The organism is Nocardia sp. CY41, assembly GCF_009829325.1.
Taxonomy (GTDB): Bacteria; Actinomycetota; Actinomycetes; order Mycobacteriales; family Mycobacteriaceae; genus Nocardia.
This window is the reverse complement of the sequence record NZ_VUOS01000031.1, coordinates 1-57447: the sequence shown is the minus strand read 5'-3', so window position 1 is coordinate 57447 and position 57447 is coordinate 1. Positions and strand designations below refer to the sequence as shown.

52 protein-coding genes (1 of these 52 only partly in view) are annotated in these 57447 nt (G+C 68.3%); 28 read left to right on the top strand and 24 right to left on the bottom strand.

The features are described 5' to 3' along the window. Positions 1 to 1030, top strand: partial view of a glycosyltransferase gene (locus GVY64_RS30555; RefSeq protein WP_159849167.1) — the 3' portion only. The gene continues 164 nt to the left of window position 1, outside the view; only the last 1030 of its 1194 coding nucleotides appear in the window; its start codon lies beyond the left edge, outside the window; it ends in the stop codon at positions 1028 to 1030. 83 nt (positions 1031 to 1113) lie between these two features. Here the strand turns inward: GVY64_RS30555 and GVY64_RS30550 are convergent, their stop codons facing one another. The 3 genes from GVY64_RS30550 to GVY64_RS30540 form a co-directional block, all read right to left on the bottom strand. Beyond that, on the bottom strand, positions 1114 to 1521 hold the full coding sequence (locus GVY64_RS30550; protein ID WP_159849074.1) for a hypothetical protein: 408 nt from the start codon (positions 1519 to 1521) through the stop codon (positions 1114 to 1116). A gap of 106 nt (positions 1522 to 1627) precedes the next feature. Beyond that, positions 1628 to 2455, bottom strand: a complete 828-nt coding sequence (locus tag GVY64_RS30545; RefSeq protein WP_159849071.1) for an alpha/beta fold hydrolase — start codon at positions 2453 to 2455, stop codon at positions 1628 to 1630. A 186-nt stretch (positions 2456 to 2641) separates the two neighbouring features. Beyond that, a complete protein-coding gene (locus tag GVY64_RS30540; protein ID WP_236567378.1) occupies positions 2642 to 4102 on the bottom strand; it encodes a sugar transferase in 1461 nt (486 codons plus the stop codon). Between the two features lie 508 nt (positions 4103 to 4610). Here GVY64_RS30540 and GVY64_RS30535 point away from each other — a divergent pair. From GVY64_RS30535 to GVY64_RS30520, 4 genes are read left to right on the top strand one after another with little or no spacing between them, the layout of a single operon-like run. After that, the gene (locus tag GVY64_RS30535; protein ID WP_159849065.1) at positions 4611 to 5894 is read left to right on the top strand and encodes a class I SAM-dependent methyltransferase; all 1284 of its coding nucleotides are present in this window, start codon (positions 4611 to 4613) and stop codon (positions 5892 to 5894) included. Further along, positions 5891 to 6664 (top strand): glucose-1-phosphate cytidylyltransferase, encoded by a 774-nt coding sequence (locus tag GVY64_RS30530; RefSeq protein ID WP_159849062.1) that lies wholly within the window; start codon positions 5891 to 5893, stop codon positions 6662 to 6664. Before GVY64_RS30535 ends, GVY64_RS30530 begins: the two co-directional genes overlap by 4 nt. After that, positions 6661 to 7311 (top strand): PIG-L deacetylase family protein, encoded by a 651-nt coding sequence (locus GVY64_RS30525; protein ID WP_236567388.1) that lies wholly within the window; start codon positions 6661 to 6663, stop codon positions 7309 to 7311. Before GVY64_RS30530 ends, GVY64_RS30525 begins: the two co-directional genes overlap by 4 nt. Before the next feature lie 5 nt (positions 7312 to 7316). Then, positions 7317 to 8351, top strand: coding sequence for an NAD-dependent epimerase/dehydratase family protein (locus GVY64_RS30520; RefSeq protein ID WP_159849056.1), 1035 nt, complete (start codon positions 7317 to 7319; stop codon positions 8349 to 8351). Here the strand turns inward: GVY64_RS30520 and GVY64_RS30515 are convergent. Beyond that, positions 8329 to 8892: a dTDP-4-dehydrorhamnose 3,5-epimerase family protein gene (locus GVY64_RS30515; RefSeq protein WP_159849053.1), complete on the bottom strand. Its 564-nt coding sequence runs from the start codon at positions 8890 to 8892 to the stop codon at positions 8329 to 8331. The two genes, GVY64_RS30520 and GVY64_RS30515, sit on opposite strands and share 23 nt — an antisense overlap. Before the next feature lie 14 nt (positions 8893 to 8906). Between GVY64_RS30515 and GVY64_RS30510 the strand changes: the two genes are divergently transcribed. Together GVY64_RS30510 and GVY64_RS30505 are read left to right on the top strand one after the other, a co-directional pair. Then, on the top strand, positions 8907 to 10007 hold the full coding sequence (locus GVY64_RS30510; RefSeq protein WP_159849050.1) for a class I SAM-dependent methyltransferase: 1101 nt from the start codon (positions 8907 to 8909) through the stop codon (positions 10005 to 10007). Between the two features lie 89 nt (positions 10008 to 10096). Beyond that, positions 10097 to 10303, top strand: coding sequence for a hypothetical protein (locus GVY64_RS30505; protein WP_159849047.1), 207 nt, complete (start codon positions 10097 to 10099; stop codon positions 10301 to 10303). A gap of 42 nt (positions 10304 to 10345) precedes the next feature. Here the strand turns inward: GVY64_RS30505 and GVY64_RS30500 are convergent, their stop codons facing one another. Then, on the bottom strand, positions 10346 to 11164 hold the full coding sequence (locus GVY64_RS30500; RefSeq protein ID WP_159849044.1) for a glycosyltransferase family 2 protein: 819 nt from the start codon (positions 11162 to 11164) through the stop codon (positions 10346 to 10348). Positions 11165 to 11431: 267 nt separating this feature from the next. Here GVY64_RS30500 and GVY64_RS30495 point away from each other — a divergent pair, with 267 nt between their 5' ends. The 10 genes from GVY64_RS30495 to GVY64_RS30450 all read left to right on the top strand — a co-directional run bounded on the left by GVY64_RS30495 (position 11432) and on the right by GVY64_RS30450 (position 24006). Then, the gene (locus GVY64_RS30495) at positions 11432 to 12502 is read left to right on the top strand and encodes a glycosyltransferase family 4 protein (protein ID WP_159849165.1); all 1071 of its coding nucleotides are present in this window, start codon (positions 11432 to 11434) and stop codon (positions 12500 to 12502) included. Further along, on the top strand, positions 12499 to 13629 hold the full coding sequence (locus GVY64_RS30490; RefSeq protein ID WP_159849041.1) for a glycosyltransferase family 4 protein: 1131 nt from the start codon (positions 12499 to 12501) through the stop codon (positions 13627 to 13629). Before GVY64_RS30495 ends, GVY64_RS30490 begins: the two co-directional genes overlap by 4 nt. Positions 13630 to 13787: 158 nt before the next feature. Then, positions 13788 to 15041 carry a lipopolysaccharide biosynthesis protein gene (locus GVY64_RS30485; protein WP_236567386.1) on the top strand — a complete coding sequence of 418 codons (1254 nt, stop codon included), beginning with the start codon at positions 13788 to 13790 and terminating at the stop codon, positions 15039 to 15041. 2 nt (positions 15042 to 15043) lie between these two features. After that, positions 15044 to 16060, top strand: coding sequence for a CgeB family protein (locus GVY64_RS30480; RefSeq protein WP_063019218.1), 1017 nt, complete (start codon positions 15044 to 15046; stop codon positions 16058 to 16060). An 83-nt stretch (positions 16061 to 16143) separates the two neighbouring features. Beyond that, a complete protein-coding gene (locus tag GVY64_RS30475; RefSeq protein ID WP_236567377.1) occupies positions 16144 to 17409 on the top strand; it encodes a hypothetical protein in 1266 nt (421 codons plus the stop codon). Positions 17410 to 17420: 11 nt separating this feature from the next. Further along, positions 17421 to 18686, top strand: a complete 1266-nt coding sequence (locus GVY64_RS30470) for a Wzz/FepE/Etk N-terminal domain-containing protein (protein WP_159849038.1) — start codon at positions 17421 to 17423, stop codon at positions 18684 to 18686. Further along, positions 18683 to 20041, top strand: coding sequence for a glycosyl hydrolase family 28-related protein (locus GVY64_RS30465; RefSeq protein WP_159849035.1), 1359 nt, complete (start codon positions 18683 to 18685; stop codon positions 20039 to 20041). Before GVY64_RS30470 ends, GVY64_RS30465 begins: the two co-directional genes overlap by 4 nt. Further along, on the top strand, positions 20038 to 21372 hold the full coding sequence (locus tag GVY64_RS30460; RefSeq protein WP_159849032.1) for a GNAT family N-acetyltransferase: 1335 nt from the start codon (positions 20038 to 20040) through the stop codon (positions 21370 to 21372). The genes GVY64_RS30465 and GVY64_RS30460 overlap by 4 nt, the downstream gene beginning before the upstream one ends. 175 nt (positions 21373 to 21547) lie before the next feature. Further along, on the top strand, positions 21548 to 22915 hold the full coding sequence (locus GVY64_RS30455) for a glutamate-1-semialdehyde 2,1-aminomutase (RefSeq protein ID WP_159849029.1): 1368 nt from the start codon (positions 21548 to 21550) through the stop codon (positions 22913 to 22915). Beyond that, entirely contained in the window at positions 22912 to 24006 is a 1095-nt protein-coding gene (locus tag GVY64_RS30450) for a glycosyltransferase (RefSeq protein WP_159849026.1), read from the top strand. The genes GVY64_RS30455 and GVY64_RS30450 overlap by 4 nt, the downstream gene beginning before the upstream one ends. 103 nt (positions 24007 to 24109) lie before the next feature. Here GVY64_RS30450 and GVY64_RS30445 read toward each other — a convergent pair whose 3' ends face one another. Beyond that, positions 24110 to 24316: a DUF397 domain-containing protein gene (locus GVY64_RS30445; protein WP_159849023.1), complete on the bottom strand. Its 207-nt coding sequence runs from the start codon at positions 24314 to 24316 to the stop codon at positions 24110 to 24112. Beyond that, positions 24313 to 25272: a helix-turn-helix domain-containing protein gene (locus GVY64_RS30440; RefSeq protein WP_236567374.1), complete on the bottom strand. Its 960-nt coding sequence runs from the start codon at positions 25270 to 25272 to the stop codon at positions 24313 to 24315. Before GVY64_RS30440 ends, GVY64_RS30445 begins: the two co-directional genes overlap by 4 nt. A 246-nt stretch (positions 25273 to 25518) precedes the next feature. Between GVY64_RS30440 and GVY64_RS30435 the strand changes: the two genes are divergently transcribed. Continuing rightward, entirely contained in the window at positions 25519 to 26007 is a 489-nt protein-coding gene (locus GVY64_RS30435) for a DNA-directed RNA polymerase subunit beta (protein ID WP_159849020.1), read from the top strand. Continuing rightward, on the top strand, positions 25997 to 26272 hold the full coding sequence (locus GVY64_RS30430; protein WP_159849017.1) for a hypothetical protein: 276 nt from the start codon (positions 25997 to 25999) through the stop codon (positions 26270 to 26272). The genes GVY64_RS30435 and GVY64_RS30430 overlap by 11 nt, the downstream gene beginning before the upstream one ends. Before the next feature lie 311 nt (positions 26273 to 26583). Here the strand turns inward: GVY64_RS30430 and GVY64_RS30425 are convergent, their stop codons facing one another. Continuing rightward, positions 26584 to 27411, bottom strand: a complete 828-nt coding sequence (locus tag GVY64_RS30425; RefSeq protein WP_201298227.1) for a helix-turn-helix domain-containing protein — start codon at positions 27409 to 27411, stop codon at positions 26584 to 26586. 85 nt (positions 27412 to 27496) lie between these two features. On the opposite strand from GVY64_RS30425, the gene GVY64_RS30420 reads away from it, so the two are divergent. Both GVY64_RS30420 and GVY64_RS30415 read left to right on the top strand, forming a co-directional pair. Beyond that, the gene (locus GVY64_RS30420) at positions 27497 to 28360 is read left to right on the top strand and encodes an NAD(P)H-binding protein (protein WP_159849014.1); all 864 of its coding nucleotides are present in this window, start codon (positions 27497 to 27499) and stop codon (positions 28358 to 28360) included. A 105-nt stretch (positions 28361 to 28465) separates the two neighbouring features. Next, on the top strand, positions 28466 to 28810 hold the full coding sequence (locus tag GVY64_RS30415; protein WP_159849012.1) for a hypothetical protein: 345 nt from the start codon (positions 28466 to 28468) through the stop codon (positions 28808 to 28810). Between the two features lie 231 nt (positions 28811 to 29041). Here GVY64_RS30415 and GVY64_RS30410 read toward each other — a convergent pair whose 3' ends face one another. The 6 genes from GVY64_RS30410 to GVY64_RS30385 all read right to left on the bottom strand — a co-directional run bounded on the left by GVY64_RS30410 (position 29042) and on the right by GVY64_RS30385 (position 34991). Beyond that, a complete protein-coding gene (locus tag GVY64_RS30410) occupies positions 29042 to 30112 on the bottom strand; it encodes a threonine aldolase family protein (protein WP_236567373.1) in 1071 nt (356 codons plus the stop codon). Beyond that, positions 30109 to 30504, bottom strand: coding sequence for an ectoine synthase (locus GVY64_RS30405; RefSeq protein WP_159849009.1), 396 nt, complete (start codon positions 30502 to 30504; stop codon positions 30109 to 30111). Before GVY64_RS30405 ends, GVY64_RS30410 begins: the two co-directional genes overlap by 4 nt. A 161-nt stretch (positions 30505 to 30665) precedes the next feature. Beyond that, positions 30666 to 32912 carry a heavy metal translocating P-type ATPase gene (locus GVY64_RS30400; protein ID WP_159849006.1) on the bottom strand — a complete coding sequence of 749 codons (2247 nt, stop codon included), beginning with the start codon at positions 32910 to 32912 and terminating at the stop codon, positions 30666 to 30668. 37 nt (positions 32913 to 32949) lie between these two features. Beyond that, complete coding sequence (locus GVY64_RS30395; protein WP_201298226.1) at positions 32950 to 33888, bottom strand: hypothetical protein; 939 nt, start codon at positions 33886 to 33888, stop codon at positions 32950 to 32952. Positions 33889 to 33904: 16 nt separating this feature from the next. Continuing rightward, positions 33905 to 34111, bottom strand: coding sequence for a heavy-metal-associated domain-containing protein (locus GVY64_RS30390; RefSeq protein WP_159849003.1), 207 nt, complete (start codon positions 34109 to 34111; stop codon positions 33905 to 33907). 133 nt (positions 34112 to 34244) lie between these two features. After that, positions 34245 to 34991, bottom strand: coding sequence for a carboxymuconolactone decarboxylase family protein (locus GVY64_RS30385; protein ID WP_159849000.1), 747 nt, complete (start codon positions 34989 to 34991; stop codon positions 34245 to 34247). A gap of 119 nt (positions 34992 to 35110) precedes the next feature. Here GVY64_RS30385 and GVY64_RS30380 point away from each other — a divergent pair, with 119 nt between their 5' ends. Next, the gene (locus GVY64_RS30380) at positions 35111 to 35668 is read left to right on the top strand and encodes a TetR/AcrR family transcriptional regulator (protein WP_159848997.1); all 558 of its coding nucleotides are present in this window, start codon (positions 35111 to 35113) and stop codon (positions 35666 to 35668) included. A 566-nt stretch (positions 35669 to 36234) separates the two neighbouring features. Here the strand turns inward: GVY64_RS30380 and GVY64_RS30375 are convergent. Both GVY64_RS30375 and GVY64_RS30370 read right to left on the bottom strand, forming a co-directional pair. After that, on the bottom strand, positions 36235 to 36951 hold the full coding sequence (locus GVY64_RS30375; RefSeq protein ID WP_159848994.1) for a sterol desaturase family protein: 717 nt from the start codon (positions 36949 to 36951) through the stop codon (positions 36235 to 36237). A gap of 8 nt (positions 36952 to 36959) precedes the next feature. Continuing rightward, on the bottom strand, positions 36960 to 37697 hold the full coding sequence (locus tag GVY64_RS30370; protein ID WP_159848991.1) for a FadR/GntR family transcriptional regulator: 738 nt from the start codon (positions 37695 to 37697) through the stop codon (positions 36960 to 36962). Between the two features lie 468 nt (positions 37698 to 38165). On the opposite strand from GVY64_RS30370, the gene GVY64_RS30365 reads away from it, so the two are divergent. Together GVY64_RS30365 and GVY64_RS30360 are read left to right on the top strand one after the other, a co-directional pair. Then, positions 38166 to 38684 (top strand): GNAT family N-acetyltransferase, encoded by a 519-nt coding sequence (locus GVY64_RS30365; protein ID WP_159848988.1) that lies wholly within the window; start codon positions 38166 to 38168, stop codon positions 38682 to 38684. 489 nt (positions 38685 to 39173) lie between these two features. Next, positions 39174 to 40088: a GNAT family N-acetyltransferase gene (locus GVY64_RS30360; protein ID WP_159848985.1), complete on the top strand. Its 915-nt coding sequence runs from the start codon at positions 39174 to 39176 to the stop codon at positions 40086 to 40088. A 25-nt stretch (positions 40089 to 40113) separates the two neighbouring features. Here GVY64_RS30360 and GVY64_RS30355 read toward each other — a convergent pair whose 3' ends face one another. Genes GVY64_RS30355 through GVY64_RS30325 form a run of 7 tightly spaced genes read right to left on the bottom strand, consistent with a single transcriptional unit; the run spans position 40114 to position 49646 of the window. Continuing rightward, on the bottom strand, positions 40114 to 40770 hold the full coding sequence (locus GVY64_RS30355; protein ID WP_442939652.1) for a hypothetical protein: 657 nt from the start codon (positions 40768 to 40770) through the stop codon (positions 40114 to 40116). A gap of 2 nt (positions 40771 to 40772) precedes the next feature. After that, complete coding sequence (locus GVY64_RS30350) at positions 40773 to 42443, bottom strand: ABC transporter family substrate-binding protein (RefSeq protein ID WP_159848982.1); 1671 nt, start codon at positions 42441 to 42443, stop codon at positions 40773 to 40775. 38 nt (positions 42444 to 42481) lie between these two features. Continuing rightward, positions 42482 to 44182: an ABC transporter family substrate-binding protein gene (locus tag GVY64_RS30345; RefSeq protein WP_442939649.1), complete on the bottom strand. Its 1701-nt coding sequence runs from the start codon at positions 44180 to 44182 to the stop codon at positions 42482 to 42484. Beyond that, positions 44179 to 45864, bottom strand: a complete 1686-nt coding sequence (locus GVY64_RS30340) for an ABC transporter family substrate-binding protein (RefSeq protein ID WP_159848979.1) — start codon at positions 45862 to 45864, stop codon at positions 44179 to 44181. Before GVY64_RS30340 ends, GVY64_RS30345 begins: the two co-directional genes overlap by 4 nt. A 13-nt stretch (positions 45865 to 45877) precedes the next feature. Beyond that, a complete protein-coding gene (locus GVY64_RS30335) occupies positions 45878 to 47755 on the bottom strand; it encodes an ABC transporter ATP-binding protein (protein ID WP_159848976.1) in 1878 nt (625 codons plus the stop codon). Then, on the bottom strand, positions 47752 to 48672 hold the full coding sequence (locus tag GVY64_RS30330; RefSeq protein WP_159848973.1) for an ABC transporter permease: 921 nt from the start codon (positions 48670 to 48672) through the stop codon (positions 47752 to 47754). The genes GVY64_RS30335 and GVY64_RS30330 overlap by 4 nt, the downstream gene beginning before the upstream one ends. Then, positions 48669 to 49646 carry an ABC transporter permease gene (locus GVY64_RS30325; protein WP_159848970.1) on the bottom strand — a complete coding sequence of 326 codons (978 nt, stop codon included), beginning with the start codon at positions 49644 to 49646 and terminating at the stop codon, positions 48669 to 48671. The genes GVY64_RS30330 and GVY64_RS30325 overlap by 4 nt, the downstream gene beginning before the upstream one ends. A gap of 154 nt (positions 49647 to 49800) precedes the next feature. Between GVY64_RS30325 and GVY64_RS30320 the strand changes: the two genes are divergently transcribed. Then, positions 49801 to 50640, top strand: a complete 840-nt coding sequence (locus tag GVY64_RS30320; RefSeq protein WP_159849150.1) for an HAD family hydrolase — start codon at positions 49801 to 49803, stop codon at positions 50638 to 50640. Between the two features lie 113 nt (positions 50641 to 50753). Here GVY64_RS30320 and GVY64_RS38785 read toward each other — a convergent pair whose 3' ends face one another. Then, entirely contained in the window at positions 50754 to 53318 is a 2565-nt protein-coding gene (locus GVY64_RS38785) for an N-acetylmuramoyl-L-alanine amidase (protein ID WP_159848967.1), read from the bottom strand. Between the two features lie 337 nt (positions 53319 to 53655). Between GVY64_RS38785 and GVY64_RS38780 the strand changes: the two genes are divergently transcribed. From GVY64_RS38780 to GVY64_RS30300, 3 genes are all read left to right on the top strand, one after another. Beyond that, entirely contained in the window at positions 53656 to 55410 is a 1755-nt protein-coding gene (locus GVY64_RS38780) for a SpoIID/LytB domain-containing protein (protein WP_268895683.1), read from the top strand. A 576-nt stretch (positions 55411 to 55986) separates the two neighbouring features. Further along, entirely contained in the window at positions 55987 to 56745 is a 759-nt protein-coding gene (locus tag GVY64_RS30305) for a MerR family transcriptional regulator (protein ID WP_159849148.1), read from the top strand. Between the two features lie 364 nt (positions 56746 to 57109). After that, positions 57110 to 57391: a hypothetical protein gene (locus tag GVY64_RS30300; protein WP_159848964.1), complete on the top strand. Its 282-nt coding sequence runs from the start codon at positions 57110 to 57112 to the stop codon at positions 57389 to 57391. The last annotated feature ends 56 nt before the right edge of the window (positions 57392 to 57447 follow it).

The window sequence follows — 57447 nt, the reverse complement described above, 5'->3', positions numbered from 1 at the left end:
GCTGAAGACCGGTTCGGGAGCCGGAAGACCGTCGCGCGCCGAGCTGTCGCAGTACGTAACCGATTGGCCGGCGATCCAATTCGACACGATCACCACAGCGGCCGCGGGATGTGACGCGGTAGTGGCCTCCGGCGTGACACAGGTTGCGGCCAGGTCGGTCGCCGAGAGGCTCGGCGTCCACTACCGATACGTGAGCTACCAGCCGACCACGCTGCCCTCGCCGCATCATCCGCCGATGCCGCTGCCGGGCGATCGGCCCGCACCGGACGGGATCGACAATCAACTGCTGTGGGAAATCGACGCCCACGGCTGGAACGCACAGTTCGGCCATGCGCTCGACACGGGCCGGGCTGCGCTCGGGCTGCCGCCGGTGGCCGACGTCCGCGATCACGTCATCACCGGGAACCCATGGCTGGCCGCGGACCCGGTGCTGGGGCCGTGGTCGCAAGTGCCGGGTCTGGATGTCGTGCAGACCGGTGCGTGGCTCGTGCCCGACGAACGCCCGTTGCCTGCCGGGTTGTCGGCGTTCTTGGACGCGGGCGCACCACCGGTGTACGTCGGGTTCGGCAGTATGCCGATGCGCCCCAGCATCGCCCGGGTGGCGATCGAAGCGGTCCGCGCCCACAGCCACCGTGTGCTTCTCTCTCCTGGCTGGGCCGAGTTGGCGCTGATCGACGACCTCCCCGACTGCATGGCCATCGATGAGGTCAACCATCAGGCGCTGTTCACCCGGGTCGCCGCCGTCATCCACCACGGTGGTGCGGGCACGACAACGGCCGCCGCCCGAGCCGGTGCGCCTCAAGTGGTGGTACCCCAGATGATGGACCAGTCGTACTGGGCGGGCCGGGTGGCCGCTCTCGGCATCGGCGCGGCATGTGCGGACGCGGATCCCAGCTCGGCGGCATTGTCCGCCGCTCTGGATATGGCGTTGGCGTCTACCACCCGAGCGCGCGCGAACGAAGTGGCCGGCATGATCCGTGCGGACGGAGCGACGGTCGCGGCGAAACTACTGCTCGACGCGATCGGCTGAGCCGACGCCGCTGCACCCCTGCCGTGTCACGAGGTCCGGTGCGGACCCCGTGACAGGCTGTGGCGGTGCCGGCCGGCACCCGATCAGGCGGCGTCGAGCGCAGCGGTGATCTTGCGGGTCATGTCGGCCAGGACGGGGCTGGGCGCGCCTTTGCGGCTTCCGATGGCCGCGTCGACGGCGACGAGGACGGTGCTGCGGAAGTTGTCGGCCTCGGCCGGATCCTGCTTCTGCAGCACGTTCATGGCCTCGGTGAGGGCAGGCAGCACATGGTCGGCGAGTTCGGCGACGTTCTTGCCGTTCAGGGTGATGTCCTTGGACTTCGCGGCGAGCACGTGCCCGACAAGGCCGGTCGCCGACGACAGGGCGATGGAGCCGTGGGTGGCGGCCTTGTGCGGTGAGCCGGTCGCGTCAGCGGCGGCCAGCAGCGAGACAGCGCCGTACGCGGCGGTCCGGATGGTGGCCTTGTCCTGGTCGGTCAGGGTGATGGACATGGTGGTGTCTCCTTCGGAATGGGTTGTGCGGAAATGTGATCTGTTAGAGGAGTCTCGGATTGCCGGGGGCTGGTGGGCGAACGAGGTCGCCCAGGCCGATGGTCGGTCAGCGGCTCGGCGAACCCTGCTGATCGTGGGCCGCTGCGGTCTCGCGGACAGCCTGGGCGATGGCGCGGAAATCCTTGCGCAGGAGCGCGCCGTGGTTGCTGGCGACCTTCGCGCTGATGCGGATGTTCGGGTTGCGGTCGCACACCGCGTCGAGCCCGGAGCGGACCCGTTCCTGTTCGTCGCCGCGGCTTCCGAACGACGTCCCCGAAGCGACCACATACCGCAACGGCACGCTGATCTCGTCCAGCACGGGACCCAGCTCGCGTTCGCGGGAGAGTCTGCCGAGTTCGATATTGCTTTCGGCCATCTGTTCGGCGGTCATCCGCGGGGTCAGGCCGGTCGGGCGCAGCAGCGGTGTGAACCAGCCCAGCCGCTTGAACAGCTTGCGGATCCGCTGCTCCATGGCCTGGTCGAGCCAGTCGTAGGGGAACGCGCCGTCGACCAGCACCGCGCCCATGGCACGGTCCGGGTTCCGGGCGGCCCAGTGCGCCGCGACGACTGCCCCGTAGGACCAGCCGACCAGCAACGCCCGGTCCACGTCACGCGCGGCCAGGACGGCATCGACATCCCGCACCGCGGCCTCGAAGGAATAGTCCGCCGAACGCCGCGATTTGCCGCGAGCCCGCTCGTCGAAGGTGATGTGCCGGAATTCGGGGCCGAGCTCGGCGATGACCCGCCGCCAGTACCCCTGAGTGGCGAACTGGCCATTGCAGTAGACCACGGGGATGCCGCGCCCGCCGGTGTCGGTGACGGCCAGGGCCGTATCGTCGACCGGCACCATGCCGGTCCACTTCGAAGCGGTGGAGGAGGTGCTGTTGTTCGTCATGAGAACCACTGTCGGCGTCCGGCCTGACACCACGCTGACACTCGCCTGATACGGCCGCTGACACCGTGCGTCCCCCGCATGATCGGTGGATATCCGGCTTAAGAAAGGGATTTCACGGCGGCGAAGCTCGGCAGCCCGCCCCAGCGCGGGCGATGGCAGGCACTTCGCGACCACCGCCCCACGGCGTCAGTACGCTCCCTCACCTCGCGCTACGACACCGACCGTGCGCGCGATGAGCCGCAGGTCCATCCTCATGGACACGTTCTCCACGTAGGACAGGTCGAGTCGCACCGCGTCCTCGAGCGGGAGGTCCGACCTGCCACTGACCTGCCACAAGCCGGTCAGCCCAGGCTTCACTAGCAGGCGTCGGCGCGTCATGTGGTCGTAGGTGTCGACTTCCCGCCGCACCTGCGGCCGTGGCCCGACAACGCTCATGTCGCCACGCAGAACGTTGAGGAACTGCGGAAGTTCGTCGAGACTGTACTTGCGCAGGAAGCGCCCGACCGGCGTGACCCGGGGGTCGACCTTCATCTTGAAGAAGACCGGATTTCCACCCTGCTGTGCGATCAAGGCCTCGGCATACCGGTCGGCGTCGTCGTACATGCTGCGGAACTTGATCATGCGGAACGGCAGGCCGTATCGGCCGATGCGTTCCGACAGGTAGAAGACCGGGCCGCGGCTGGTGGTCTTCACCGCGATCGCGATCGCCAGGAACACCGGCAGGAGCAGCAGTACGCACACTGTCGCGAAACCGATGTCGAAGGCCGTTTTGCTGACCGACCGAGCCCGCTGGTACTGCGGCTCGGCGATGTGCATCATCGGCATCCCCGCGACCTGCCGATTGGTCAGCCGGGATATGGCGATGTCGATCGCCCCTGGCGCCAGCATGAACTCGACTCCCAGCGCGTCGAGTTCCCAAGCGAGTCTGCGCAGCTCGGTGGGACCGAGATGCCGGGTGGGACCGATGGCGACGGTGTCGGCGTGGGTGTGCAGGACCGCTCGCAGCACGGCGCTGTCGTCACCGACGACCGCCACCGTACCGCCGGCGAAAGCCAGCGGCGCATCGCCTGATTGCCCACCCGGCACGCAGGCGCCGACGACGTCGTAACCTGCGCCCGGGTCCGCGGCGAACGCCACGGTCATCGCAGCGACCGCGTCGGCGGTGCCGACCACGAGTACGGCCGACCGATGGCGTCCCCGGCGGCGTTCCCTGGCAAGCTGATGACGCCACCACAGTCGTCCACCGACCACCGCGAGGACGCCGGCCGGAAAGGCGATCGCGAGATAACCTCTGGCGAAATCGATTTCGAGTGCCAGCGACATGAGTGCCAGTACGCCGAACAAGTGCATGGTCGCCGACAACAGCCGCCGGAACTCCTCGACACCGCTGCCGACCAGTTGCGGCGCGCGGCTACCCGCGCTGCCGAGGATCGCGAACCAGCCCAAGGCGAGCACGCCCGATACCACCGTGTAACCGACCCGGTACGGCCCCTCCCAGGCCAGCGGCGGAGCGCCACCGCCATTGAAGCGAATCAGCTGCGCACTACCCACGGCGATGGAAACGGCGGCGAAATCGGTGATGGTGACACGACGTACATACTCCGATCGCCAGGCCTTACGGGTCGAGACCGTAATCGGTGGAGCCACGAAGGATCGTGGGGATTCGGCGGTCCCATTCCATTCCGGGACAGCCTTGGATTTCATCAAGAGAACACCCCTCCTGGGGCAACGGTGGAATTGCTACCCGATCCGGAGATCGTCTTTCCCGGCAGCGTCCCGACCGCCTCTACCGAGCGCTTCATCGGCACTTGATCGGCAAGTGTCACAACGTCTCTCGCCGATCGGAACGTATGCGCGAAGCAGCGCGATCGGGATGTTAACTGATCCGAATCGCCTCGGCGACCGATCTCGATACGCATCGGGAATAACACCATGAAGGTGAATATGGAATGTGCTCTATATCACAGTTTGTAACGCTGATCTGTAATCCAGCCGATATTGCCGTCGGTACGCTGACGGTCGCGACAGTGCGGCCCGTACCACGAATGACGTTCTCGTCGCGCGCATCTCGTGATACGCCGGGCAGCTTCTGCTTCCGTGCGCCGCGACAAGCGTTCCGACGGGGCCGGGACGTTTCGAGCAAAGGATCGGATCTGTGCGCTGTCGACTCTGTGACTCCGGCAGACTGTCCAGCGTTCTGGATCTCGGCGCCACGCCGCCGTGCGAATCGTTCCTCACCGCCGCCCAGCTCGATCTGCCGGAGCCGACCTACCCCTTGCATTTGCGGGTCTGCGTCGACTGCCTGCTGCTGCAGATTCCGGCGCTGATCACACCGGAGGAGACCTTCACCGAATACGCCTACTTCTCCTCCTACTCCGACAGCTGGGTCCGCCACGCGGGCGAGTTCGTCGACACCGCGACCGCCCGGCTGGGACTGGGCAGGGACTCCTTCGTGGTGGAAGTCGCCAGCAATGACGGTTACCTGCTCCGTCACGTCGTGGACCGCGACATCCGATGCCTGGGCATCGAGCCTTCGGTCAACGTCGGAACAGCGGCTCGCGAGTCGGGCGTACCCACCGAAACCACCTTCCTCGACGAGGATTCGGCTCGCCGGATCCGCGCCGAACACGGCCCCGCGGATCTCGTGGTCGCCAACAACGTCTATGCCCATATCCCGGATCTGCGCGGATTCACCCGTGCGCTACGCGTCCTGCTGGCGGACGACGGCATGCTGACCATCGAGGTGCACCATGCGCTGAACTTGGTGGGGCTCGGCCAGTTCGACACCATCTACCACGAGCATTTCCAGTACTACACCGTGCTTTCGGCACAACGTGCGCTCGCTGTCGCGGGATTGACCGTGGTCGACGTCGAGCAGTTGCCGACGCACGGCGGATCGATCCGGCTGTGGGTGCGCCCCGATGCCGCCGTGGCGGCGGTGAGCGACCGGGTGCGGGAAGTGCTCGAACTCGAGCGGTCCGCGGGACTGCACTCGGCGGACGGCTACACATCGCTGCGGCAGCGTGCCGAGTCCGTGCGGCATGAGCTGCTCGGGTTCCTGCTCGACTGCCGACGCCGGCGCCGACGCGTCGTCGGATACGGTGCGCCGGGCAAGGGCAACACACTGCTCAACTATTGCGGGATCCGGCCCGACCTACTCGAGTACACCGTCGACCGCAATCCTTACAAACACGGCAGATTCACTCCGGGGACGCGAATCCCGATCCACCCGCCGGCCCGGCTCGACGCCGATCGTCCGGACGTGGTCGTGGTGCTGCCCTGGAATCTCGAGCACGAGATCACCGCACAGCTGCGGCATGTCGCCGAGTGGGGCGGTCAGCTCGCTTACCCCTTGCCCGAGCTGCACGTGGTCGACCCGGCTTGCCCGGCCCCGACCCGGCCGGCCGGAGCCGAGTCGAAAGGAAACCGGCGCCGATGAAAGTCGTCCTGTTCTGCGGTGGCTACGGCATGCGCATGCGCGGCGGCACCGATGACATGGTGCCCAAGCCGATGCAACTCGTCGGACCCCGCCCCTTGCTCTGGCACGTGATGCGGTACTACGCGCACTACGGTCACACCGAATTCATCCTGTGCCTCGGATACGGCGCCGAGCACATCAAGAATTTCTTCCTCAGCTACCGTGAGTCGGCGTCCAACGACTTCGTGATCCGCAACGGCCGGGTCGAACTGCTCGGCAGCGATATCGACGACTGGACGATCACTTTCGTCGATACCGGCGTGGAGTCGGCCATCGGAGAGCGATTGCGCCGGGTGCGCGAGCACCTCGGCGACGACCAGTACTTCCTGGCCAACTACGCGGACGTCCTCACCGACGCTCCCCTGGACGAGATGATCAGACAGTTCCACGCTTCGGGGGCCGCGGCATCTCTGCTGGTGGTGCCACCCCAATCGTCGTTCCACTGCGTGGACCTCAGTGCTACCGGCGAGGTCAAGGACATCGTTCCCGTGGCGCGTATGCCCCTGTGGGAGAACGGCGGCTACTTCGTGCTCGGCCGGGAGATATTCGACCTGCTGCCACCAGGTGGCGATCTGGTTGAGGACGCCTGTGGGACGCTCGCGGGCCAGGGCCGGTTGTTCGGCTACCGCCACGACGGATTCTGGAAACCGGCAGATACTTTCAAGGAGCGCGCCGAACTCGATGCGGCCTACCGCAGCGGACACCGGCCATGGATGGTGTGGGAGCAGTGATCGCTCTGCTTCCCCCGCGACCCGCCGAGATCGCCCTGCTCGGCGCGCATTGCGATGACATCCCGATCGGCATGGGAGCCACACTGCTGTCGCTGACCAGCGCCCATCCGGGTATGCGGGTGCGCGCTCTGGTCCTTTCCGGCGCAGGCACCGAGCGCGAGCGGGAAGAACGGGCGGCGCTCACCGCCTTCTGCTCGGGACGGACACCGGAAGTGACGGTGCTCGACGTCCCGGACGGACGCGCACCGGCGCACTGGGATCGGATCAAGACGGCCGTAGCGGAGTTTCGCCGTGCGGGTGAACCGGACCTGGTGTTCGCCCCGCAACCGGGCGACGCGCACCAGGATCACCGCACGCTCGCGAAGCTGGTGCCGACCGAGTTCCGCGACCACCTGATCCTCGGCTACGAGATCCTCAAGGCGGAGGTCGACACACCGGCGCCGACCGTATTCCACCCGGTCGACGCGGAACTGGTCCAGCGGAAATCGCGACTGCTGCACCGGTATTACCCATCGCAGACCGGGCGCGACTGGTTCGACGAAACCGCGTTCCTGGCCTCCGCGCGGATCCGCGGCGTGCAGTGCCGCAGCGAGTACGCCGAAGCCTTCGTGGTGGACAAGGCCGTGATCTCATGGGAAAAGGAGTGACAACGATGCGAGTCCTGGTCACCGGGCATCAGGGATATCTGGGCACCGTCATGGTCCCGATACTCCAAGCCGCCGGGCACGAGGTCGTCGGGCTCGACACCGGCTGGTTCGCCGACTGCCTGCTCGGTGAGTTCGCCGGCGATCCGGAGGGCCTGCGCGTCGACCTGCGATCGGTGCAGATCGACGCCCTTCGCGGCATCGATGCGGTCGTCCATCTAGCCGCGCTGTCCAATGATCCGCTGGGCGCGCTCGCGCCGGAAGTCACCCACGAGATAAACCATCGCGCCTCGGTGCGCCTGGCTCGGCTCGCGAAAGAAGCCGGTGTGTCCCGGTTCCTGTACGCCTCCACCTGCTCGGTGTACGGTGCCGCCGGAGACGAACTGGTGACCGAGTCGGCGCCGCTGCGGCCGATCACCCCCTACGCCGAGTCGAAGGTGCGCGTCGAAGACGATGTCGCGGCGCTGGCCGACGACGACTTCGTTCCCGTCTTCCTGCGCAATGCCACCGCGTTCGGATTCTCCCCTCGTCCGCGCGCTGACATCGTGCTCAACAACCTTGTCGGACACGCCGTCCTCACCGGTACGGTGAAGGTGCTCTCCGACGGCACGCCCTGGCGGCCGCTGGTCCACGCCCGCGACATCGCGGCGGCCTTCGAACGTTGCCTCACCGCACCGGCGTCGGCCGTCGCAGGCCGGGCGTTCAACATCGGCACGGAGCGAAACAATCTCACCGTGGCCGAGATCGCCGAGTCGGTGGTGGCCACCGTGCCGGGGTCGCGACTGCTGATCACCGGGGAGACCGGCGCCGACCCCCGCTCCTACCGGGTCGACTTCTCCGCCGCCCGCGCGGTGCTCGGTTTCGAGGCGCAGTGGTCGGTGCCTGACGGCGCCGCCGAACTCTACCGTGAGTACACCGAGCGTGGCCTCACCGAAGAGGCGTTCTCCCAGCGATTCACCCGGCTCGCGCGGCTGCAGCGGCTGCGAGCGTCCGGCGCTCTGGACCCGCGACTGCGTGCGGTCACCGCGCCGGTGACAGGATAGCCCGCAGATGGCTCCATCGTCCGGCGTTCGCGTCGCGATCCGACACCGCCGTCACCGGCAGCGGCCAGGCGATCGCCAAGTCCGGATCGTCGAAGGCGACGCTGAGATCCTCCGCAGGATCGTGCGGCCGATCGATGCGATAGCACACATCTGCGGTGTCGGTGAGTGCTTGGAATCCGTGCAGAAAGCCCGGTGGCACATACAGGTGCCGGAACTCCTCGTCGTCGAGCCGGAACGCCTGCGTCCGGCCGAACGTCGGCGACGACGGCCGGATGTCGACCAGCACGTCATGCACCGCGCCGTGTGCGCAGCGCACCAGTTTGGCCTCCCCGCGCCCGGACCGGCCGTGCATGCCGCGCACCACCCCGCGGTGCGACCGGGACTGCGAGTCCTGCACGAACCCCGCCGAGAACCCCGGAATTCCCAGATGGGAGTCGAATTCCGCGGCATCGAAGGTCCTGGTGAACAGGCCACGGTCGTCCCGGACGGGCGCTGGGACCAGCACCACCACGTCGACCAGGTCGGTCCGCTCGATACGCACACCGACATCGTGTCATGACCGCCCGCTGCCGCGCCTGCTCCGGCGCCGTTCTGCACACCGTCCTCGATCTCGGGACGGTGCCCGCAGCCGATGATTTCCCGCCCGCGGGCCTGCCGGTGACACCGGCGGAGACCACGCACCCGCTGCGGATGGTGCGGTGCCCGCACTGCGAGCTGGCGCAGCTCGCCGAAGACGACACCGTGGCTGCCGAACCCCGTGGCGTGGAGCCGCGGGCCCTGCGCGATCAAGCGGCCGATGCGATTGCCCGGGTCGACGCGGCCGGCCTGCTGCGGGGGCACACGGTCATCGAGTTCGGTAGTCCGCACGGTGGTTCCTGGCTGCCGGTGCTGGCCGAGCGTGGCTGCACCGAAGCCGACGCGGCGCGGGCGGACCTGGTCGTGGACTGTTTCGGCATCATGCACGAACCCGACCAGCGGGCCGCGTTCGCCGCACGAGCCGCGGCCACCGCGCCGGACGGGCTGCTCCTGCTGCAGTTCCACTCGCTGGCCGCCATCGTGGCACAACGGCAGTGGAACGCGTTGCGGCACGGGCATTTCGCGTACTACTCCCTGCATGCGCTGAGCCTGGCGCTCACTGCCGCGGGCATGGGCGTGACCGCCGCGTGGGAGTTCGACCTCTACGGCGGGACGGTGCTGGTAGCAGCTCGGCGCAGCCCTACCGAGCCGGACCGCGCCGTGCGCGAGATCCTGGCCCGCGAACGCGAACTCGTCACCCCGGAATCGCTGCATCGGCTCCAGCGGTTCGTGGACGACCATGTGCGCGCGCTGCGGAACTGGCTGATCGATGCGGCCGCGGCCGGACAGCGCGTCTACGCCTACGGCGCCGCGTCCCGGGCGGTTGCCCTGCTGTCGCTGGCCGGTGCGCACCAGGGACTTGTCGCCGGAGTCGCCGACGCCGCACCCGCCAAACGGGGACGCCGGATGCCCGGCACCGACATCCCGATCATCAGCCCGCAGGATCTGATCGCGGCAGCGCCCGACCGGGTGCTGTTGACGCTGCCCGACCTACTGGATGAAGTGTCGACCGAACTTCCAGAACTCGACGGTCGCTGGTTCGTGGACGATCCGTGCGGACCCAGAAGGGGGAGTAAATGACCGACCCCCGACCGTGTGACTCCGCCCCGACGACCACATTCCCCGCGCCGCACCCGGCCGGCAATTCCCGAGCGAGGACAGCAGTACCGATGAACACCACCTCTCGGATGCGCCGACAGCCGCATTCACCGGCCGACGCGGTCGCACCGGCCATGGCGCCGATGGTCGTGGCCGACCGGTCCGGCGGTCTCGTGCTCGCCGCCGGCATCGAAGCGATCGGACCGGTGCGTGGGCGCCGCCGCGCCGAACCGATGTCGCCGAGCGGCGATGTCGACGGTCCGGCCGCGACGGTGTGAACGGCGGTGGCCACTACCGGACAGCAGCAACCGCGGTCTTGTTCAGCGACCGACCGCGGCCCGCGCGCGCACCCGCAGCCGCGTCCCCAAGGCCCGGACCAGGCGCATGTCACCGGCCAGCACGTCGGCCGGACCGACGAGCTCCGGGTGATCGGCGCCCAGCCGATGATGGAATCGCAGCTGCTCGGTGAGCTTGCTGCGGGTCGATGTGCGACTGCACAGGTTGAACGAGGAGTTCCGCCAGGCGGCCACGATGTCGTCGAGCCCGAGGAAAGCGCCGCGGCTGCCGACGCGGGCGAACAGGTCCACATCCATCGGGAATACGAGGTCGCCGCGCAGTCCGCCGACGGCGTCGTAGTCGGCACGCCGGAACATGGCGGCCGCGGTGGGGCCGAAGTCGGCCGCCCCGCGACGCACGATCACCCGGGCCAGCCGGCGGCTGCCGTGCCTGCCGATCAGCTGCGGCAGCCCCAGCCCGGTCTCGAGCAGGTCGCCGGACTCGTCGATCACGTCGAACCTGCCCGCGCACAACGCGATCGCGTCGTCGTCGAACACCGCCGACTGCGCGGCGAGGGTGCCGGGACGCAGGAGGTCGTCGGCACAGACCACCTTCACGAGGTCCCCGGTGGATTCCCGGATCGCCCGGTCCCAATTCGCGCCGATCGGCAGTACGCGATCGTTGCGCAGGACACGCACCCGCGGATCGCGCCGCGCCCGCGCGATGTCGCCGGTGCGGTCGGTGCTCGCGTTGTCGAGGATCACGACTTCGAAATCGAGGTCTTGGGCCAGTACCGAATCCAGGGTCGCGGAGAGCGTTCGTTCCGCGTTGTAGGCCGGCACGCACACCGACAGTTTCCGCATCGCCAGCCGCCTTTTTGTCAGAACCGCAATCGGACATTGCCCCGTAATTGCCCGAACTATGCCATATTTCGCTCCGGGTCGGCATCCGGACCCGTGCCGACCGGTGCCGAATATCGGATACCGCGCATCTGCGTGAGAAGGGCGAAACCGGTGGTCAGCCCTATACTTCCCGGCCGTAAACGAGTTCGGCCGATGACTCCACGGGTGTGGCATGTGGGATGAGGGGGCCGGGTCGTGATCAGCGCTTCCGACGCGGTGCGGGTGCACATGACCGGATCGGAATGGTTCGGCGCCGCGCCCGGCGGCCTGGGCCGATACTTCACGGATTTGCACGGCGCATTGCTGGACGTTCCTGGGATTTCGTTGTCTGCCGCCGCCTTCGGCCCGCCCGACCGGACGGTTGCCGGTACCCGGTCCTGGGGGCCGGTCGGCGGGTCGACACTGCGCCGCGCCCGCACCGCGTTCTGCGCTCGCGATGCGTTGGACCCCGGCACCGTCGTGGATCGCCACTTCTGCCTCTACGGCCCGGCCGCCAGAGACCGGCGTGGTCGACGGCTACCGCTGGTCGTGCATTTCCACGGTCCGTGGGCGGCGGAGAGCCGAATGCACGGACAGCATCCCGCCGCAGCTTTCGCCAAATACCTCATCGAACGTTTGCGTTACGTTTGCGCGGATCGTTTCGTCGTGCTTTCCGATCACTTCCGCACTGTGTTGTGCGACGACTACCGCATCCCGTCCGATCGCGTCGAGGTGATCGCGCCCGGAGTCGATCTCACCCGGTTCCGAGCCGCCCCGGTCCCCGCGTCCCCGCCGGTCGTCCTGTGTGTGCGGCGGCTGGAGCGCCGGATGGGCATCGATGTGTTGCTGCGCGCGTGGCCCTGGGTGCTCGCCGAGCACCCGGAGGCTCGTCTGGTCATCGTCGGAACCGGCAGCGCCGAGGCGGATCTCCGGCGCGGAGCCATCGAGGGCGGGCTCGACGGCAGCGTCGAGTTCACCGGCCGGATTCCCGACCAGGAACTCGCCGCCCGCTACACCTCCGCCGCGCTGACCGTGGTGCCGACGGTGGCCCTGGAGGGATTCGGCCTGATCGCCCTCGAGTCGCTCGCCGCGGGCCGGGCGCCGGTGGTCACTCGGTGCGGCGGTCTGCCCGACGCCGTGCGGGGCCTGGATCCCTCGTTGATCGTGCCGCCCGGCGACCCCGCCGCGCTCGCGGCTCGGATCAGCGCGGCGATCTTCGGCTGCCGGCCGACGCCGCAGCAGTGCCGCGCCCACGCGGAGACCTTCAGCTGGCATGCGGCCGCCCAGCGGCACGCCGCGCTGTATCGGGAGCTCGGATGAATGGGCCCGCGGTCTTCCTCGGCCACACCGCCGCGCCGTCCGGGGCTGAATTGGCCACCCTGCGGCTGCTGCGCACGCTGCGCGCGCATGGCGCCGAAGTGGCGCTGGTGTGCACCGAGGACGGCCCGGTGATGGCTCGTGCCCGCGACGCGGGGATCGACACCCGTGTCGTGACCGGCCGATTCGACAGCCGGGCGATGACCATCGGGTCCGGCCCGTTGCGGCTGATCAGCGGGTTTCTCGCGTTGCTGCGGCTGGGCTGGGCGGTCGGGGGTGCGGTCCGCGACTTGCGCGCCCGGGTGCTGGTCGCCGAGAGCACCAAGGCGCTGGTGCTGGGGGCGGTCGCGGCCCGCCGCGCCCGGGTGCCCCTCGTCTGGCAGGTCCACGACCGAGTCTCCCGGGACTACTTCGGCCTGCTCCCTGCCACCACTATCCGGCTGCTGGCCGCTCTGTTCTGCCGGGGACTGCTCGCCAACAGTCAGGGCACCCGGGAGACATTGCCCGCGCGCATCCCGGTGGTCGTCGCGTACCCGGGCGTCGCCCTGCCCGCCACACCGCCGCTTCCCCGCACCCGCGCGGCCGCCGATGCGGTCGTGGTCGTCGTGGGACGGCTGAGTCCCTGGAAAGGCCAGGACGTGTTTCTGCGTGCCTTGGCGGCGGTGCCGACCCGGCCCGCGGCGGTGTACCTCGTCGGCGGGACGTTCTTCGATGAACAACCCTTCCGGCAGTACCTGGAACGACTCGCGGACGAACTCGGCCTGGCCGTGACGTTCACCGGTCACGTCGACGACCCCCACCGGTATCTCGCCGAGGCCGACGTGCTCGTGCACTGCTCGGTGCTGCCCGAGCCGTTCGGGCAGGTGGTTGTGGAAGGCATGGCCGCAGGCTGCGCGGTGATCGCGACGGTGCCCGGCGGCCCAGCCGAGATCATTGCCGACGGGCGTACCGGCCGCCTGGTGCCCGCCGGTGACGAAGCCGCGCTCACCGCGGCTCTCACCGAACTGCTCGGCGATCCGGCCGCGCGCGCCCGGATCGCCGCCGCGGGCGCCGACCGCGCCCGCGACTTCGACATCGGCACCACGGCACGCGTGGTCACCCGCTTCCTCGACGAGGTGGCGCCGCCGTGACCGAACCCGATTACCTCGCCACGCTGACCACCGACGTCTTCCCTCGGGTCGAACTGCCCCGGCGTCCCGGCGGGGTGCACCGTCGCGCCGACGGGGCTCGCGGGCCGGGCGGTGGTGGCGCGCACAGCAAGCCGAGCCGGTTCGAGGTACTCGGCGATATCGCACTGGTGAGTTTCGGCAGATACGGTCAGTACATCGTCACGGTCGTCACCGTGCCGCTGATCGCCCGGGTACTCGGCGCCCACGGCCTCGGCCTGCTCGCCATCGGCATGTCGGCCTACTTCATCGGCTCGCTCGTCGTGGATCTGGGCGTCACGCAGTTCCTGTCCGCCCGCGTGCCGGAGATCAACGCGCGCAGGGACACCCGGTTGCGGGAGATGAACCAGCTGCGTGGCGACTATCTGGCCATCCGTCTCGCCACGGCGACGCTGTTCGGTGTCGCGCTCGCCGTAGCCTTTGCCGTGCGCGTGCCCGAAGCCGCGCAGATGGTGCTGCTCGGCCTGTTCGTCGGTGGCTTCTGGTCCCTGTCGGAGGACTGGCTGCTGATCGGTGAGGGGCGGTTCGGCACCTCCACCGCCTATCAGAGCGTCGGGCGGCTGTGCTACCTCGGGTTGCTGGTTGGCCTGCTTCCGCAATTGCCGAACCCGCACGTCGCCTTGCTGTGCCTATTGCTGTCCTCGGTGCCGACGGTGGCACTGACATGGTGGGATGCCTGGCGCCGGTACGGGGCACCGGCCCGTCCCCGCTATTACGGCGTCGTGCTGCGCCGCAGCGTGCCGGTGTTCGTCTCCCGGTTGCTGGTCACCGGCTACGGGCAGGGCGCGGCGACGCTGTACTCGGCCGTGCTCGACGCCGTCTCGCTGGGCTTGTACTCGGCCGGCGACCGCCTGGTGCGCGCGGTCCAATCACTGCTCGACGCCATCGGCTTCGCACTGTTGCCACGTATGGCCCGACGCGGCGACCATCTCGGGTTCTGGCGGTACAGCACACAGGCGCTGGCCGTGACCGTCGCCGTCGCCGCGCTCGCTTCAGCGGGCATCTGGCTGGCCGCGCCCCTGCTGATCCGGCTGGTCTTCGGTACCGAATTCGCCGCGTCCACCGGTCTGTTGCGGATCGAGGTGCTGATCCTGCCCGCCACGACGGTCACCTCGTTCATCACCACGGCCATCCTGCCGGTGCGCCAGGACACCACCGGAGTCCTGATCGGGGCGCTGCTCGGCACTCTCGTCGCCATCGGCGCTTTGCTGCTGACCGTCTGGACCCGCTCGGTGCACACCTTGGTCTACGGCCTGCTGCTGGCCGAAATCACCGTCGCCACCTGGCATCTGCTGCGGATGCGGTTCCTGGCCCGCCGCGACCACGCCGAAGCCGACACCGTGCCGCTGCCTGTCGTGCCCAGGAAGGAAACCTGACCATGAGAATTCTGTTCGTCGGCGACGACTGGCTCGGCAGCAACGCACGTTCGCTCGCCGACGGCTTCCGGCAAGCCGGCCATGACGTGCTCGTGGTCGACTCCACACCGGTGACGCTCCCGGCCAGGTTGTCGCCACCGTGGGTGTACGCGAAGGCGACCGGTCGGCGCGACCGGCGCACGATCGAACGAGTACACACCCAGATCGAACGCAACGCCGCCACGTTCCGGCCCGACATGCTGTTCGTGTTCAAGGGGATCCATCTGGACCAGCAGCGACTGCTCGACGTGCCCGCCGCACTGCACGTGCACTACAGCCCGGACGACGTGTCCAACCCCGAGAACCTCACCGACGCCTACCTGGCCGCGGAACCCGGCTGGGACCTGATCGTCACCACCAAACAGCACAACGTGCCGGAGTTGCGGGCGCGTGGCGCCCGGGCCGCCGGTTTCGTGCTCAGCGCTTACGACCCGGCCTGGCATCATCCGGCGGCGCGCCGCGGCGCCGATGACTATCTGGTCGGTTTCATCGGAGTGTGCCGGCCCGACCGCCGCGCCGAACTGGTGTCCCTGGCACGCCGCTACGGACCGCGCCTGCTGGTCCGCGGCCCCGGCTGGCGCCGCGTTCCGGAGTTGCGCGCCACCCGCGCCGTCGTCGGCGGGGCGGTGTACGGTCCCGCGTATTCGGCCGCGATCGCCGAGGTGACAGCCAATCTGGTGCTGCTCAACTCCGGCAACCGCGACACCCACACCTGCCGTAGCTTCGAGGTGCCCGCGGCCGGTGGATTGTTCGTCGGTGAACGCACCGGCGAACACGCCGACCTGTTGCGCGACACCGTCGAGTGCTTCCTGTTCGACGGCACCGACGAGCTGGTCTCGATTCTCGATTGGGTTGCCGCCCACCCGGAGCGGGCGGCCGAGGTCGCGGCGGCCGGGCACCGGCGGATCACCGCCGCGGGGCATCGTTACGTGGATCGCGCCCGGCAGATCGTCGGCCTCGCCGCGGAGGTCGGGAACTGAACGCCTACACCGATGTAGCCGCCGTCGCGGCCGCACTGATCACGGTCGCCACGGCCGCACTGTGGGTTCCGGGCATCGCCCGCGTGTTCTTCATCGCGCAGGCCCTTTTCTGGTCGCTGTCCTACGTGGCGCGGCCGCTGGTGCTGCTCGGGGTGCAGCCGGACCCGCATTACGGCGACAACATCTCCGACCCCCGGCTGGCTGGTCTGGGGTACGACCGCGGCATCGGTCTGGTGCTCGACCACGTCGTGTTCGGCTTGTGGTGTTACGCGCTGCTGGTGATCGGTTACGCGCTCTGGCGGCGTCGGCACCCGCCTCGCTCCGTCCCGGCCGCGGTCGCGGATCCCGACGTGATGCCGACTCTGCTGGCGCTCTACGCGCTCGGGCTTCTGGGGCGGGCGGCCTCGGTGGCCACCGGATCGCTGGGCGCTGCCGGTGAGGTGAGCAGCGGCAACCCCCTGCTCAGTTTTGTCGCCACGTTCGCCGGGATCGCGGCGCTCGGGATGATCGTCTTCCTCCGGCCCGCCCGGCCGCAGACCACGGCGCTGGTGCTCGGCGCGCTCTTCGCGGGCGAACTGTACTGGTCGTCGGCCGTGCAGTCCAAGACACCGATCCTCGCCGCCGCACTCGCGCTGGCCGTACGGTTCTCGATGCTCGGCTGGAACCGGCGCACCACGATCGGTGTGGCACTGATCGGCGTGCTCGGCGTCGCCGGATTCGGCTGGCTGCAGTCGTTCAAGAACTCCGGCACGGCCGCGCTCGACGCCACCCTCGTCGACTCCCGCTACCCGGCGGACGTCCGGCCGTTCCTGAGTATGCTGCGGCGCTTCGACCTACTCGAAGCCGCCACCGATGCCTACTTCGTCGGCCCACGCGGCTGGTTGTCCCCCGGCGAAGTACTGCACCACGCGAGCCTCAGCCTGATCCCGGCGCAGGTGCTCGGCGCCGAGAAGCTCCAATCCGGCACGGCTTGGGCGAACGACGTGCGTGGCGCGTCGGTGGATATGAGCACCGTGTCGGTGTCCTTGGCGGAGGGCAACGTCAACGAAGGCTACGTGCTCGGCGGCGAGGCGGGCGTGGTCGTCGCCGTCGTGTTCACCTTCGTGCTGCTGCTCGCCTGGGAGCGATCGCTGTATTCGCGGTACTTCCCCGTCCTGGTGCTGGGCCTCGCGATCACCGGCGCCTCCACCCTGTTCGAACGCGGCGTCCTCGGCAGCTTCGAGAATCTCGGCAAATTCGCGCAGTCGGCCGTGCTCGCCTGGTTCGTCCATCTGATCGTCACGGAATTCCGCCGCCGCCCGACGCCGCTCCCGGCACCGGCGCACGCTTCAGCAGTTACGAAGACATGAGGTCGCAGTCCATGGGTTTGATCGATATCTGGCACATCGTTCGGCGGCGGTGGGTGCTGATCGCCGCGATCGCGCTGACCGTCACGGTGGCCGGCGTCTGGTACGCCTCCTCCCGCGCCGTGACATACGTCGCCAGCAGCACCATGTACGTCTCGATGGCCACCGGTACCTCGGTCAACGACTCCTACCAGGGCGGCCTGGCGGCCCAGCAGCGCGTGCGGTCCTATCTCGAACTGGCCACCAGCGCCGCGGTCGCCGAGCGGGTCGTCCACGATCAAGGGCTGACGGAATCGCCGGACGAGTTCCGCGGCCGGATCACCGCCTCGTCGCCGCCCGCCAGCACGATCCTGGAAATCGCGGTCTCCGCGCCCACCGCGCAGCGGGCGCGTGATCTCACCGACGCCACGGTCGCCCAGTTCCGTGCTCTGGTCGACAGTCTCGAATCCATCGAGACAGGCGCTGCTCCCGCCGCCCGCGTCTCGGTCGTCGACCGTGCACGGTTACCGGCCGCTCCGTCAGGCCCCGGCACGAGCCGGTTCGTCGCCATGGGCTTGTTCGGTGGACTGCTGCTCGGCTTCGCAGCCGCATTTCTGCGTGAACGCACCGACCGGCGTATTCGCACCAGTAGCAACCTCGCCGAGGTCGCGCCGGTCCCGGTGGTCGCCGCCTTCGACCACGGAGAATCCACCTCCGAGGCGGCCCGGCGGCTGCGCAATCACCTGCGGGGCGCGCAGATCATCGAATGCACCAGCCTCACCGACCGATCACAATCAAAGGTGGCGAACACCCTGGCGCTGGCCTTCGCCGATGCCGGTCATCCGGTGATCCTCGTCGACGCCGACACCTCCGGCGGCGGAAGCTCCGGTGCCATGCCAGGTCCGGGCCTGACGACACTGCTGCGCGGCGGCGTACCACTGGATCGGGCGATCACCGACGACTGGGGCGGGACCGGGGTCGCGGTGCTGCCGATCGGGCACATCGAGCCGGACACCTCCGACCTGATCGCATCGGAGCACTTCGCTCATCTCGTCGCCGATCTGCGCGAGCGGTACTACCGCGTGGTCATCGAGACCGCGCCGGTCAACTCCGCCGCCGACGCGGTCGCCGTGGCGCCCTTATCCGATGCCGTCCTCGGCGTCGCCGATCTCGGCAGCCTCACCGAGCCACAGTTGCGTGCCGCCCTGAGCGCGTTCGGCACGGCCGGGCTGACCGGTATGGTCAGCCACCGCACACCCGGTTCGGCGGTGGACCGGCTGGTGGAAAGGTTGAAGGTATGAGCGACGACTTTCTCCGGCGGCGCCGCTTGCTCGCCGCGACTCTGGGTGCGGCGGCTGCCATTCCGCTCACCGCCGCCTGCGGCACAGCCGAGCCGGACGACCCGCAGTTCCGGTCGCCCACCACCGATGCGCCCCGAGCGCGCAACATCCGGGATTTCGGAGCCGTCGGAGACGGAATCGCCGACGACACCAAGGCATTGGCCGCGGCCGTGGCCGCGGATCAGAACGGGCCGCTGGTGCTCTACCTGCCCGCCGGGCACTACCGGGTCGAGTCGATGCCCGATCTGCCGGACTATGCCACGATTCTCGGCGACGGCGCCGACGTCACCACGATCGTCTACGCGGGCAACGGCACTCTGGTGCGGCTGCGCAAGCGCAGCCGGGTCCGTTTCGCCAGGCTGGGGATCTTCACCACAGGTCCCGGCTCGACCGCGGTCGAGCTGTCGGAATGCTTCCGCTGCTCCTTCGACGCGGTGGTACTGCGCGGCAACCACCTCAGCGACAACCATCCGCAGTACCTGACCCAGCGCGGCGTCGTGCTGCGCGACAACACCGGCGGCACCGCCTTCATCAACTGCGATATCAACAACTTCGGGATCGGACTGACCACATCCTGTATCCAGAACTACGTCACCTCCTCGAAGTTCACCAGCAATCACACCGGCGTCCTCGGCACCGGTAACGACCACAACGCCGGGCTGGCACTCACCAACGTCGAATTCGTCTCCGACCAGAATCCGCTCACCACCGACCGCCACCTGCGGGTCGACGGCGCCGCCAACGACTGGTGGCTGACCAACGTGTGGTTCGAAGGCGCCGAGGTCGCCCTGTCGGTCGGTGCGAACGGGCGCGGTGGACCCGCGCAGTTCGGCATGGTCAACGCGAAGGTCGCGGCCCGTTCGGTCGGGATCGAACTGAACTACTGCCGACAGCCGTATCTGGCGAACGTGATCTTCGACGCGGAGTCGCGGCCGCCGGGCATCCCGGTGCGCGTGGATCCCGTCGGCTGTCCGGAAGGCACCGCGGTCGGATTGATCTCCGGGATCACCGACGACATTCCCGTCGAGACGTTTCCGACCGGCTGGAACGTCATCGGCCGCAAGGGCATGCGCACGCCGCGCTTCACCGGCACCGTGGTGTCCCAAGCGGGGCCGCACGGCGCGGATGTGTTCCAGGCACAGAGCGGCGACGGCGCCGTCCGCGCCGCGGTGACCGCCGACGGAACCTGGGTCTGCGAGCACGCCGACAACGGTCCCGTGCTCAGGGCGCCGGACGGCGGATACTGGCGGCTCACCGTCTCCGACGACGGGAAGCTGGGCACGGTAGCGCTCGGCAGGAAGCGTCCCGGCGGATGACCCGACGACGGCACCGCCGCATCGAAGCGCAGCCGGCCATCATCGGTCCCGTCGGTACGGCGGTGCGGTTGCGGCCGCCGCGCTTCGACGATTTCGCGGAGTGGCGGCGGATCCGGCTCCGTGACCGCGCGATCATCGAGCCTTACTGGGTCAGCTCGGAACAGGACTGGCCCGCCCGCCACACCGCCCGCCACTGGGTGCGGGAATGCCTCGACAACCGGGCCGACGCACGCGCCGGGCGACGGATGAGCATGGTCATCGAGGTGGCCGGTCGGTTCGCCGGACAGGTCGAACTGGCCTCGATCGACGCGGCGGCAGGCAGCGCCGAGCTCGGCATCTGGATCGGCTCCGCCGTCGCCGGCGGCGGTATCGGCGCCCTCGTCCTGACCATGATGACGGTCTTCGGATTCGACAGCCTCGGCCTCATGCGAATCAGCGCACCGATCGCGCCCGGCAACATCGCCGCGGCCAAGATCGCGACCGCGGCGGGCCTGCGATACGAAGCCCGGATGCGCGCCTATTTCGATGCCGGTGGCGCGCGCCGCGACCACGAGCTGTGGGCGGTGACCCGCGCCGATCGGCCCGACCACGGGTTCACCTCCGACTATGTGGCCCGGCAACGCCTCCACCCGACGACGACGCGACTGCCCGCCGCCTCTGCCGCCCCGCACGGGCCGCCCCCCTTGAGCATCGCGGCCGCGCATCTGCGGTACCAGCTATCCCGATCGCGGCGGGTGTTCCGGTGGCTGCGCGGCAGCGCCGCCATCGCACTCACCGACTCCGACGACCGCGGCGGTGTGCTGGTGCGATCACGCCGTGTCTCCGACTTCCGGCAGCGCCGCGCGGCCCGCATCCGCAACCGTGTGACGCTGGCACGTGATCCGCACATGTCACTCGCCGCCTGGCTGCGCCGACATTCCCTGCGCCACTGGCTGGCCGAACTCGCCGAAGCGAGAACGGGTTTGCGTTCCCGGCCAGGGCTGACGCTGACGATCCTGGACGATGGCCGCTTCGTCGGTGAAGCCCGGCTGCACGGGCTGGACATGTTCGATCGCAACATCCGGCTGAGCATCTGGACCGATGCCTCGGCCCGCCCGGAACTCCGGGCACGCGTGCTCCGTCTGCTGGTGCACCATGCGACCGAACGGCTCGGGATCCTCCGCATAGCCACCGCGATCCCGGTATCCGACCCGGCCGCGGCGGCTGCGGCCGCCGCGGCCGGGTTCGCCGAGGAGGGGCGAATGCGCGGGCACCTCGATGTCTTCGGCCCCCGCGGCGATCACGACCTCTGGGCGTACAGTCATCCGGCCGGCACGGCTGCCCCCGGATGACGTGCCGACCCGTCGAGGGCCGAGTCCGTGAGTTCGGCGACCGCGTGCACGCCGACGCACGACCACAACGCCTCCGGCCGGTCCCGCGACCCCGAGGGTAGCCCGGTCCGACACTTCCGCTCTGCTATCCCGGCTTCCCGCCGGTATCCCGCCCGCACCGCACACGGAGCACCAGATGAATCTGCCCCCCGACGTCCCACCGCACCACGGGTTCGCCCGCAGCAATGTGCTGCAACGTCGGCTGCACGAGCTGGTGCCCGGCGGCGCTCACACCTACGCCCGCGGAGCCGACCAGTATCCCGAGCAGATGGCACCGATATTGGTGCGCGGCAAGGGATGCCGCGTGTGGGACGCTGATGGCAACCAGTACGTCGAATACGGAATGGGCTTACGTTCGGTCACCCTCGGCCATGGCTACGCACCGGTTCTCGATGCCGTGACGACCACGATCGCCGACGGAGTGAACTTCAGCAGGCCGACCGAACTGGAACTGCTCGCCGCCGAGGACTTCCTGGACCTCGTTCCCGGTGCGGACATGGTCAAGTTCGCCAAGAACGGCTCCGATGCCACCACCGCCGCCGTCCGGCTGGCCCGGGCCGTGACCGGCCGCGAGCGGATCGCCGTCTGCGAGCAGCCGTTCTTCTCGGTCGACGACTGGTTCATCGCGACGACACCGATGTCGGCGGGCATCCCCGATCATGTCGGCGCCGATACCGTCCGGTTCCCCTACAACGACGTCGACGCTCTCGCCGCGGTCCTGGCGGGCGACAGCGTGGCCGCGGTCGTCATGGAGGCGGCCACCGCAACGGCGGAACCCGAGCCCGGCTACCTCCAAGCGGTACGCGCGCTGTGCGATCGGCACGGCGCCTTGCTGGTGTTCGACGAGATGATCACCGGATTCCGCTGGGCCGCCGGCGGCGCGCAGTCCGTCTACGGCGTGACTCCCGACCTGTCTTGCTGGGGCAAGGCCATGGGTAACGGATTCCCCATCTCGGCCCTCGCCGGACGACGTGAGTATCTGGAGCTGGGCGGCCTGCGCACCGGTGCCGACCGCGTATTCCTGCTGTCCACCACGCACGGCCCGGAAACCAGCGGGCTCGCGGCCTTCCGCGCGGTCGCCGCGGCTTACCGGACCGGCGATCCGATCTCCCGCATGGAAACGGCGGGCGCCGCACTGGCGACCGGATTCGCCTCGCTGGCAGACGAACTGGGCATCGGTGACCACCTCCGGGCCCGCGGTCGCTCCTCCTGCCTCATCTTCGAAACCCTCGATTCCCACGGAAAACCCAGCCAGGCATTCCGCACCTTGTTCCTGCAAGAACTGCTCCAACGCGGAGTGCTCGGGCAATCCTTCGTCACCTCGGCGGCACACGACCACGGCGCGATCGCCGCCACCCTGGCGGCTTGCGCGGAGGCGGCACAGGTGTACCGCACCGCACTCGAACGCGGCACCGTCGACGGACTGCTGCGCGGACGACCGGTCGCTCCCGCCCTTCGCCGCACCGCAGCACCGCGACAGATCGAAACGAGCGCATCCCGATGACCGCACCCCGCATCGCCATCGTCCACGAACGGTTCACCGAATTCGGCGGGTCCGAAGCCGTGGTGGGCGAGTTCGCCCGCACCTGGCCCGGCGCGGACATCTACGCGCCGATTGCCATGCCGAGCGGAATCCGGCCGCCCGTCCAGCACGTCCACGACAGCTGGCTATCCCGCGCCCACATACTGACCCGCGGTCGGCACGCCCCGCTGCTGCCGCTCGTCCCTCGTTCCCTGCGACGTATGCCGTTGCGGGGCTATGACGCCGTGGTCGTCAGCCACCACTCATTCGCCACCCAGGCCGCTCTGGCCACCGACGCGCCCGTGATCGCCTATGTGCACAGCCCTGCCCGATGGGCCTGGGATCGAGAGTTCCGTATCCGCGAAGCCGGTGGGCGGGCCGGCCAGATCGCTCTCGGCGCCCTGGGCGCACTGGCCCGCCACGCCGAGCTGCGAGCCGCGCCTCGCCTGGCCCGGGTGATCGCCAACTCGACCGCCGTCGCCGACCGGATCCGCGACTGGTGGGGCGTGCCCGCCACCGTGATCAATCCGCCCGTCGATGTCGACCGCTTCACCACCGATCCCACACGCGCCCGCGAGGACTTCTTTCTCTACGCCGGTCGCCTCGTTCCCTACAAACGCGCCGATCTCGCCATCCGAGCCGCCCAACTCGCCGGGAAACGGCTGGTCGTGCTGGGCGACGGACGCTTCCGGGCTCAGCTCGAAGCTCTCGCCGGACCTGAGACGACTTTTCTGGGCGCCACCTCTACCGACACTCTGCGGGACATGTACCGACGATGCCGAGCCCTGCTCATGCCCGGCGTGGAAGACTTCGGCATCGTCCCGGTCGAAGCCATGGCCTGCGGTACCCCGGTGATCGCCATCGGCGCGGGCGGCGCGCTCGATACGGTACGGCCCGGCACGACAGGCGAACACATCGCTCCAGGCGCCGATCCGGACGTCGTCACCCGCCTGGCCGCGGCGATAGCGAACTTCGACACCGCCCACTACGACCCCCACGTCATCCGCGCCCATGCGGAAACGTTCGCGCCCCCCGCATTCCGGGCTCGAATGGCCGCATGCGTCGACGTGTGATCGACCTCGTATCGAGTTGCCGCCTGATCCGACCGCTCGAGCGGTGTCCCACATGATCACGCCATGTCCGTAGACGCTGCACGCCACCGTACCGGGCTTCAGATCACGACCGCTTAGGACCGCCGTGGATCACGTGCGCGGTGAATGCGTCCCACGCGCCAGGTGTGAACACTAGCGCTGCTTCGGCCGGGTTCTTGGAGTCCCGCACGCCGACCATGCCGCCTTCCAGGTACGCGACCTCGACGCAATCGTCCTTGCCGCCGCTGTGGCTGCTCTTGAACCAGCGTGTCCCGGATAGGTCCATGCTCATGGCGCGTACTCCTTTGCCACCTGCCGTAGCAGGCGCTTGCTTTCGGTCCGGCCCAACGCTACTCGCTGAATCTTTTGGAAGGCGTTGCGATAACGGCGCACGCTGTCCGGCCTTTCGAGATGAATACTGCCCGCGTAACTCTCGATGTACACGACAGGCGGCTCGAGCGCCTTGCCATCGCTGCTGGTACCGAAATCAAGGATCGTGAACGGCCCGGCCGTCGTACCCACTGGGTAACCTGCCGTGTCGGGCAGCACTCTCACCGATACGTTCGGCGGCAAGTCTGCGAGGTGGCGGCACTGTCTCGCCATCACTCTGGGACCGTGGACTACTCGCCGCAGAACTCCTTGATCGATGACGAGGTCGACGTGGAGGGGAGAGACTGTGCGCAGTATGAGGTTCTGGCGTTCCCGTCGTACGCGAAGACGCCGCTCGCGCTCTTCGGGCAAATCATCAACGAAGTACACCCGGTCCAATGCCTCGGCGTACTCGCGTGTCTGGAACAAGCCGGACACGATATCCGGCCGGTAGATGGTCACCGATTCGGCCGCTGACTCCAAGCCGAGATACACCCCGAAACTAGGTGCAACCTGGTCGGTGTACTCGTCCCACCAACTCGGCTCCATTCGCTGAGCAGCGAGCGCTTTCAGCTCACTTGCCCGCTCAGGCTGTCGATAGAGCCGACACAGGTTGTCGATGTCGGAATCGGAGATCTTGTTCGCGTTGCCCGTCTCGAGCCGTTGCAATGTGCCAGACCCCCGACTGATCGCCTTCGCGGCCATCAGGATCGACAGGCCGGACTCCAGGCGCATCGCACGTAAGACGCGGCCCAGTTGCCGATGTGGTACGCCCGGAGTTCGTGCCATGGATGACGACGAAACGGTGTTGCGCTGCGAATTCCCCCTGGTGAGCGGCTTGACCACTGCTGCTGTCCCCTTCTGGTAGATGGCAAGCACTGCTTTGGTGGGTGGCCCCACCCCCGAGCTGTGGATGACGCTGCTGCGGCGTCACGGGTGCCACCGAACAGCAAGTATGGGTGGTCACCTGGGAAAACGAGACGGTTTTCGCGAATCACTCATTGGATCACCCATGCGTGGCGGGGGACTGCTGTGCTGCGCGCGTGCTGTGGAGGGTCGGCTGCTTTCGTGGGTCGGCGGAACCGGGCGCTCGTCAACCGTCTTTCTGTTGCGAGAGGGGAACAGATGGAAACGCATGGAGATACACCGTTGTCGCGGTGCCTGTTCTACCGGCGGGAGTGCGGCCTCCCCGCTGTGGTCGATCCGCCGGAACTCGGGCGAATCGTCATGCGCGCGGGATCGGTGTGGGCGATGACGATGCCCATTCGTCTCGGGCAGGCGGTGAAAGCGCACCTGCAGAGCGGAGGTGTCGCACTCGGGCCGATCGTGGGGCATCCGCGTTCGGGGCGGTGGACCTTTCTCACGCAGCCTGATCTGCCCGATGACGTGCGGTTGTTCGCCGAGTTGTTCCGGCTGGACGTGGTGGTCGCGCGGTCCGGAGCGACGATCGCGCTGCCTTCGCCCACCGCTGCCGTGGGTGCGATCCGGCATTGGATCGTGCCCCCGCGCAGTACCTTTCGCCCATCGGGTCACTCGGTGGTCGAGGCCGTTCGGGCATGGGCGGATCAGATGCCGCGTACTCGGCGCAGTGCGGGAAAATCCCATGTCGGATGATCTCTCTCGCGCTCGGTGGTTCCTCCGCGTCGAGGGGTTGCGGTCCCGGCTGGCGCACGACAATCCGCAGTGGGCGGTATCCAGTCCCGCTAACGCCAGGAAGGCGCTCGCGTTGCACTACGACTGCGACTACTCATCATGCGCGACGCGCGTCGCGGCGGTGATCGTCAGCCGCGAGGATTACCGGTACTTCCGCCGCATCGAATCGAACGTCGCTGGAAAAGTAAGTGATCGCATGACGCCCACACCGGGATCAGGTGCCTGATGTGCGGCGATTCCTGTACGAATCCATCGGACGACGTCCACGTGAGCGTATTCCTGCACGGTCTGCGAATGGATTTCGCCGCATGCGTCACGGCGGCTATGACATTCGCGCGCGAATGGCGGCACGCCCATTACCCCGACGCGGTCGAAATCCTCCCGGACGGCGCAGAGGGCTTACCCCGCCTCCCCTGCGAACGGCTGTATTGCGAGCGTGCCGCACGCAGAGTCAGCGGTAGTGGGTAAGCGCGCGCCCCGGTCGGTCAGCTGACGTTGTGAAACATTTCGACGGAAACGAAACCGATGGTGCCCCGGTCAGCGGCGACGGGTGAGTGCGCGGCATGGGGAAGGGGCCGGGACCTCACCTCGGAGGTATGAGGTGGGCGGGACGCCCATCAGGCTGCGGAAATCGGCTGTCATGTGGGACTGATCGTAATAGCCCGTGCCGGTGGCGATATCGGCCAGCGGTGTGCCGTCGGTTCGGGACAGGACCTGGCGGACTCGATTGATGCGTGCGAAGTGTTTGGGGGAGACGCCGATGCCATTGGTGAACAGATTGCGGAGTTGGCGTTCGCTGACCGAGAGGCGCGCCGCCAACTCGGTGACGGAGAGCGGGTGGTCGGCGGCGATGGCGGCTACGGCGGTGGTGAGGAGCCGGCGGTGGGCGCGCCGGGCCGGATCGTCGGGGATGCGGCGCGGCAGTTCGTTCTCCAGGTACGGCACGACCTCGTCGTGGTCGAGTTCGATCAGCTCGGCGGCCAGCTGCGCGACCGGGCCGGGTAGATCGTCCAGCAGCAGCACGCGATCGGTGAGCTCGGCCGCCGGAACGCCGAGCAGCGCGGGGACCGTACCCGGGGCCAGCCGCAAGCGGACACAGCCCGCGGGTTTGCTCGCCCGCGAGTAGCTCGCCTTGGTCTGCGGCCCGACGACGAGCGCGACACGGCGGTCCTCGATATCGGCGTGCTCGGTGCGCAGCACGATCGTGGTGGCGGTCTGCGGCACGTGCGCGAACGGCTCGGACAGGTCGAGCACGGTCGGTATGCGGCCGAGTTCGGCCAGCCACGGCCGCAGCGACTCCGGCGCGGCCTCGGACGTCTCGACCGACTCGGCGGTCACGACGGCCGGGAGCAACAGGGTGGTCACCGCTTCTACTGTAGGCAGCCCGGCGCCCGTCAGGTGTGCCGGAATTTCCTAGAGACCTGCGCGAACGTCCGGCACGGTGATTCGCATGATCGTGATCACCGGTGCGACCGGCACCATCGGCAGTGAAATCGTCCGGCAGCTGAGCGAGCGCGGGACCGCAATCCGCGCCGTCACCCGCAACCCGGACCGGGCCCGCGTCCCCGCAGGCGTCGAAGTGGTGCGTGGCGATTACACCGACCTCGCGTCCATGGCGAAGGCGATGGCCGGTGCGGAGGCCGCGTTCATCGTCGGCGTGCTGGGCCCGGAGTACGTGGAGCTCGACCGTGCGCTGATCACCACGGCACGGGACGCCGGAGTCGGCCGCATCGTCAAACTGTCCGCCATCGGCACCGGCGACACCGGTCTCGGCCGCGTCGGCACCTGGCATCTGCCCGGTGAGCAGGCCGCGCGCGAGAGCGGCGTCGACTGGACCATTCTGCGCCCCAGCTCCTTCGCCTCCAACACACTGAGCTGGGCCGCCGCGATCCGCGCCGGACAGCCGGTGCCGAATATGACCGGCGACGCCGCCCAAGGCGTCGTCGATCCCCGTGATGTCGCCGGAGCCGCCGTCGAGGCGTTGATTTCCGCCGATCACGCGGGCCGGATCTACCACCTCACCGGACCGGAATTGCTCACCACGCATGATCTGGCCGCGACTTTGGCGACAGTCACCGGCCACCCGGTGGAAGTGACCGATATTCCCGAAACCGAAGCGCGAGCACATATGCTCGCGTCCGGAATGTCCGCCGAATTCGTCGACGGCGCACTGGCGGGGCAGGCATATGTGCGGGCCGGACACAACGCGATCGTGACCGCCGACGTAGTCGAAATACTCGGCCGTGCAAGGAGTTTCGCTGAATGGGCCGCCGATAACGTGAATGCCTTCACGGCTGTCGGCAACACGCCGTAGGCTGCTTGTGATCAGTGCCACATCGAATTGCCGAACGAGGTTCGCTCGGCAAAGGTGACATGACCGGCCGTGCGGCCGGTGTGCTTACACGAAAAGGAAATTCGGATGCGTCAACGGGTCATGACGGTCTTGGTAGCGCTTGTGGCAGGCGGGTCCGCCGCCGCGTTCGGCGGGGCGAGCGCGTCCGCCGTGGCGGTGAACCCTTTCCCCGGCGGCACGGAGGTCTACTTCGACAACAATGAATCCGCGGCGATCGCGAACCTGAATCTCGGCCCGGCGTTGAGTCAAGTGGCCGTCGCTTGGTCGCCCGGCGCGAAAGCAATGCTCGGCGAGGGGATCACCGAGCACGCCCGGTGGGCAGGCGAATCCCCGACCGGCGGAGTGTCGATCGAGGTCTACGGGTCGTTCCTCCAGCCTTCGCTGGTCACGGTCACTACCCTGCGCGGCTGAGCCATTTTCCGTTTGTGATTCGGTGTGCCAGGGGTATGCTCGCCCATGGCGTTATGCGCATGCATTGCCCGAATCCGCTGTGCTACGAGCGTAGGGCTCGGGCAGCGGCGGCGAGCAAGCGCGCGGCGAGACATCCGGCTGCCGCGCCTTCGGTGCTTACCGACATGGAGACCTCCTGGCGGATGCCCGGACGGGACGACACTACGTGTGCCGTCCCGTCCGGTGTTTCTCCTAGGCGGCCATTTCCTGGTCGATTGCCGCCGCGAAGGCGTCCACATCGGCCTCGGTGGTGTCGAACGAGCACATCCAGCGGACCTCGCCGGTGCGCTCATCCCAGATATGAAAGCGGAACCGCTTCTGCAATCGCTCGGTGACTTCCCTGGGCAGCGTGGCGAAGACGGCATTGGCCTGGACCGGCCGGACGATCTCTACCCCGGGTACCCCGGCGACGGTCGTGGCCAGCCGGGCCGCCATCGCGTTGGCGTGCCGGGCGTTGCGCAGCCACAGATCGCCCTCCAGTAGCGCGACGAATTGCGCCGACACGTACCGCATCTTGGAGGCCAGTTGCAGCCCGGCCTTGCGCAGGTACGGCACGCCGCGCACCGCGTCCGGCTCCAGCACCACGATCGCTTCGCCGAACATGAGGCCGTTCTTGGTGCCGCCGAACGACAGCACGTCCACCCCGGCATCGATGGTGAACGCACGCGGCGGCAAGTCGAGCGCGGCGGCCGCGTTGGCCAGCCGGGCGCCGTCGATGTGCAGCAGCATGCCGCGCTCGCGCGCCATCGCGCCGATCGCCGCGATCTCCTCGGGCGTGTAGAGGGTGCCGAGTTCAGTGCTCTGGGTGAGGGAGACAACTCTGGGCTGGGCATGATGCTCATCGCCGAAGCCCCGCGCGTACCGGTCGAGCAGTTCCGGGGTCAGCTTGCCGTCCGGGGTGGGGACCGGGATCAGCTTCAGCCCGGCCACCTTCTCGGGTGCGCCGCACTCGTCCAGGTTGATGTGCGCGGACTCCGGGCAGATCACGGCGCTCCATCGGTCGCACATGGCCTGCAGTCCGACCACGTTCGCGCCGCTGCCGTTGAAGACCGGATACACCTCGGCGCGCTCGCCGAAATGGCGTTTGATCAGCTCCCGCAGCCGGGCGGTGTGGACGTCCACGCCGTAGGCCGGTTGATGGCCCACGTTGGCGGCGGCCAGCGCCGCCATGATGTCCGGGTGTACGGGGGCGTTGTTGTCGCTGGCGAATCCGCGCGGTGGCTCGCCCCCGTGGTCGTCGCGCTCGGGAGAGCTGTCGCTCACCGGTCCTCCTCGGTCAGCAGCGGGAAGGCGCCGTTCTCGTCGTGGACCTCGCGGCCGGTGAGGGGCGGGTCGAACACGCAGACCGCCCGGAACCGCGTGTGGGCGCGCAAGGTGTGCCGCTGGTGTGCGTCGACCAGGTAGAGCACACCGGGCTCCAGGAGATGCGTCTCCCCGGTTTCCTCGTCGACCACTTCGCCCCGACCCTCGATCACGTAGACGGCTTCGATGTGGTTGGCGTACCACATCTCGAGCTCGGCGCCCGCGTCGACCACGGTGTCGTTCAAGGAGAAGCCGGCCTTCTCCTGGGCGAGCACCAGGCGACGGCTGGTCCACATGGGTCCCCGCACTTCACGTTCGGTGCCGATGGTCTCTTTCAAGGAACGGACGATCATGGGTTTCCTTTGTTCGTGTTTCGGCGAACACCACCGATCATTGCTGCCCAAGCGACAGGCCCGACAGTGGCGGAAATGCCCCGCATCGTAAAGATAATGCCAATCGGCGAGTCGTCGGCGCGCGGACGGGACGACACTATGCGTGCCGTCCCGTCCGGTGTTCAGTTCGCGGTCGAGCGGAAACCGCGCAGCCGCAGGCTGTTGCTCACCACGAAGACCGAGGAGAAGGCCATCGCGGCGCCCGCGAGCATCGGGTTCAGCAGCCCCGCCATGGCCAGCGGGATCGCGGCCACGTTGTAGGCGAAGGCCCAGAACAAGTTGCCCTTGATGGTCGCGAGCGTCCGGCGGGACAGCCGGATCGCGTCCGCGGCCGCCCGCAGATCGCCGCGCACCAAAGTGAGATCGCCCGCCTCGATCGCCACGTCGGTGCCGGTGCCCATGGCCAGGCCCAGGTCGGCCTGCGCCAGCGCCGCGGCGTCGTTCACGCCGTCGCCCACCATCGCGACCACTTTGCCCTCGGCCTGCAACCGCTTGACCATGTCGACCTTGTCCTGCGGCAGCACTTCCGCGATAACCTCGTCGATGCCGACCTGCGCGGCGATCGCCTCCGCGGCGGCCCGGTTGTCGCCGGTCAGCATGATCGGGGCGAGTCCGAGGGCCCGCAGCTGGGAAACCGCCTCGGCGGAGGTGGGTTTCACCGCGTCGGCCACCACGAGCACGCCGCGCGCCGCGCCGTCCCAGCCCACCGCGACGGCGGTCTTGCCCTCGGCTTCGGCCGCGCGCATCGCCGCGGTCAAGGCTTCGTCGAGGTGCTGTGACCAGTCGGCGAGCAGCCGGGCGCGACCGACGATCACCGCGTGGCCGTCCACCGTGCCCTGCACGCCCAGGCCTTCGACATTCGCGAAATCCTCGACCGGCTTCAACTCGCCCACTCGCTCGCGGGCGCCTTTGGCGACGGCCTGGGCGATCGGATGTTCGGAGGAATCCTCCAGGGCTCCGGCCAGTTCCAGGATCCGCTCGACCTGCTCGCCCTCGGCGGGGATCACCTCGAGCAAGCTCATCTTGCCCGCGGTGACGGTGCCGGTCTTGTCCAGCACGATCGTGTCCACCCGCCGGGTGGACTCCAGCACCTCCGGGCCCTTGATCAAGATGCCCAGCTGCGCGCCGCGTCCCGTGCCGACCATCAGCGCGGTCGGCGTGGCCAGTCCGAGTGCGCAGGGGCAGGCGATGATCAGCACCGCCACCGCCGCGGTGAACGCCGCGGCCACCGATCCGCCGGTGCCGAGCCAGAATCCGAGCGTCGCGACCGACAGCGCGATCACGATCGGCACGAAGAACCCGGAGATCCGGTCGGCCAGCCGCTGGGCCTGCGCCTTGCCGGTCTGCGCGTCTTCGACCAGCTTCGCCATCTGCGCCAGCTGGGTGTCCGCACCGATCCTGGTGGCACGCACCACGATCCGTCCGCCGACGTTGACGGTGGCGCCGACCACCACGTCGTCCGGGCCGACCTCCACCGGCACCGATTCACCGGTGAGCATGGAAGCGTCGACGGCGGAGGAACCTTCGGTCACGACACCGTCGGTGGCGATCTTCTCGCCGGGCCGCACCACGAACCGGTCGCCGACCCTCAGCTGCTCCACCGGAATACGCTGCTCGGTTCCGTCGCGCAGGACGGAGACCTCCTTGGCCCCCAGCTCGAGCAGGGCTCGCAGCGCCGCGCCCGCGCGCCGCTTGGCCCGCGCCTCGAAGAAGCGCCCGGCCAGGATGAACGTGGTGACGCCCGCCGCGGCCTCGAGGTAGATGCTGCCGGTGCCGTCCATCCGCGAGATGGTGAACTCGAACGGATGCGTCATGCCCGGCGTGCCCGCGGTGCCCCAGAACAGCGCGTACAGCGACCAGCCAAGGGCGGCCAGCGTCCCCATCGACACCAGGGTGTCCATGGTCGACGCGCCGTGGCGCAGGTTGGTCCATGCCGCGCGGTGGAACGGCAGCGCACCCCACACCACCACCGGCGCGGCCAGCGTCAGCGACAGCCACTGCCAATTGGTGAACTGCAAGGCCGGGATCATCGCCATGGCGATCACCGGCACCGACAGCACCAGCGAGACCAGCAGGCGGGTGCGCAGGGCGGCGGCGGGATCTTCCTCGGCGGCGTTCTCCTGTGGCTGCGGCGGAGCGGGCAGGGCCGCGGTGTAACCCGCTTGCTCTACGGTGGCGATCAGGTCGTCCGGCGAGACGTCGCCGGTGACCTCGACCCGGGCCTTCTCGGTGGCGTAGTTCACGGTCGCGGTGACGCCGTCGAGCTTGTTGAGCTTCTTCTCGATGCGGGCGGCGCACGACGCGCAGGTCATTCCACCGATCACGAGTTCGACCTGCCCGGAGGGCGGCGGTTGTGTCGCGGTGGTCATCGTGGTTGCTCCGTTCTGTGCGCGGACGGTCGTCGGGTCAGTGCGCGTGGCCGTCCGGCTGCTGACCAGTGTGTTCTTGTTGGTTCGAGGCGTCTACGGCGGGGGTACCCGGCGCGACGGTCAGGGTGAATTCGGCGGTGCGGACCACGCCCTCGTGCTGGAAGTCGAGGAACAGGCGGTAGTCGCCCGCGCTCGGCGCCGTGACGGCGAAGGTGATGCCCGGTCCGGCCGCGGTCACGCCGTCGCCGGGGTGGCCTTCCGGATGGACGTGCAGATAGCCCAGGTCGGCGGCGCGCAGGGCCACCAGGTGGCCGTAGGCCCCGAGGTAGGGCTGCAGATCCGTCACCGGCTTGCCCGCCCGGCTGACCGACAGGGTCACCTTCGAGGCCCGGCCGGGGACCACCGTGCCGTCCAGCGTGACGGTGTAGTCGCCGACGTTCGCGGTGGAGGTCGCCGCAGGCAACTGCTGGGGGTCGTAGCGGCCCGCCACCCGTAGGTCCGCGCCGAGCGTCAGCCCGGCGCCGCCCTCCGGGGTGAAGTCGGCGAACACCCGGTAGTCACCGGCGCGGGTGAGGTCGAGCGGGACGCTCCACGTTCCGTTGCCGTCGAGCGCCGGGTGCACGTGCTGGAAGGCGACCATGTCACGGCGCACGACGATCAAGTGCAAGTCCTTGTCGTGGCTGCGCACGTACCGGGTGACGGGCTTCCCGTCGCGGTCGAGGATCGTGAAGCGCAACGGTACGTTCGCCGCGGCGGTGGTCTGGGCGGTGTCCAGCCGCAGGGTGTAGCCGCGGTCGGTGGCCATCATTCCTGCTGGTAGTGCGTCGGCCTCGACCGAGTCTGCGTCGTGCGCTTTCGCGTCGTGGGCGGCGGGTTCGCCGGGCTCCGGCCCGATCACGGCACCGGCCGCGAGGGCGATTCCGAAGACGGCGGCGAGGCCGAGGGCGAAGCCGCCGAATTTGATGGATGCGTTCATCGCAGTGCTCCGTCCGTCAGTCGGCGACGGCATAGCCGGCTCGGGCCACGGCGGCGGCGAGTTCCGCGCGCTCGATCGGGCTCGCGCTCTCGACGGTCACCAGTCCGTCGCCGAGATCGACGGCGACGGATCCGACGCCGTCGAGGCGGCCGATCTCGGTGCGGACCGAGGCGGCGCAGCCGCCGCAGGTCATGCCGGTGACGGTCACGGTGGTTGTGCTCATGGTCGATGTCCTCCTGCGGTTGTTCCCGAATACAATTCTACCCTACCCCCCTAGGGTATATGACTGTCAAGTCCCTGCGCAGAAGAAAGCCCGGCCGCGACAGGATTCGCGGACCGGGCTGGGTGAAACGGGATCAGCGGTAGGTCGCCAGCGCGACGGCGGGCGCCGAGACCACCTGTACGTCGGCGGAGTCGGACACCTTGACGTGCAGGAAACCACCCTCGATCGCGATCGAGACGTCATCGACGGTGCGTGCGGTCCGCCCCTCGCGGTCCAGCAGCGAGTAGCCCTCGGCCAGCACGACCTTGCTCGCGGGCCGCCATTTCGCTTCCATTCCGGCGCCTTTCGCCGGCGCCACCGGCGGGAAGTCGAGTTCCGGCTCGGCGACGTGGTTGAAGTAATTGGACAGGACGTTCAGCGCGACGTGGCCCACGATCTCGCCGAGTTCGGCGTCGCTCACCCCGCGAGAGCGCGCCGAGGCGAGTACGGCATCGTCGATCCGGCCGCGGGAGCGGAGTATGTCCCGGGCGACGTGCAGGATCGCGTCGGCGTGCGGGTCGTCGGCGCGTGCCGCGAGGGTGTCGGCGATCGCCTGCTCGGTGATGCCCATTCGCCCGGCGCGCATGGTGTGCGCGGCGGTGCAGTAGTCGCAACCGTTTTCGCCTGCGACCAGCAGGGCGAGCTGTTCGCGGACGCGGGCCGAAAGCTTTCCTTCGGTGAGCGCGTCGCGCAGGTCCAGGTATCCCCGCAGGGTGGCGGGGCTGTTCGCCATGGCGGCGTAGAGATTCGGGACCCGGCCCAGCCGGCGCTGTACCTCGCCGAGCAGGTCTGCCTGCTCGGCATCGGCGGAGTCGGGAGATATAAGGGGCAGGCGGGACATCGAAGCCTCCAGCTCGGACAAAACGGTACCGATCGGTTCCGAACTAAGACGGTACTGAGTGGTTCTGTTTTGGTCAAGTGTGATGGTACTGACTGGTTCCGTTCTGCTACCGTTGCGTCATGCCAACCCAGGCCAAACAGCGTTTGCTCAACACCGCGGAAGAGCTGTTCTACGCCGAAGGAATTCGCGCCGTCGGCATCGATCGCCTGCTTCAGGAGTCCGGCGTGGGACGCGCCTCCTTCTACCGCCACTTCGCGAGCAAGGACGACCTGGTCGTCGCGGTGCTGGGGGATCGGGACCGCCGGTGGCTGAGCTGGTTGCGGGAATCGGTCGAGGCGAAGACCGGGGACCCGGCCGCCCGGCCGCTCGCGGTCTTCGACGCCCTGGCCGACCGTTTCGCCCGCAAGGACTTTCGCGGCTGCGCGTTCATCAACACCATGGTCGAGGTCGCCGATCGCGGCAGCGCGGCGCATCAGGTCGCCGATCGGCACAAACGCCGCGTGATCGAGTACCTGAGCGAACTGCTCATCGAGGCGGGGAGATCCGACGCCGCGGAACTGGCCGCCGAACTCGCGCTGCTGGTCGACGGAGCGATCGTCACCGCCGTCCGCGAGGGGACTCCGGACGCGGCCTCTCGTGCCCGCACCATCGCGGAGCGTCTGCTCGCAACGCCATGAGAGTCGGCCTGCTACCGCCGGTCCGTATGCGGCGGCGCGCCATTGTGTACTCGCTGCGGGATTCGCCCGACGTCGCAGCCGGACGCAAAGCCGGGACCGCCCGTCTGCAGGGCGAGCCGGGCTCGGGCGACACGACCGGCAGCTCACCGACCGCCTAGCAACTCGACCCGTGGCGATCGCGCGCACTCCGCTTCGTGTTGTGAACCCGTACGCCGGGACGTTTGGGAGCTTGCCGAGGGATCGAATGCGATTGTGAATGGGCCATTGCCGCGAAACCGCCACGCCGGGGCAACTCGGTCCAGCGCGATGCCGCGCGCGGGTCGCCGGAGATCTGGAAGCACCACTCGGTTCGCTGAGCGGCGCGGGGGACAGCCGTCGCTGGAACCCGCTGCCGTCGGCATCGTGGCATGCCGCCTGCGACGGTCGGAGCCGTTGGTCGTGCCCGTCTGGTGGAGTCGTCGCGGGACCGTGGTCGGAGAGGTCCGAATACCTGGAACGGGTGGTGCGGAGGAGGTCATGCGCACCAGTGCCGCCCCGCTGACGTCGCGGGGCGGCACCTGCTCGGATCAAGCCGAATGCAGGTTGCGTGCGGTAGGTGAGGTCTCGGTCGTGGCCGGGTCGGGGTAGGTGCCGAAGAGGCGGTCGGCGGTGCCGGAGCTGGTGACCGTGAACCAGTAATGCTCGTTCTTGTAGTGGTGATGGCGGTGATTGCGCCAAACCGCGCGGTAGAGCGAGCCTTTCGGCTTGTAGTCGGTGTGGATCAGGTAGTGCGTCCACTCGTAGCCGAGGCCGAGCAGCGTGATGGTGATCAGGAAGGTCAGGCCGAGGCCCGGGCGGGGGAAGGCGAACGCCGCCAGCGCGATCAACACCACGACCAGCACCGCCAGGGTTCTCGTCGGGATGAAGATCAGCGGGATGTCGCGCGGATCGACGTGATGCTCGCGGTGCTTGCGGGCCAGTTCGCTGTCGAGCGCGAGCGGGCCGAGCCGCCGTGGTTTCCAATGCAGCACGGTGACGTGCACGATCCACTCGAAGACCGGGAAGACCGCCAGCATCACGGCGGGAACCAGTAGGTCGGTCATCTGCCAGTCGCCGACGACCACGCGGGCGATCAGCGCGCCTGCCAGCGTGGTCCCGATCATCCACGGCGACGGATGCCGGACGAATTCCGCGAATGCCTGGCCAAGGGTGAGCCCGCGACGCAACGCCCGCTCGTCCCTGCGCACCCGCGCCCGCGCGTCCGCCTCGACCGAGGCCCGTTCGGATGCTTTGGATTTCGTCATGTTCGTTCCTAGCTGTGCGTGACCGGGGGTCCGCCGAGAACCTCGATCAGGGCGGTGGTCGCCGGCTCGAGCAGCGCCCGAGCGCTGGTGGCGGCCTTCTGCGGCCGGCCCGCCGCGATGGCGGCGGCCAGTTCGCGGTATGCCTCGATGTTGCCCACCTCGGCGGACATGATCGGGGCCAGCGCCGCGAGCGCCGGTTCATAGGCGGCGCGCAACATGTTGAACATCAGCCGGAACACGATCGAGTCGGCCGCGTCCACGACGTGATCCCAGAACTCCATCGCGTGCCGCTGCTGCGCGATCGGGTCCTGCTCGGCGGCAAGCGCTTCGACGGATGCCTTCAGCAGGGGACGAACCCCGTCGGCGCCGATCGCGCCTACCCGCCGCGCGGCCAACTCCGCCACCTTCGGCCCGTTGTGCAGGCGGGCCTCCAGAATGCTGCGAGCGACCGCGGGGTCCAGTTCCCCTGCCTGCACCAGTAACCTGGGCAGCACCTCGAGCCCCGCGCCGCGGCGATAGTCCAGCACGGTGGTCGCGTCTCCCTGCCGCACGGATACCAGCCCGGCCGCGGCCAGCCGCTGTAGCGCCTCCCGCACCGCGGGCCGGGACACCCCGAGCGCCTCCGCCAACTGCCGCTCGCTGGGCAAGGTCGCCCCGGGCGCCAACTCGCCGCTGAGCACATCCGCGGCGATCTGCTCGAACACATCCGCCGATACCGACCGCTTGACCACAGGTTGCAACGCCATGCGTCCACTGTGCGCCGATTTGGTCAGGAGGTCAAGTGGTCAGACCAGTTGCGGCAGCATCGCTGTCCTCGACGGCCATTGCGCGACGCCTACGACAGGCTGAGCGATATCTTCCGCCCCGCCGAGCGCCGGTTCTGACCGGAGCGGCGACACGGCACTCATCGGACCCGTTCGGAACGCTGCGCCGACAGGCGCCGGGTCCGTAGCTCTAATTCGGTGGCCCGCTTGCCGTCGGGGAGTTAACATCCGCTCGTCCGTATTCGAGGTGGGAAAGCATTGCCGAGGAGGTGGGGCGGGATGACCGCGCCGAAGACCGCCGTCACACGCGACGCCCGGACTGTCCCAACGTCCCGGGTCCCGGTCTGATCCCTCTTCGTCCGGCGTTCGTGTTGCGGGCCTTCCGGCTCGCGTGACGGTGGTGCTGTGTCCGTGACCGGTCCCGACCATCATGAACACGGAGAATCCGAGTTGAGTTCCACCATCGATTGGCGCGTGCGCGCCGAAACCGCTGCCGATATTCCCGCGATCCACGAGATCAACGTCGCGGCGTTCGAGCGGGCCGACGAGGCCGAGCTGGTCGGCGCACTGCGCGACGACCCCGCATGGATCGACGGCTTGTCGATCGTCAGCACGCTGCCGGACGACACCCCGGTCGGCTTCGCACTGCTGACTCGCTGCCACGTGAACACGACGCCCGCGCTGTGCCTCGGCCCGTGCGCGGTGCTGCCCGACTACCAGAAGACCGGTGCGGGTTCCGCCGCGATCCGGGCCGCGCTCGCGGCCGCGTCGCGGATGGGCGAGCGTTTCGTCATCGTGCTCGGTCATCCGGCGTACTACCCGCGCTTCGGGTTCGGCCGGGCGTCCGAGCACGGAATCGGCCTCACCATCGACGTTCCGGATGAGGCGTTGATGGCGCTGACCCTCGACCCTGCTCAGCCGCTGCCGCGCGGCACGGTCCGTTACGCCGCCCCTTTCGGCATCGACTAGCACCGTCGGCGTGACAGTACCGACGGTGGGGCGGAGCCGAATCCGCCCCACCGTCGGGTCGGCTGGGATTGTCGACGACTCGCCGCTGAGCACATCCGCGGCGACCTGCTCGAATCATCCGCCGACACCGACCGGTTGACCACAGGTTGCGACGCCATGCGACTACTGTGCGCCGGTTTGGTCAGAAGGCCAAGTGGTCAGCCAATTTGCCGGAGATGTCTGCCGGGCATTCCGTGTGGTCTCGTGCGGCGCTGCCCGACAGCGAGAAGGTTGGAGTTGCGCCGCGATCGTCGCGCGGTTGCTGTTGGTGCCCGAAGAGCCGAGTGCACCGGGTGGTGTCTCTTCCGGTGGCGTCACCAAAATGGCTTTTGAAGTGATGCGTCGTCGGATAGATTCGGGTCCGCTTCGCGAGCGAGCTATTCGTCAAGCCGTTACGTCCCCCTCGCCGAGGGAAACGCGGAGCAGTGGTCTACTAGGGGAGGCAGGACCGTGCCGGAAATTTCACTGCGTCCGGCCGTGGCGGGTGACCTGCCACTCGTCGGAAAGCTATGCGAGCGTAGTATGTCGGTATCAGCCGAGGGCATCGGCTATCCGCGCTGCGCCGACGAGCAGGAGCTCCTGGCCGAACTCGCGCTCTACGGCAACGAAGTTGAAGATCACTTGTTCATGGTGTGTGACGCGGCAGGCGCAGCGGTGGGTTGCACCGGATTGCTGGTGTCCGATACGGATGCGGTTTGTTACCTGATAGGGCCGCTGCTGCATGGGTCATGGCGAACCGTCGACACCGCAAGTCAGGCTCTGCGACTGCTTCTTGCGCGCGAAAGGGTTGTATCCAGCGCACTGGTCGGTTACATCGTCGACGACAATGTCGTTCTGGCAGAGGCATTGCAGCGGACCGGCTGGCGTTGCGGCGAAGCGCAGCTGGAAATGAGCTGCGAAACTACGGCGGCCGAACACGGCTGCGTAGTGGCAGGCGGGGAGAGGTTTATTCGCGGGCTGTCGACCAGCGGCGACCACCTCTTTCCCGCTGTCGCGCAAATGCTCGGTAGACATCATCATTGGTCATCCGATCCGCTGGCGCGGCTCAGCGACTACCTGGACGACGGTTATCGGGTCGCTGTCCTGGAGTCGGCCGGGCGGCTGATCGGCTGCGCGCTCTGGATCCATGTCAGCGGTACCGATTTCGGTCGGCTCGACTATCTGTCGGTGTCCGAGGAATTTCGAGGCAGATCGTATGGCTCGATGCTCACCCGGCATGTACTGGCCGAAGCCACGCGTATGGAAGCGATCGAGCGTGTCTATCTCAGTGTCGACTCGGCCAACGAAGTGGCACGTCGTGTATATCGTTCCTGCGGTTTCACGGAAGGGGTAGCGTCGCGAAGATACTCCTACCAGGCCGAGTAGTCAGCGCGGCGATATCACGCGATGGTCACATGGGGTCGGAGCCCCGGACGGCGGACAGCCAGATGGTGCAGGCGGCGGCCACGGTGGTGGCGGCGAGAAAGACCGGGAAGCCGCCGCCGTCGAGATAGACCCACAGGAGTGCGGCGACGGGGGCGGCCACGGTGGACTGCGCGTCGAGCAGCAGACGACGGCGCAGCCGGGTGGCCTTCGCTATGTGGGCGGGTGCGTCCGGGTCGGGGCGGCTGGGATTGTCGACGAGACGACCGGGCGGTTCGGCGTCGCGGATGCGGCCGGAGGGGTAGAGCCGTCGTCCGGCGACGTGGATCGTGCGGTCGGTGAGTTCCGCGTCGGTTTCGGTGAGGATGATCAGCGCCGGGTCGAAGTACACCGGAAGCCACCGCGGCCGCCCGGTGCCTGCGACTTGCAACCACGACCGGCTGTCCAGGCGATGCTGCTGGCGGATGCGGGTGACCCGCACGGTGCGGGCGGCGCCCGAACGCCGGAACGGGAGCAAGCCGAAGGCGACGGCGAGCCGGTAGCCGGTATACCCGCTGACGCCCAAGGCAACGGCGACCAGGGCCGCCACCTGATCCAGAGTGCCGAACGGCGCCCAAGCGGCACAGACCGCGAGGGCGCCGATCGTCACCGTGAGCGGATAGGCCAGCGGGTGGCCCGGTCCGATGCTCACTTCAGAAAGCCGACCTTGGTGTAGTCGCGCGAGGCGAGGCCGAACGCACCGTAGTTCGCCAGATCGGTCCGGACCGCGTAGGTGCCCGCGGCCTGGTGCAGCGGGATCGAGTACCCCTCTTCGAAGATCATCCGATCGCATTCGTTGGCCAACTGAACGGCCTTGTCGGGGTCGAGTTCGGACAGGGTCCGGTCGATCAGCGCGTTGAGTTCCGGGGTGCCGATCCGCGCCTTGTTGCCCTGTAGGTTGGCCGGGTCGTAGTAGTAGATCTGCCGGAGTCCGCTCAACGGGAGAACGCTACCGTTCCAGCTGAATTGAGCCAGATCGAAATTGCCGGGATCGATGACATTGGTGAACAGTCCCGTGCCCGGCACCGTCTGAATGGTCATTTTCACGCCGACTTTCGCCAGATTCTGCTGCACGATCTGCGCGGTCTGCACCCACTGGTCCTGCTGGTACATCACGTCGCGGAGTTCGAGTTTGCGGCCGTCCTTCTCGCGGACGTCTCCGTTGAGTTTCCAGCCGAGCGCGTCCAGCATGCGGGCCGCCTCGTCCGGGTCGTAGGCGATGGGCGCGGCGTTGTCCTGGTAGCCCTTCTGCCCCGACACGAAGACGTGATTGTTCAATGGCTTCGGATCGTCGACGACGCCGTGCTGCGAGGCGGTGACCACGCCCTGCCGGTCGATCGCCTTGGAGATGGCGATCCGCAGTTGCGGGTCGGCGAGCAGGGAACCGGGCGCCCCGTTGAACGTGATGTGCGACCAGGTCGGCTCCGGCGTGCGCCGGATGACCACGTTCGCGGCGTTGCGCGCCGCGCTGACGTTCTCGATGCCGGACATGTAGGCGATGTCGAGCTCGTTGTTCTGGATCGCGGGCAGCCAGGCCGAGTGGTCGAGCACGCTGAAGGTGACCGAATCCAGTTTCGGCGTATCGCCCCACCACCGGGGATTGCGCCCGAGCACGATCCGATTCTGGCTGCGATCGATGGAGGTGACCGCGAAGGGGCCCGCGCTGACCGGCAAGCTGTTCTTGGCCGCGTTGGTGAACGTGTCGGGCGTCGCGGTGACCGACTTCGGGTACAGCGGGTTGAACAGTCCTTGCCATTCGCTGTAGGGCTGGTCGAAGGTCACCACGGCTTGCCGGTCGTCGGCGCCGCGCTCGACCTTGCCGACCCGTTCGAAACCGCCGGTGCCCGAGACGAGGAACGCGTTGTCCTTGCCGCTCAGGGCATTCGCCTGCGACCGCAAGTCCTCCCAGGTGATCGGTGAGCCGTCGGACCACATGGCTTTCGGATTGATGGTGTACTCCACCTGCTGGGGGCTGGTCCCGGTCAGCTTGATATCGGTGAAGAAGTCGTGGTCGATGCTCAGCTGTCCCGCCGCGTCGCTGACGAAGGCGGTGGGCATCGTCGCTTCGACGATGGAGAAGACGCTCTCGGTGCCGCCGTCCACATGCAGGTAGTTGAAGGTCTCCGGGAAGTTGGTGAGCGCCAACCGCAGATTGCCGCCGTCGCGCAGTTCACCGGGGTCCCTCGGATTGATGTCGTTGGTGCTGCCGACCGTGCTGGTGCCCGGCGCGGCGGCGTTGTCGCCACCACAACCCGTCACGGTCAGCCCGACGACGACCAGCGACAACGCCAGCCGGGCACACGCAGAGGTAATCCGCATGGTGATCCTTCCTGCTCGTTAGGTCCTGCGGAACGGCCTCACTTCTCGAAGCCCACCCGGAGATAGTCCGGGGAAGCCAGCCCGAAGGCGCCGAAGTTGGCCAGCCCCGCTCGAACGGCCACATTGCCCGGCGATTGCGCGATGGGCACCGAGTGGCCCAGTTCGAAGATCATCCGGTCGGCCTTGTTCGCCAGCTCGATCGCCCGCTCGGGGTCGAGTTCGGAAATGGTCTGCTCGATCAGCTCGTTCAGTTCGGGTGACCCGATCCGTCCCTTGTTGCTCAGCGGGTTCGCCGGGTCGTAGGCGTAGATCTGCGGCAGCGCGCCGAGCGGGAAAATGCTTCTGGACCAGCTGAACTGGGCGATGTCGAAGTTGCCAGGGTCGATCACATCGGTGAACAGGCCGTTGCCGGGGAAGGTCTGGATCACCAGTTTCACCCCGACCCGCGCCAGATTCTGCTGCATGATCTGCGCCATCTGCACCCAGGTGTCCTGCTGGAACATCACGTCCCGGATCACCAGCTGACGCCCGTCCTTCTCGCGGACGTCGCCGTTGAGCTTCCAGCCGAGTTCGTCCAGCATGCGGGCCGCCTCGTCGGGGTTGTAGGCGATCACCGCGGAATTGTCCTGATAGCCCTTCTGCCCGTCGAGGTAGATGTGGTTGTTCAGCGGCTTGGGATTCTCCACGATCCCGTTCTGCAGCGCGGTGACGATGCCCTGGCGATCGATCGCCTTCGCGATCGCGACGCGCAAGCGCGCATCCGCGAGAATCGACCCCGGCGCGCCGTTGAACGTGATGTGCGAGTTGTACGGGCGCGAGGCGCGACGCACGATGATGCCCGGCGAGTTGGTCGCGGACTTGACCTCTTCGATGCCGGAGATATCGATGGCATCGAGTTCATTGTTCTGCAAGGCGTTGAGGCGGGCCGAATAGTCGAGCACGCTGTAGGTGACGGTGTCCAGCTTCGGCGTCTCGCCCCACCATTTCGGGTTGCGGTTGAGCACGATTCGCTGCTGCGCCCGGTCGACGGAGGTGATCACGAACGGTCCGGCCGACTTGGCGAGCCCGTTGCGGTCGCGCTCGTTGAACGCCTGCGGCGTCTCGGTCGATTCCGTCGGCATCAGCTGACTGAACAGGCCCCGCCACTCCGCGTAGTGCTGCGCGAAGGTGACGACGGCCTGGCGGTCGTCGACCCCGCGCTCGACCTTGGCCAGCCGGTTGTAGCCCTGGGTCGCGGAGACCCGGTATTCCGTGTTGCGGCCGCTCAGTGCCTCGGCTTGGGAGCGCAGGTCCTCCCAGGTGATCGGACTGCCGTCGGACCAGACCGCCTTGGGATTGATGGTGTAGACCACCCGCTGCGGGTTGGTCTCGGTCAGTGCGATATCGGTGAAGAAGTTGTGGTCGATCGACAGTTCGCCCGCAGCGTTGGCGGTGATCGGCCCTGGCAATGTCCAGTCGACTACTTCGGCGAGGTCACCGTCGGCGTCGACGTGGTGCGAATTGAACGTCGCGGGGAAATTCGTGATGGCAAGACGTAGGTTGCCGCCGTCGCGCACGTCGCTCGGGTCTCGGGGATTGATGTCGTTGGTCGATCCGAGGGCGCTGGAACCCGACTTAACCTCGCTGCCGCCGGAACCACAGCCGACCAGCACAGCGAGCGCCGTGCTCACGGTGAGAGCCCGGACCATCACGTCGCGTGCCCGCCACCGGCGGTTCCGAGTCTGCTGTGCTGGTCTCATTTCACGAATCCGATCTTGGTGTAGTCGTAGGACGCCAGCCCGGGGGAACCGATATTGGCGAGGTCCGCGCGGGCGCCGAAACTGCCGTCGGACTGGGTCAGCGGCAGGGAATGCCCTTCCTCGAACACCTTGCGGTCGACCTCGTTGGCCAGTTCGATCGCCTTCTTCGGGTCGAGTTCGGTCAGCGTGCGCTCGATCAGGGCATTGAGCTCGGGCGAGCCGATACGGCCGTAGTTGCCCTGCAGATCGTTCGGGTCGTAGTAGTAGATCTGGCGGATCGAACTCATCGCGAAGGCGTCCCCGGCGAAGATGAACTGCGCGGCGTCGAAATCACCGGGGATGATGACGTCGGTGAAATAACCGGCCCCCGGTTTGGTATCGATGGTGAGCCGCACGCCGATCCGGGCCAGATTCTGCTGGATGATCTGCGCGATCTGGACCCACAGCGGGTCGTTGTACATCACGTCGCGGATTTCCAGCTTGCGGCCGTCCTTCTCGCGGACGTCGCCGTTGAGCTTCCAGCCGAGCGCGTCGAGTTCCCGTGCCGCCTGCTCGGGGTCGTAGGCGACCGGCGCCGAATTGTCCTGGTAACCGTCTTGCCCCTGCAGGAAGATGTGATTGTTCAACGGCTTCGGATTCTCCACCAGGCCGTTCTGGGTCGCGGTCGCGATACCCTGCCGGTCGATGGCCTTCGCGATCGCCACCCGCACGCGCGCATCCGCGAGAATGGAGCCGGGTGCGCCGTTGAAGGTGATGTGCCGCCAGCGGTTACCGGGCGCACGGCGAATCACCAGCCCGTCGGTATTGCGGACCGTCTTGACCTCGTCGATCGAGGCCAGCCGGACGAGATCCAGTTCGCTGTTCTGCAGGGCGCCCGCCCAGGCCGCGTGATCCAGCACGCTGTAGGTGATGGTGTCCAGCTTCGGCGTCTCGCCCCACCATCTCGGATTACGGCTGAGCACGATCCGGCCCTGGACACGGTCGGTGGACTGGACGACGAACGGGCCCGCGCTGGGGCCGAGCCGGTCCACCAGTCCCTTGTTGAACGATTCCGGGGTCGCCGTCACGGATTTCGGGAAGAGCGAGGAGTTGCCCGCGAACTGGCCGCGCCATTCGCCGTAGGGATGGTTGAAGGTGAGGACCGCCTGCCGGTCGTCCACACCGCGCTCGACCTTGTCGACGAACTCGAAGCCGTTGGTGATCGCGATCAGGAAGCGCTTGTCGCGGCCGCTGAGCGCGTGTGCTTGCGCGGCGAGGTCCTCCCAGGTGATCGGCGTGCCGTCGGACCAGACCGCCGCGGGATTGATGGTGTAGGTGACCTGTTGCGGATTGGTGCCGGTCAGCGCGACATCGGTGAAGAAGTCCCGGTCGACGGTCAGGTTGCCCGCCGCGTCGGCGTCGAAGGCGCGCGGCATGAGCGGGCGCTCGATATCGGCGATCTCGCCGTCGTTCCCGTCGTTGGACAGGGTGTTCCAGTTCGCCGGGAAGCTGGTGACCGCCAAGCGCAGGTTGCCGCCTTCGCGCACCTCGTCGCGGTTCTTGGGATTGATGTCGCTGGTGGTGCCGAGCGCGTCGGACAGTCCCGCGGCCGACTCGTCGGGGCCGGTCGCGCAGCCCGCGGCGATCAGCGCGATCGCCGCCAAGCCCGCGGTCCACCGCCATCGGTCGAAACGGATCCGCATCGCGCTCTCCTGACTATCGGCTGACTGCTGGAACCGGCACCGCGTCGATCAGCGCCCTGGTGTACTCGTGTCGCGGCTCGGCGAATATCTGCTCCGCCGAACCGTATTCCACGATCTTGCCGCGATACATGACGGCGATGTCGTGAGCCAGGTTCCGCACCACGGACAGGTCGTGCGAGACGAACAGATACGACAGGCCGCGCTCGGTCTGCAGGTCACGCAACAGATTCAGCACGCCCGCCTGGATCGAGACGTCCAGCGAGGAGACCGGCTCGTCGAGCACCAGCAGCTCCGGGTCCAGCGCGAGAGCGCGGGCGATGCTGATGCGCTGCTTCTGTCCGCCGGAGAAGTCGGCGGGGTAGCGGTCGGCGTGCTCGGGACGCAGCCCGACCTGCTCGAGCAGCTCCGGTACCCGACGGGCGATCTCGGCCCGCGAACGCCCGTCGATGCGCAACGGTTCGGCGAGCGCGTCGAAGATCGGCAGGCGCGGGTCCAGCGAGGCGGTGGGGTCCTGGAAGACGATCTGCATCTTCCGTCGGATCTCCCGCTTGCGCGCCTTGCTCAGCGAGGCGACGTCATTGCCCATGATCTCGATCGTGCCCTCCTGCGGAGAGACCAGATCGAGGATCTGGGTGAGCGTGGTGGACTTGCCGGAGCCGGACTCGCCGACCAGTGCCAACGTGCGCCCGCGGCGCACCTCGAAACTGATGCCGTCGACCGCCCTGATCTCGCCCTTGCGACGGCGCAGCAGCACGCCCGACGTGAGGGGGAAGACCTTCACCAGGTCCGAGACCCGCAAGACCACGTCCGACTCCACCTCGGCCTCGGCGTCCGGCTCGGCGATCTCGCGGCGATAGGCCTCGAACAACTCGTCGGTGCCGACCTCGGTGGTGCGGATGCAGGCGGCCGAATGCCCGGGTTCGACACCCTCCAGCGGAGGTTCCGCCGCCCGGCACTCGTCGATCGACACCGGGCAGCGCGGTGCGAACGAGCAGCCCGGCGGGAGCGCGTGCATGGCGGGCGGCGCGCCCACGATCGGGATCAGCGGCCGCCGCGGCGGACCGTCCATCCGCGGAATCGAGCCGAGCAGACCGACGGTGTATGGCATCCGTGGTGTGTTGAACAGCTCCGTCGCGGTGGCCGTCTCGACGATCCGGCCCGCGTACATGACGGCCACGCGGTCGGCCAGCGTCGCGGCGATGCCCATGTCGTGGGTGATCATGATGACGCCCGCGCCGGTGATGTCGCGCGCCTTGCGCAGCAGGTTGAGGATCTGCTTCTGCACCGTCACGTCCAGCGCGGTGGTCGGCTCGTCGCAGATGATCAACGCCGGATCGTTCGCGATCGCCATCGCGATGACCACGCGCTGGCGCTGGCCACCGGAGAACTCGTGCGGAAACGCCTTGGCCCGCGTCTGCGGGTCCGGGATGCCGACCAGGTCGAGCAGCTCCACCGCGCGTTTCGCGGCTTCGCCGCGGCCCATCTTGCCGTGCGCCAGGAGGGCTTCGGCGATCTGATCACCCACCCGGTACACCGGCGTGAGCGCCGACAGCGGGTCCTGGAACACCATGCTGATGGAACTGCCGCGCAGCTTGGACAGGTCGCGATCGCCGAGGCCGAGCAGTTCGCGGCCGCGGAACCGGATGGAGCCCGCGATCCGTGCCTGCTCCGGCAGCAGTCCCATCACCGCCAGCGAGGACACCGACTTGCCGGACCCGGATTCACCGACGATGGCGAGCACCTCGCCATCGGACACCGTGTAGGTGACGCCGCGCACCGCGTCGATCCGGCCCTCCTCGCTGGGGAAGGACACCCGCAGATCGGTGATCTCCAGCAGGGGCGCGGTCGAGGTCGTCTCGACCGTCTGCTCGGTTGTGCCCGCGCTCGTCATGCTTTCGCCTTCTTCTTCGACCGTGCCCGTTTGGCGCCGGGGTCGAACGCGTCGCGCAATCCGTCACCGACGAGGTTGGCGCACAGCACGGTGATGATCAGCAGACCACCGGCGAACAGGAACAGCCAGGGATAAGTCAACGCTGATTTGGTCCCCGCGGCGATCAGCGACCCGAGCGACACGTCCGGCGGCTGCACGCCGAAACCGAGGAAGCTCAGGCCCGTCTCCGCCATGATCGCCGAGCCCACGGTGAGGGTGGTGTCGATGATCAGGATCGAGGCGATGTTCGGGATGACGTGACTGAGGATCACCGTGCGGGTGGGCGCTCCCATGTACCGCGCGGCCCGGACGAATTCGCGATCGCGCAGGCTCAGGGTCAGGCCCCGCACGATCCGCGCGGAGATCATCCAGCCGAAGCCGGACAGCAGGAGGATCAGCAGCAGGATCGAACCGCTGCCCTTGGTGCGCGGCGCGAACAGCGCGATGACGATGAAACTCGGGACCACCAGCAGCAGGTCCACCAGCCACATGATCGCGCGGTCGGTCCAGCCGCCGAGCAGGCCGGCCAGCGAACCGGCGGTTGCCGCGATCGTGGTGGACAACAGCGCGACACACAGGCCGATGACCAGCGATTTCTGCAATCCGCGCAGGGTCTGCGCGAGCACGTCCTGACCGATCTGCGTGGTGCCGAACGGGTGTTCCGGGCTCGGCGGTTGGAGCAGGGCGGTGTAGTCCAGTTGCTGATAGTCGTAGGGCAGTAAGGGCGGCAGCGCGAAGCTCGCGACGAACAGCGCGATCAGGATCAGGCCGCCCGCGACGGCCGGCTTGTTGCGCAGGAAGCGCCGCAGCACCAGCCTGCGCCGCCCGGTCGCGGTGACCTCGGGGGTGCCTTGGACGATGATTTCGGCTTCCGTCATCCCACACGCACCCTTGGGTCGAGAATCGCGTACACGACGTCGGACAGCAGACCCGACACCAGCACCACCAGGCCGGCGAACGCGGTCACCGTCACCACGACGTACAGGTCCTGGGCGTTGATCGAGTCGACCAGCCACTCACCGACGCCGTGCCAGCCGAAGATCTTCTCGGTGAACGTCGCACCGGTGATCAGAGCGCCGAGACTGTAGGCGAACAGCGTGGCCATCGGGATCAGCGCCGTGCGCAGACCGTGCTTGTAGAGCGCCTTGCTGCGCGTGAGCCCTTTGGCGCGGGCGGTGCGGATGAAATCGCTCTGCAGCACATCGAGCATGGCGTTGCGCTGGTAGCGGCTGTAGCCCGCCATGGCGCCGAGGGCCAGTGCGGTGGTGGGCAGGATCAGGTGCTGGATGCGATCGATCAGCTGCGGCCCGAAGCCTTCGATCTTGTTCGCCGACGTCTCACCGGTATAGAGGAAGATCTGCGATCCGGCGAGCGAGTTGATCTCCAGCGCACCGTATTTGAGCAGCGTCGCGAGCAGGAACACGGGTGTGCTCAAGATCAGCAGCGACACCACCGTGGTGAAGTAGTCGCTGAACTTGTATTGCCGGATCGCGCCCGCCGCGCCGATCAGCACGCCGAGCACCGTGCCGACCAGCGAACCGACGATCAGCAAGCGCAGGCTCACCGCGACCCGCCGCGGCAGCTCCTCGCTCACCGGCTGACCGGCCAGCGTGGTGCCGAAGTCGCCGTGCGGGATGCCCGCCAGCCAGGTGAGATAGCGCTCCGGGATCGGGTCGTTGAGGTGCAGCTCCTCGGCCTTGGCGTCGATCACTGCCTGTGGCGGGCGCGGATTGCGTTGTTCGAGACTGTCCAGCGGACGGAACGTCAAGGACGCCAAACTGAACGTCAGGAACGAAGCCAGCAGCAACAGCACGACATAGTTGAGCGCGCGTCGTAGCAGGAAGCCGGTCATCAGTCCTCTGGTCTTTCGGCTGGACGAGCCAGCGTCGGTATTAGCCCCCGATCATAAGGACGTGGTCGGCGGCGCGCGTGCCACCCGACATCCGGGCATGTCCGGGGCTCGACCGGGCACCGGCCCGGGCGCGAGACCGGCGTTGTCCGGCAGGATGGAATGGGTGACGCCCCTGCACCTGCCCAAGCCGAAGATGGTCGCCACCGATGTGGACGGCACGCTCATCGATCACGACGAGCGGGTCACCGCGCGGACCAAGGCGGCGGTCGGCGCCCTGATCGCCGACGGCGTGCCGTTCGTGCTGGCCACAGGTCGTCCACCGCGCTGGATCGATCCGGTGGTGCAAGGTCTGGGGTACGCGCCGCTGTGTGTGTGCGGCAACGGCGCGGTGATCTACGACAGCGCCGCCGACCGGGTGCTGGTCAGCATGACGTTGGACGTGCCGACGCTCGCCTGGCTCGCCGACGTCGCCGAGCGGGCGTTGCCGGGTTGCGGTCTCGCGGCCGAACGTGTCGGGGAGAGCGCGCACGACGCGGTGACGCCGCAATTCGTCAGCTCGCCCCAGTACGAGCACGCCTGGCTCAACCCGGACGACACCTCGGTCGCCCGCGAGGAGGTCATCGACGCGCCCGCCATCAAGATGCTGATCCGGTTGCCCGGCGCGCGCAGCTCGGACATGCGCGCGGTGCTCGCTCCGCTGATCGGCGAGCGCGCCGACATCACCTACTCGACCGAGCACGGGCTCATCGAACTGTCTGCGCCCGGCATCACCAAGGCCGCCGGGCTGGCCGTGGTCGCTCAGCGGCTCGGCGTGGACGAGTCCACCATCGTCGCGTTCGGCGACATGCCCAACGACGTCCCCATGCTCACCATGGCCGGTCACGGCGTCGCGATGCGCAACGCCCATCCCGAGGCGCTGGCCGCCGCCGACGAGATCGCCGAAGCCAACACCGACGACGGAGTCGCGCGCGTCCTCGAACGCTGGTGGGTGTGAACTGTATCGAACCTCTTCCGGCCCGGGAGGTCTCCAGGAGCGCGTGAAGGTGCCGGAACGACTCGAAGCCCGCGCCTGGGGCGCGGGCTCCGGGCGACAGTCACTTTCCTGGATCAGCCTTCAGGTGATGGCGATGGAGCGGCGAACGCGGCTTGGGCCGGATCGTGTGGTGGGTGCACGGCGGCCGGGTGCTGCGGGTCCGGTTGCGACGGTCCGGTGAAGGCCGGTGCGCCTGGCCGTGCCGGTGTCTGGGCGAGTGGGGTTCTCGGCTCGGGTGTCGTGCCGACGGACGGTGCGGGGGTGGCTGAGGCCGGTGCACCGTTCGCGTTCTGCGCGCCAGCCGGAGCCGCGCCGTCCGGAGCGCCGTTGGCCGGGGCGTTTGGAACTGTGGCGGCCGAAGCCCCGTTCGCCGGGACGCCTGGAGCTGTGGCGGCCGGGGTGCCGTTGGCTGGGAGGCCCGGAGTGGTGGCGGCCGAAGCCCCGTTCGCCGGGACGCCTGGAGCTGTGGCGGCCGGGGTGCCGTTGGCTGGGAGGCCCGGAGCTGTTGCAGCCGGAGCGCCGTCAGCCGGGGCGGCCGGAGCCGGGGGGTCGGCCGGAATCGGGGCGCTTACCTGGGCCGCGACCGGGTTCCGGCCCATCTCCGCTTGGTAAGTGTCGTTGTAGGTCTTCCACACCGTCGTGACGAGGCCGGTCAGCTGGTTGAGAATCAGTGAGCCGTGCTCGAAGTCGGCGCGCAGGCCGTCCGGGACCGGGTAGGCGTTGTGCAGCGGGAGGCCGAGCAGACCCGTGTCGGCGCCGAGCTGTAGGAAGCGGTCCAGGATCGTGCCGAGCACCTCGACGACCTGTCCGTCCGGCGCGGTGTAGACGTAGCCGTTGGAGAACTTGGCGAACTGTTGGCCCTGCGCGGCGGGCAGCACGTCCGACCGGACGGCTCCGAGCGGGCCGTTCGGTCCGCCGGACTGCGACCAGTGCTTCGCGATGATGTTGTCCTGCACCATGTTCAGCAGCTTGGTGGTCAGTGCCGCGAGGGCCGACACATCGACCTCGCCGGATGCCGGGGGCGGGCTGTCGGCGCCGCTGGGCGCACCAGGAGCGCCCGCGGCGATATCGCGGATTCGATCCATCAGCGCGTACGCGGCGTCGCCAGGGCACGTGGTGTTGCCGACATCGCGGTGCGCGAAGACGACCGGCAACCGCACCGACTCGCCTTGGGCGTACGGGGTGTAGGAGGTCCCCTCGGAGACCATCGTGGTGGAGCCCTTGGGATCGAGGCCGGCCACCTTGGTGCGCCAGCCCACGAACGCGCCGATGGCCTCGATCGCCGCCTCCGTTGGTTGCTCGGACTCGTAGTTGCCCATCAGCGCGACGCCGGAGGTGTTCTCGTTGAACCCGCCCGCGTGCGCGCCCTGCACCGGGCGGTCGAGGCCGCCGAAGCGCCCCTCGAAGACCTGGCCGTATTTGTCGACCAACGCGTTGTAGCCGATGTCGCACCAGCCCAACGTCTTCGCGTGATAGGTGTAGATCGCGCGGACGATGCCCGCCGACTCGGACTTGCTGTAGTCGTTGCGGCCGGCGGTGTGGTGCACCGTGACGCCGCCGAGACCGTCGTCGTAGGTCGGCTCGTCGCAGCGGATGGATTCGTCGGCGCCCCACTGGGCGCGCGTGATCACGGTGGGCCCGCCGCCGGGCAGCGCAGCGGCGACGTCGCGCAGTTCGCCGTCGGTGGCGCCGCGTCCGGGATCGATGAGGACGGCGGTCAGGTCCGCGACTTGCCGAGCCGAGTCGTCGGAGCGTGCGGCCGGGTGCCGAGCCGGGTCGTCCGGGGCCGGCTGCGCCGCGTCGGCCGCGCCGGGTGCGGGCTGCGCCACCGGCTGGATCGCGTCCGCTGCCGTCTGCTTGCGGGTGACCAGGACTTGGACCGCGTTCGTGTCGCCGACGTAGATCGGCTCGGTGCCGTCGGTCGCGCCGGGGCCGGATCGGTCGGTGCGGTGGGTGTCGACCGGCTCGGTGTCGTACCACGGTCCCCAGGTGCCGTCGGGTTGCCGGGCTCGGATCGTGGCCTTGGTGTCCGTCAGCTCGCGAGCGGTGAGGGCGACCATGCTGAACGGGGTGTCGCTGGAGAGTTCCTTCACCTGGGCCCCGACCTGGCTCAGCAGGTCGGGGCTCACGGCGCCGGGAGACAGCGCGGGAGTGTCGGGCGTGGTGCCGGGCTGCAGGCGAGCGGGATCCGCGATGAAGCGCACACTGCCGGTGGCGCGTCCGGAAATCGGCTGAGCAGCGGAATTCAGGTGCTCGGGCGTTCGATTCGGATCGAATTCCGGTTCGGAGGTTTGGCCGGAATTCGAGCTGGGTAGTCGTATTCCTTCCGGTGGCCGCGCGTCCGGTGGCAGAGATGCGCCGGGAATCGGAATGGATGCGGCGCCCTGCAGCATGCGTAGATCGGAAAGATGCAGATCAGGCAGGGTCAGCCCGGTGAGTTCGCGCAGCGGCAACACGATGTCGGGAGCGTGTGTGAGCGCGACCTCGGCCAGTTCGGCCGGTACGGCGGCGGGTTCGCTGTCGTTGGCGGTGCGGTAGTCGGACGTATCGCCGAGCGTGAGCGTGCCGAGCGGGGCGGCTACCGCGAGGGTGGTGACCACCGGGAGGACGTAGGAACGTTTCGGTTTGCGGTACCGCACGAGCGTCTCCAATCAGGTCGAACCAGTGATCACGGGTGATTCCGAGTTACTTCCTGATGTATCAATGGTCACAATAGCCACATTTGTCACATGTCTAAACCTCTGGTTGAGGATTATGTGATTGCCTGAATGTAGCTGGCTGATTGCTGGCTCGTCTCGGAAACCGATGTAAAAGGTGGATAACTACCGGCCCTGGAAACCGTGGGAGTGAACGGATGCATCGTCGAGCACGTATGCGGGGGACGGAAAAATGCTGGTGAAAACGATATTTCCGCGTCGAGCGCGCGGTGCGGGCCCGGGCGGGGGACCGCCGCGCTGCACACGATCGGCTCCGGCGATGCTGATCGGAGTCGGCCTGATCGTCGGCAGCCTGTTCGCGGTCTCGGGCCGACCGATCGATGCGTATCGCCCCCTGGCCGGACCAGGGCACGGGCGCGGCATGAGCCAGTTGGGCGCCTTCGACCAGGCGCGAGCGGGATGGGGAGCCGAACGCATCCTGGCGCACTATTACCCCGGCGCGACGCTCGGCGCCATCGCGCCCACGGCCGTCCGGGTTCGCCTCATGGCGCGGGACGACTCCGCACTGGACGTCTTCGCGGCTGCCGGTCTGCGGGTGGCGGGCCGGGAGGTGGCGCCCGGCCAGGTGGCGCACCTGACGGCGCTGCCGGGCGGCGGCGCGAACGTGGTCGTGACGGTCGGCTGCGACGGTGCGGTGCTGTGGCAGGCGGCGACCGATGACCCCTGGATCCGTCCCGCCGATCCCCGGCCGGACCGGCCCGCGCCGGAACATCTGACCTTGTGTGGAGGTCCGGCGTATCGCGGCGCGCTGGGCGTCGCCCTCGAGGACGGCGCGGCCCGCGTGGTCAACCAGGTGGACGTCGAGGACTATCTGCGCGGCGTGGTCCCGGCCGAGGTGCAGCCCAACTGGGCGGACAAGGGCGCGGCCGAGGCGCTGCGCGCCCAGGCGATCGCGGCGCGCTCCTACGCCCTCGCCGAACAGCGCTACCCGTACGCGCAGACCTGCGATACGACCGCCTGCCAGAGGTATCCCGGTACCGCGCAGGAGGATCAGCGCACCGCGGCCGCCGTCGCGGCTACGACGGGTGCGGTCCTGCTGCGCGAGGGCCGGATCCTGCGAACGGAGTACTCCGCCGCGCCCGGCGGAGCGGAGCCCATCGACATCCACACTTTGGATGTCGGACCCGCGCCGGAGGAGTTGGTCACCACCGCGCCCGCTGAAGATCCCCGCACGCAGGTGGCGGTTACGCCCGGTTCGCCTGTGGATCCGCGTGCGCAGGTGGCGGTCACCCCCGGTTCGCCTGTGGATCCGCGTGCGCAGGTGGCGGTCACCCCCGGTTCGCCTGTGGATCCGCGTGCGCAGGTGGCGGTCACCCCCGGCGCGCCCGTGGATCCCCGTGCGCAAACGGTGGTCACCGAATCGGCAGTCGATGCCGAGTATCGCCGCATCGGCGGCGCCGCGAGCAGTATCGGGACGCCGCTCGGACCGGAGATGATCCTGCCGCAGCGCGCGGGCAGATACCGGATGTACACCAACGGTGTCATCGTCGTCACGCCCACATTGGGCGCGCAGGTCGTCGACTACTCCCGCATGCTGCAAGAGGTCCCGGAACCTGCCGGCTCGCAGGCCGTTTCCCCCAGCGCGGCACCCGGTGTCGCGGCTCCGTCCAACGCTGCTGCACCCACGGGGATCGTGGCGCCTGAGGTCGGTGGCGTTCCAACGACTGATCAGGCGGGCACGCTCGGTGGTGCGAGCTCGTCCGGTACCGGTGCGTCCGGCGGCGTGATTGCGCCCGGAAGTGCGACTCGGCTAGGAGCCGCCGCGACCGGTGGCGTGAGCACACCGGCCGGTACAAGTTCGCCTGGTGCCGGAGCGCCCGGCGGTGTGATCGCGCCCGGTGTCGCCGGACCTGGGGGTGCGACTCGGCCAGGGGCCGCCGCGACCGATGGCGTGAGCGCACCCGGTGTTGCGGGGGCGCCTGGTGCCGGCGCGCCTGGCAGCGTGGCTGCGCCTGCTGGGATGTCTGCATCTCGCGATGCGACCCGGCCTGGTCGAGCCGCCGCGGCCCGATGATGTGAACACGCCGGATGGGCGGGAGTGCCTGGTGCCGCTGCCTCCGGTGGTGTCCGCGTGCCCCCGGCCGGCGGTGCGACTGGCCCGGAGTCGCTGTGACCGATGGTGGCGGCGCCCTGAGGTGTGGGTGCGTCGGGTATTGCCACATCTGGCGGTGCGGCTTCGTCCCGTGCCCGTGCCTGGTGGTGCGTTTTTGCCGCAGTTACTGCGACTGGTGGGGCTGCGCATGTGCCGCGCAAGGTGCCGGTTCGGGTTGCGGTGCCGGTGAGTCAGGCGGTGCGGCGGCCACGCGGTAGACGATCGCCGGCAGTGTGTTGCCGAGCAACTCGACGGACCTGCGGCAACCCTCTGGCGGGCGCTCACCGCGCCGCAATACTCGGTACGGACCACTCTGAGCGACGCCCGGGTGGTCCGCGCACCGAAGGCCCCTGCTCGTCCCGGCAGTCGCCCGTCCAGGCCGCGCCCGCACCGGTATTTCGGTCGGGGTGAAAATTGCCCCACGAAAGCAGTTGACCTTGACGTAGCGTCAACTTGCAAGCTGGTTACACCGACGAGAGCAAGGAGGGAGGGGTGGTCATGCGGACCGGGGAATGGTCCATTCAAGATCTGGCGAAGGCGGCCGGTACCACCAGTCGCACGCTGCGCCACTACGGGCAGCTGGGGCTGTTGCCGCCCAGCCGGATCGGGGCCAACGGCTACCGCTATTACGACCAGGCCTCCCTCGTGCGATTGCAACGCATCCTGCTGCTGCGTGAACTCGGCCTCGGCCTTCCGGTCATCGCCGAAGTCCTTGCGGGAGGGCAGGACACCGCCGCCGCGCTGCGCACGCACCTGGGACTGCTGCGGCAGGAACAGGATCGGATCCGGCGGCAGATCGAGTCGGTGCAAACCACGCTGCACAAGACGGAAAGAGGTGAACAGCTCGTGGCTGCGGAAGTTTTCGACGGCTTCGACCACACGAAGTACAAGGACGAGGTGATCGAACGCTGGGGCAAGGACGCCTACGAGAGCGGTGACCGCTGGTGGCGCTCGATGTCCGATGCGGACAAGAAGGCCTTCCAGCAGACCCATCTCGACATCGCCGCCGACTACGGCCGGGCCCGGGCCGACGGGCTCGCGCCCGACGCCGAGCAGGTGCAGGCCATCGTCCAGCGCCACTACGACTGGATCGGCATCGGCTGGCAGGGCCGTCCGGTGGTGAAGGAGGCGTTCGTCAACCTCGGCGAGATGTACGTGGCCGACCCACGTTTCGCGCAGAACTACGACGTGCACGGCGCGGGCACCGCCGAGTTCGTGCGGGACGCGATGAAGGTCTACGCCGCACAGCGGCTGTAGCGCAAAACCATCCGGCGGCCGGTACGCATGCGCGCGTACCGGCCGCCGGTCGTTCGGTCCTCGAGAGCTCCCATTCCCTTGTGCGACTGTCGCTCTCGGGTCGATTTCTGTCGGTACGGAGCGGTAGGGTTCGGTGCCGAGGGGGTTCGATGAACAATTCGTACGTACAGCGCGGGGTGCCGGCCGGCAACAAAGCACCGTCGACCTGGCACGCCGCGTCTGCGGTGATCGGGGCCTGTCGCGGTGGCGGCGGAATCTGTGTCGGTGCGCTGTCGGCATCAGGGAACTCAACAGCTCGACCAGCGGACTTCCCGACGCGACCAAGGATTTCGACGCCTGGTGGGCTGCGACTCGTATTCGTAGCGTGCAGGAAATCCTGCTCACGGTATCCGCGTTGCAGGCGCTGGTCCTGATCGCCGGTGCGGTCCTGCTGCTGCTCGGCAAGTCGGCCGGGCGGCCCGCGGTGCTGATCGGCTCCGCGTGGGGATTCTTCGGCGGCCTGATAACGGCGACCTATGGCGGCGAGTACGGTGTGGCGGCGCAGTCGGCGGCCTCGCCGTTCTACCTGATCCTCGGGGGGGGTGTCCCTATGGTGTTCGTCAAGCCGCTGAGGTCGTGGGTGATCGGTAGAGTTCGCCGTGTTTGAGCATCGCGTAGAGGACGTCGCAGCGTCGCCGGGCCAGGCAGATGAGGGCGGCGTTG

Coding starts and splice junctions, on each gene's coding strand:
- GVY64_RS30550 (WP_159849074.1), bottom strand. CDS start 1,521: ATGTCCATCACCCTGACCGACCAGGACAAGGCCACCATCCGGACCGCC.
- GVY64_RS30545 (WP_159849071.1), bottom strand. CDS start 2,455: ATGACGAACAACAGCACCTCCTCCACCGCTTCGAAGTGGACCGGCATG.
- GVY64_RS30530 (WP_159849062.1), top strand. CDS start 5,891: ATGAAAGTCGTCCTGTTCTGCGGTGGCTACGGCATGCGCATGCGCGGC.
- GVY64_RS30520 (WP_159849056.1), top strand. CDS start 7,317: ATGCGAGTCCTGGTCACCGGGCATCAGGGATATCTGGGCACCGTCATG.
- GVY64_RS30510 (WP_159849050.1), top strand. CDS start 8,907: ATGACCGCCCGCTGCCGCGCCTGCTCCGGCGCCGTTCTGCACACCGTC.
- GVY64_RS30505 (WP_159849047.1), top strand. CDS start 10,097: ATGAACACCACCTCTCGGATGCGCCGACAGCCGCATTCACCGGCCGAC.
- GVY64_RS30500 (WP_159849044.1), bottom strand. CDS start 11,164: ATGCGGAAACTGTCGGTGTGCGTGCCGGCCTACAACGCGGAACGAACG.
- GVY64_RS30495 (WP_159849165.1), top strand. CDS start 11,432: ATGACCGGATCGGAATGGTTCGGCGCCGCGCCCGGCGGCCTGGGCCGA.
- GVY64_RS30490 (WP_159849041.1), top strand. CDS start 12,499: ATGAATGGGCCCGCGGTCTTCCTCGGCCACACCGCCGCGCCGTCCGGG.
- GVY64_RS30480 (WP_063019218.1), top strand. CDS start 15,044: ATGAGAATTCTGTTCGTCGGCGACGACTGGCTCGGCAGCAACGCACGT.
- GVY64_RS30470 (WP_159849038.1), top strand. CDS start 17,421: ATGGGTTTGATCGATATCTGGCACATCGTTCGGCGGCGGTGGGTGCTG.
- GVY64_RS30465 (WP_159849035.1), top strand. CDS start 18,683: ATGAGCGACGACTTTCTCCGGCGGCGCCGCTTGCTCGCCGCGACTCTG.
- GVY64_RS30460 (WP_159849032.1), top strand. CDS start 20,038: ATGACCCGACGACGGCACCGCCGCATCGAAGCGCAGCCGGCCATCATC.
- GVY64_RS30455 (WP_159849029.1), top strand. CDS start 21,548: ATGAATCTGCCCCCCGACGTCCCACCGCACCACGGGTTCGCCCGCAGC.
- GVY64_RS30450 (WP_159849026.1), top strand. CDS start 22,912: ATGACCGCACCCCGCATCGCCATCGTCCACGAACGGTTCACCGAATTC.
- GVY64_RS30445 (WP_159849023.1), bottom strand. CDS start 24,316: ATGAGCATGGACCTATCCGGGACACGCTGGTTCAAGAGCAGCCACAGC.
- GVY64_RS30435 (WP_159849020.1), top strand. CDS start 25,519: ATGGAAACGCATGGAGATACACCGTTGTCGCGGTGCCTGTTCTACCGG.
- GVY64_RS30430 (WP_159849017.1), top strand. CDS start 25,997: ATGTCGGATGATCTCTCTCGCGCTCGGTGGTTCCTCCGCGTCGAGGGG.
- GVY64_RS30420 (WP_159849014.1), top strand. CDS start 27,497: ATGATCGTGATCACCGGTGCGACCGGCACCATCGGCAGTGAAATCGTC.
- GVY64_RS30415 (WP_159849012.1), top strand. CDS start 28,466: ATGCGTCAACGGGTCATGACGGTCTTGGTAGCGCTTGTGGCAGGCGGG.
- GVY64_RS30405 (WP_159849009.1), bottom strand. CDS start 30,504: ATGATCGTCCGTTCCTTGAAAGAGACCATCGGCACCGAACGTGAAGTG.
- GVY64_RS30400 (WP_159849006.1), bottom strand. CDS start 32,912: ATGACCACCGCGACACAACCGCCGCCCTCCGGGCAGGTCGAACTCGTG.
- GVY64_RS30395 (WP_201298226.1), bottom strand. CDS start 33,888: ATGAACGCATCCATCAAATTCGGCGGCTTCGCCCTCGGCCTCGCCGCC.
- GVY64_RS30390 (WP_159849003.1), bottom strand. CDS start 34,111: ATGAGCACAACCACCGTGACCGTCACCGGCATGACCTGCGGCGGCTGC.
- GVY64_RS30385 (WP_159849000.1), bottom strand. CDS start 34,991: ATGTCCCGCCTGCCCCTTATATCTCCCGACTCCGCCGATGCCGAGCAG.
- GVY64_RS30380 (WP_159848997.1), top strand. CDS start 35,111: ATGCCAACCCAGGCCAAACAGCGTTTGCTCAACACCGCGGAAGAGCTG.
- GVY64_RS30375 (WP_159848994.1), bottom strand. CDS start 36,951: ATGACGAAATCCAAAGCATCCGAACGGGCCTCGGTCGAGGCGGACGCG.
- GVY64_RS30370 (WP_159848991.1), bottom strand. CDS start 37,697: ATGGCGTTGCAACCTGTGGTCAAGCGGTCGGTATCGGCGGATGTGTTC.
- GVY64_RS30350 (WP_159848982.1), bottom strand. CDS start 42,443: ATGCGGATTACCTCTGCGTGTGCCCGGCTGGCGTTGTCGCTGGTCGTC.
- GVY64_RS30345 (WP_442939649.1), bottom strand. CDS start 44,182: ATGAGACCAGCACAGCAGACTCGGAACCGCCGGTGGCGGGCACGCGAC.
- GVY64_RS30340 (WP_159848979.1), bottom strand. CDS start 45,864: ATGCGGATCCGTTTCGACCGATGGCGGTGGACCGCGGGCTTGGCGGCG.
- GVY64_RS30335 (WP_159848976.1), bottom strand. CDS start 47,755: ATGACGAGCGCGGGCACAACCGAGCAGACGGTCGAGACGACCTCGACC.
- GVY64_RS30330 (WP_159848973.1), bottom strand. CDS start 48,672: ATGACGGAAGCCGAAATCATCGTCCAAGGCACCCCCGAGGTCACCGCG.
- GVY64_RS30325 (WP_159848970.1), bottom strand. CDS start 49,646: ATGACCGGCTTCCTGCTACGACGCGCGCTCAACTATGTCGTGCTGTTG.
- GVY64_RS30320 (WP_159849150.1), top strand. CDS start 49,801: ATGGAATGGGTGACGCCCCTGCACCTGCCCAAGCCGAAGATGGTCGCC.
- GVY64_RS38780 (WP_268895683.1), top strand. CDS start 53,656: ATGCTGATCGGAGTCGGCCTGATCGTCGGCAGCCTGTTCGCGGTCTCG.
- GVY64_RS30305 (WP_159849148.1), top strand. CDS start 55,987: ATGCGGACCGGGGAATGGTCCATTCAAGATCTGGCGAAGGCGGCCGGT.